Source organism: Sphaerisporangium sp. B11E5 (genome assembly GCF_039871875.1).
Lineage (GTDB): Bacteria > Actinomycetota > Actinomycetes > Streptosporangiales > Streptosporangiaceae > Sphaerisporangium.
In genome coordinates, this window is the sequence record NZ_JBDPMD010000009.1 from 1 (window position 1) to 57671 (window position 57671).

Consider the following 57671-nt stretch of genomic DNA (forward strand, 5'->3'; position numbering starts at 1 on the left):
GGGGGTCGGGGTGGGAGTTGGGGTCGGTGTCGGTGTGGGGGTCGGGGTGGGAGTGGGGGTCGGTGTCGGTGTGGGGGTCGGGGTGGGGGTGGCGCCGTAGGTCAGGCCGTAGCCGTACTCGAAGAGGGCCTGCTTGCCGTCGCCGGTGTTGATCGGCTGCTGGCTGATGCTCTGCATCCACGTCATCGGCAGCTTCCCGGTCGGCGCGTGGTCGCCGAACAGCACGTCCGCCACGCCGCCGCCCTCCGTGCCGGGCAGCCACGAGGCGACCAGCGCGTTCCACCCGCCGAGCTGCGACGAGATGTCCATCGGGCGTCCTGACACCAGCACCACGATCACCGGCACGCCGGCGGCCCGCAGCCGCGACAACGTGGCCAGATCCGTCGAGTCGAGGGACAGCGACGTCCGGTCGCCCTGGCCCTCGGCGTACGGCGTCTCACCGACGACCGCGATGGCGGCCCGGTAGCTGGAGTCGACGCCCGAGCCGTCCCTGGTGTAGGTGACGGTCGTGCCGGAGCCCACCTTCTGGCGGATGCCCTGCAGGATCGTGGTGCCGGAGGTGATGTTGCCCGACGAGCCCTGCCAGGAGATCGTCCAGCCGCCGCTCTGGTTGCCGATGTCGTCGGCGCTCTTGCCCGCCACGAAGATCTTGCCGCCGCTCTTGGCGAGCGGCAGGATGCCGCCGCTGTTCTTCAGCAGCACCTGCGACTTGCGCACGGCCTCCCTGGCCAGGTCGCGGTGGGCGGTGCCGCCGATCGTCGAGGCGTACGAGCGGTCCGCCATCGGACGCTCGAACAGCCCCATCTCGAACTTCTTGGTGAGGATGCGGCGGTTGGCGTCGTCGACGCGCGCGGCGCTGATCCGGCCGGCCTGCACCTCCTGCTTCAGCAGCGTGATGAACTGCCGGTGGTTGGTCGGCACCATCGCCATGTCGATGCCGGCGTTGAACGAGGTCCTGATCTCGTCGGCGGTGAAGCCGGGCTGACCGTCGAGCTGGTCGATGGCCGCCCAGTCGGTCACCACGAAGCCGCTGAAGCCGAGCTCGTTCTTGAGCACGTCGGTGATGAGGTAGCGGTGGCCGTGCATCCGCTGGCCGTTCCAGCTGCTGAACGAGATCATCACCGAGCCCACGCCGCGCTCGATGGCGGCGCGGAACGGCGGCAGGTGGACGGCGCGCAGGTCGGCCTCGCTGATCTGGGCGTCGCCCTGGTCCCGGCCGCCGGTGGTGCCGCCGTCGGCGACGTAGTGCTTGGCGGTGGCGAGCACCGAGGCGGAACCACCGAGCGCGGAGCCCTGCAGACCGGTGACGATGCTCGCCATCTGGCTGACGAGCTGCGGGTTCTCACCGAACGACTCGTAGGTGCGGCCCCACCGGTCGTCCCGGGCCACACAGAGGCAGGGGGCGAACGTCCAGTCCATGCCGCTGCCGGTGACCTCCTCGGCGGTGGCCCGGCCGATCCGCTGCACCAGGTCGGGGTCGCGGGTGGCGCCGAGCCCGATGTTGTGCGGGAACATCGTGGCGCCCATCAGGTTGTTGTGGCCGTGCACCGCGTCCACCCCGTAGATCATCGGGATGGCCAGCGGCGTGGACAGCGCCTGCCGCTGGAAGTTGTCGTACATGTCGGCCCAGCCGCTTGCGTTGTTGGGCGACGGCACCGAGCCGCCGCCGGAGAGGATCGAGCCGATCCGGTACGTCGCGATGTCCGAGATCGTGGTGAGCGCGGCACGCTCGGCCTGGACCATCTGGCCCACCTTGTCGTCCACCGTCATCCGGGACATCAGGTCGGCCACCCGGGTCGGGACCGGCAGGCTCGGGTCCTGGTAGGGGAGCGCGGCGGCCTTGGCCGCCCCGACCGCCGTGGCCACCCGTGGCTGCTCGACGACGCCGAGCATCGCGAACGCCAGCACCACGATCAGGGGGATTCTCGACGCGTCGAGCAGGCGACGCGGGTACCGTTCGGCGTTCATCGAATTCCTCCTCGATATCGCCGCGACCGTAGGGACCGCGTCGCCTCACGGTCAATCAGGGGCTGTGGTGAAGCGCCTGTGAGCTGCGAGGACGCCGGAAACTTTCAGTCAGGACTCAGGGTCGGGACGGGGTGTGGAGGCCCCGCCCCAAGGGGCGGGGCCTCGGGTGCCCGGCCGGGCTGATGAGGCCCGGCCGGGCTGTGGTCTCGCGCTCCCAGGGCATGAGACCACGTCTTCGGGGGGATCAGGCGGGGCTGCAGCCCACCGTGGCCGGCACGGTGCCGGCGCCTGTCCCGAGGAAGCCGAACGAGGTCGTCTGGCCGACCCCGATGGCGGAGTTGTAGCTCAAGGGCCGCGCGGTGACGGATGCCCCGGACTGGGTGTGGGCGGCGTTCCAGATCTGGCTGACCGTCTGCCCGCTCGGGAACGTCCAGTTCACCGTCCACGAGCTCAGCGCCACGGCGCCGCTGTTGCGCACCACCACGCCGGCCTGGAAGCCGCCCGACCAGGTGCTGGTGATCGTGTAGGTCGCCGTGCAGGCCCGTCCCGGCGTGGGGGTGGGGGTCGGGGTCGGTGTCGGGGTCGGGGTCGGTGTCGGAGTGGGGGTCGGGGTGGGCGTCGGGGTGGGCGTCGGGGTCGGGGTCGGCGTGGGGGTGGGCGTCGGCGTCGGGTCGGGATCGGCGCCGGGCAGGGTGCCGTAGATCCGGGTGGTCCCGGAGTACACCACGATGTTCTGCACGGTGACCGGTGTCCCGCCCGGCGTGGTCGCCACGCCGGTGTAGGACCAGTCGTTCGTGGGGTCCCACGTGCCCGAGCTGGCGATGCGGAACTGCATCTCACGCCGGGACTCCGACTGCCCGGCGGGCGCGATGGCCTGCCCCGAGCAGTCGATGGTGATGTAGTAGATCCGGCCGGAGAACTGCGTGGGCCCGGTCGGCGGCTTGCACTGCGTGTACGCCGAGGACAGGGTGATCTGCGACGGCGTGGTGCTGCCGTCCAGCGTGAAGTAGTACCGCAGCGACCCGTCGGACAACGTCCGCGCCGGCCACGCCGAGTGGTTGTGGACCACGGCCTTGATCTCGGTGAAGGCGCCGCCGGACGCGTTGACCGAGGCCTGCACGTAGATCTCCGGCCCGTCGGGCGTCTCGGCCACCGGGAAGTTCGCCAGCGGCTCGCCGCCGTACTCCCGGTACAGCCGGGCGAGCGCGCCGGTGAACCCGGCGTTGTAGTCGGTGGCGACCTCGTTCATCACGTAGTCGTTGCGGCTGTCGGCGTAGGCGTCGTCGGCCGACTTCGGTCCGCCGACCAGCGCGCCGTACAGGACGTGCCGGGTCGCGGCGGGCTCGTTGATGCTGTTGGACCACGAGCCGTGCGCGGTGCGGTGGTGCGGGTTCTTCGGCGGGTTGTTCCCGAAGCCCACCACGTAGGAGGAGCGGCGCGGGTTGTCGCCCAGCGCGTAGTTGATCTGCCGGACGGCGAAGTCGTGGTAGCGGCTCTTGCGCGTGGCGTCGCTCAGCCAGTCGCTGTAGACGAGCGCGGTGAAGGCGGTGTTGGCGGCGTACCGCAGCGAGCCCCACTGGTCGAGCACGGCCTGGCCGCCGGGGGAGTAGTTCACCCGCTGGCCGTTCACCCCGACCGTCCAGAAGTCCAGCCACCGGTTGGCGTCGTCGATGTACCGCTGCTTGCCGGTGAGCTTGGCGAGCAGCACGTAGGCGCCGTAGGACTTGTCGTCCCAGGCGATCGTCCACTTGTACGACTTGGTGGTGGTCTGCTGCTCGTTGCTGAGGTTGTCGTAGTACTGCTCGGCCTTGGTCAGATAAGAGGCCTCACCGGTGGCCCGGTGCAGCCAGGCGGCCGCCCAGACCAGCTCGTCGTTGTAGCCGCTGAAGGAGCGGTAGTACCCGGCCGCGTCGGTGATGCAGTCGCTGTAGACCTTCCGCACCGTGTCGGCGAAGGTGTAGAGCTGCCGCGCGTGGCTGACCAGCGTGTCGGCGTACGTGGGGTTGGTGGGCCGGAACACCATGGAGGAGGCGGCCATCGCGGCGGCGGTCTCGCCCGCGAGGTCCGACCCGCCGCAGGTGGCGTCGATGCGGTACGCCGGGCGGCTCATCGTCATGACCTCGGCCGGGCCCCACCAGGCGTGGTCGGCGCCGCCGTTGCCCACCTGGCCGTAGAGCACGTTCGCCGAGGGGTGGGCCTTGATGAAGTAGTCGTTGACCCACTTCAGGCTGTCCAGGAGATAAGGGAGCTGGCCGGAGCTCTGGTACGCGTCGCGGTACTCGACGGCCCCCCAGGCGAGCATCGTGGCGCTGGACGCCATCGGCAGGCCGAACTTCACGTGGTCGCCCGCGTCGTACCAGCCGCCGGACAGGTCGAGGCCGGCGCTCTGGCCGTCGGTCAGCGCGGAGTCGCCGCGCCACGCGACCCGGTTGTTCGCGGGCAGGTCGCCCGCGCGCTGGGCCTCGTAGAAGAAGAGGGACTTCTGCAGCGCCTCGCCGTAGTTGAACGCGGGGGCCGCGGAGGCCGGACCGAGAACCGGGAAGAACGTGACCGACGCGGCGAGGATCGCCAGGCCGGTGAGGGCGCGTTTGAGGGACATCGATGGCCTCTCGGACTTACGTGGCTTGGAGGGGGAGCCGGTGGTGCCGTGGCGGTGCGGGTGGAGCAGGGGTGGGGCGGGCGGGGTGCCGTGGGGGGCAGGCCCACCGCACCCCGCCTCGGCGGTCCGCGCGAACGTGTCAGGCGTCGGCGCGGCCGCCTGGCAGGTGGTGCGACGGCGTGTCAGGCGCCGCCGCACCGTGGCCTGCGGATCAGGGGAACAGGCGGCCGTACTCGGCGAGGGCGACGGCGACGTCGACCTGCGCCCAGAAGCGGTGGTAGTTGAACGTCGGGACGGGGCCCGTGCCGTTCAGGTACGCCTCGACCTTCGGCCAGTCCGGGTCGTTGCGGTAGAAGGACCGGATGGAGATGAAGGTGGAGCTGGAGTTGATCGCGTCGCCGTTCGGCATCTCGCCGGTCCAGCCCGGCGGGACGTAGATCGGGTCGTCGATACGGTTGTAGTCGGCCTTGGTCTCCGGCACCGAGACACCCTTGGAGTCGGAGTGGGCCCACACGCCGTCCAGCAGCGCCTTGGCCATGTCCCGCGCCGCCGTGTTGTTGGCCCGGGCGGCGTAGTACATGAGGACCTTGGCGTAGGAGCCGGCCACGCCGACGTCGGTGGTGTGGTCGACGACGGTGACGTGCAGGTTGCTGTTGGAACCGGGGCTGGAGGCGTTCCAGTTGTCCGGCTGGCCGGTCCACCGCAGCGTCGACGGCATCTGGTAGGTGCCGCCGGTGCCGATGGTGGTGTTGGCCATGGCCCACGGGACCCACTTGTCGAGGATCGCCTTGGCCTGCGCGTTGCCGGTGGCGTTGTACAGCGCCGCGACACGCTCCATCGACCAGACCTGGAAGCCGAACCACTGGTTGGACGGCGGGTCGTGGTAGACGGGCTGCCAGTCGTACCGCATGCCGTAGAAGGTCGACGTGCCGGCCGGCGGCGTCGCGTAGTGGCCTTCCCAGCTGTTGGTCGCGCCGCCGGCGATGGCACCTTCGGCGGACTGCAGCCAGCGGTAGAACTCGAGCTGCCGGGTGAGGCTGGTGCTCCAGTCCTGTACCGCGGTCGCGCCGCGCGGGCGCAGCGCCGACACGTTGCTCAGCGCGTAGGCCGCCAGCGGGTTCTGGTAGCCCTGGTGGTTGTGGCTCGAACCGATGCGCCACGCCCAGCCGGCCGAGGTGTCGTACGCGCCACCCCAGGCGTAGTACCAGGACAGCAGGTACGCCGAGGAGTTCTTGCCGGTGCCCGCCGGGCAGGAGGTGCTGGTGCAGCCCTGCTGCTTGAAGTACTTGTCGTACATCGCGTAGCGCAGGTAGTCACCCATCTTGGCGGCCTTCTCCAGGGTCGCCGAGATCTGGGACTGCTTGTTCTGGGCGGTCGCCCAGATGTTCGCCCAGTACGCGACCTGGACGGCGCGCGCGTCGGCGTCCGGCGCGTTGGTGTACTTCCACTGGCGGGCGTACTGCGCGTCGCCGGTGAACAGGTCCAGGTAGCCGTTCGGGCCACCGAAGGCGAAGGTGTCGCAGGACGGCTGCGGGATGGTCTCGAAGACCGACTCCTCCGGGCCGCGCTGGTAGGTGTTGATGTAAGCGGGCTTGGTGGTGCCGTCGCCGCAGCGGCCGAAGCCGTAGGTGTTGTCGACGTCCAGCAGCCAGTGCATGCCGTAGATGTCCCGGGTGCCGTACGCGGCCTGCAGTTCGTTGGCGATGGGGTCGACGCCGACGCTCACGTTGCCGTCGAGCTCAGACGGGTAGTCCGAGATGTCGTTCCACTCACCGGCGTAGGTCGCGGGGTCGTTCGGGTTGTAGCTGGAGTTGGTGGGTTGGTCCCGCTGGGCGGGGATGATGTACCTCTCCATCAGGGCCCACGCGTTGTTGAACGGGGTCCACGTGCCGGTGACCTGGCCGTACACGGCCTCCAGCCACAGTAGGTAGCTGAACGCCTCGGAGGTGGTCTCGTGACCGTGGTCCGGGGCCTCGACCAGGAAGGTCTCCACCGAGTGGTAGGGGACGCCCTCCGGCGAGAAGTACCCGTTGGCCGGGTCCTTGATCTTGTTGTACAGCGTGGTGAAGCGCTGGATGTACTCGTTGCCGCTGCTGCCGTCGTTGTCGGCCTCGGTGGCGACCACGGCGGCGCTGGTCCAGCCGCTGGCCGCGGAGGTGAAGGTGGCCGAGCCCGAGGTGCTGTCGCTGTCCTCGGCCGCCGCGATGGTGACGGTCTGCGGCGTGTTCCAGTTGGACGTGGTGAAGGTCAGGGGGGAGCCCGAGCTGAGGGTCAGGTCGGCGTCGCCGCCGGAGGCCTTGGTGGTGGTCACCGTGACGCTGCTGCTGGGCTGGCGCGACAGGCGGACGGTGTAGGTCGCGTTGCCGGCCTCGGGGACGAGGAGGGTGGACGCGCTCGCGACGATCGTCGAGGCCTGTGTGCCGTCGACCCTGATGCCGATCGGCCCGGAGTTGCCGACCAGCGCCGGTGTCCCGTTGTCGTACGCCCGTGCCGTCAGCGAGTAGTCGCCCGCCGGGACGTTCGTCCAGGTGTAGGTGTACGGCGCGGTGGTGTCGCTGCCGAGCAGGGTGGTGCCGTTGTAGAACTCGACCCGGCTGATGGTGCCGTCGGCGTCGGAGGCGGTGGCGGCGAGGTTCACCGTGGCGGGCGCGGTGTAGGTCTGGCCCGCGGTCGGCGAGGTGAGGGTGACCGCCGGCGGCGAGTTCGTCTGCCCGCCGTTGCACGTCACCCCGTTGACCGTGAACGAGGCCGGGTCACTGTTGGTGCCGGTGTGCGCGCCGTTGAAGCCGATGGTGGTCGACTGGCCGGTGCCGAGGCTGCCGTTCCACGGCATGTTGGTCGCGGTGACGTTCTGGCCGCTCTGCGTCCAGTTGGCGCTCCAGCCCTGGGTGACCCGCTGGCCGGTGTTGGGGAACGTGAACCGCAGGGTCCAGTTCGTCCACGGGTCGCCGGTGTTCTTGATCACGACAGAGGCGGTGAAGCCGTTGTTCCAGCTCTGCTTCGTGTAGGTCACGTCGCAGGACACGGCGGCTGAGGCCGGCGTGGTGGTCAAGATGGTGAACAGGCCGGCCGCCAGGCTGACCAACGCCACCCACACCCCGCGCCTTCTGGCACGGCTCCGTGGGAGCGCTCCCGCTCCTAACGATGTTGAAGACATCCTGAAGGTACTCCAAAGGAATAAATGACGACGGATGGTACAGATGGTGTGCGAAGCGTCGGTCTCGTACCGGGCGGAGTGAATGATGGTGAATGGGAGCGCTCCCACCTGGAAATTCTGGTGGGCGCGACAAAGATGTCAATGACGTGTCAGGCAGATTTCGTGCGGGGGAGGTCTCCCTGGTCGCCAGCCTGGCCGTTCTTATGTCCGGCTTACACGAGCGGTTGACACCTACTTGAAACTTTCAGCTTTCGGACATTCTCCGCGATCGGTACATGGGCCCACCGGTCCGCGCACCGGTCACCGGCGCGGGACAGGCGTTCGTCCCGCGCCGGTGATCCCCGCTAGGTGCAGGTGAACGCCGTGGGGGCGAGGGACGAGGGGCCGTTGGCCGTGAAGCCCACCGTGACCGTCTGGCCGGCGGGGAGCGTCGGGGCGTAGCTCGGTGCCCTGGCCGTCCACACGGTCCCGTTCTGGCTGATCACGCCGTTCCAGCCACTGACGAGCGTCACGCCGGAGGGCATGGTCCAGACGACCGTCCAGTTGGTCCACGGGGTGGTGCCGCTGTTGCGTATCGCCAGCTCGGCCTGGAACCCGCCCTGCCAGGCGTTGATCAGCCGGTAGGTGATCTGGCACCGCGTACCCGGCGTGGGGGTCGGCGTCGGAGTGGGAGTGGGGGTCGGAGTAGGCGTGGGGGTCGGCGTCGGCGTAGGCGTGGGAGTGGGGGTCGGAGTGGGGGTCGGGGTGGGGGACGGCGTGCCGGTGCCGCCGCCGACGGGCGGGATCAGGTAGGGCTGCAGGATGCTCTGCTTGGCCTGGTCCACCGTGGTCCAGTCGTCCCGCAGGATGCCGCCGGTGTCGCCGGAGTTGGGGTTCCACGACCAGTAGGTGAAGGACATGCCGTTCACGCCGGTGCCGGTGTACTTCATCAGCTCCGTGAGCCAGATGCGGTCGGTGTCGCTGGCCAGCGTGGTGCCGAACTCGCCCATCATGATCGGGGCGATGTTCTCCTTGTGGATGTAGCCGAAGAACCGGTCCCAGATGGCGGGCATGTTCGCCGGGTACGCGGGGTCGTCGAACCACGACTGGCGGAAGACCGAGGTCGCGTACTCGTGCGGGGAGTAGACCAGCCGGTTGGCCACGTCGAGTCGCACGGGGAAGTCCCTGACCTTGGACAGGTTGCCGCCCCACCAGCCGCACGGCTCGTCGGGGATGTTGTCCCAGGCGTTGGCGTTGCCGCCGCTCGGGCAGCTCACGCCCTCGACGAAGATCAGCCAGTTCGGCTGCACGGCCAGGATCGCGTTGCCCGCGCGCTCGGCGGCGAGGCGCCAGTCGCGGCCCGAGTCCCCGCACCCCCAGCAGGACCCTGTGCTGTTGGGCTCGGTGCCGTCGGCGTGCGGCTCGTTGTGCAGGTCGGCGCCGATGACGGTGGTGTTGCCCGCGTAGCGTTGCGCGAGCATCCTCCAGTTGCTGATCCAGGTGCTCTCGGGCACCGTCGGCGTGTACCAGAGGGCGCTCTGGCCGGCGGAGGTGGGCCGGTGCCGGTCCAGGATGATCCGCATCCCCTTGCCGCCGGCGTACTCGATGACTTTGTCCAGGATCTGCAGCGGGCTCAGCCCCACGAGGTCGGGGTTGCTGAAGGTGTTGACGCTGGTCGCCACCGCGTCCGGCTTGACCGCGTCGTCGGAGTACGGCACGCGGATGGTGTTGTACCCGAGGCTCGCCATCAGGTCGATCTGGTTGCGCCACGGGTTGTTGGCCCACAGACCGTGGAAGGTCTTGTTGTCGGTCTCCATGCCGAACCAGTTGATGCCGGTCAGCCGCACCGTCGCGCCCGTGCTATCGACGATCTTGTTGCCGTTGGTGTGGAGATAGCCCACGCCCGTGCCGCCGGCGGCGCCGGCGGGAGCGGAGCCGAGTGTCACGGCGATCGCCGCCGCGGCCGCGGTGGTCACGACCGCGGTCACCGCGGCCTGCCACCTGCTGCCGCTCCATCGTGTTCTCATCGGGAAACCCCTTCGTGACATGGGAGGCGCGACGGCGCCGCCGGAGCGCGCCCATATCGGCCCGGTGAGGGCCGACCTGCCGTGCCCGGCCGGGAGGGCCGCACGGCGGAGCCATGGTTCGCGCGGGTGCCCCGGTCGTCAACAGAGCGGCCCCCGGGGGCTTCCCGCCCAGGGTGTGACCTGGGGCATGGCCTAGGGTCGGCTGTGTAACTTTCACCGGATCTTCCGAGAGTGGAAATTCCACGGCTGAGGTAGGGTGCGGGCCGTAAGTGCGTCCCAGGTTTCCCATGGTCACGGGCTCGGCGCTCCGGCCGCCGGCCGGAGATTCCACGCCCGGCGCGTGTGTCGCGAGGAAGATGTTCCGCCGTGCTGGGAGCGCTCCCATGTGGCCATGTCCGGTCAAGGCGGGGTCAAGGACTGGGGTCAACCCTATTTTCGGACACGCTTGCGAGCGACAAGATCGTCACTCTCCGCCCGCCATTGTTCTGAAATAAGGCTAAATTCGAAGAACCAATTATTTCCGGGTAAACAATCGGATTTGCCGGGATACTTTGCGCGGTGAAGGAACGCCCCGGCACACGACGAGACCGCCGCAAGGGGCGGTGGGAGGGCCCGGACGCGCGGCACGGCGGCCGTCCGGGCGGGGAGAACCGCGCGGCACCCGGCCTGGGACCGGGCGCGCGGTGCGTGCGGTGCTACGCGGCTTTCTGCAGCGCCGCGCCGATGAGCGAGAGCCCTTCGTCGAGCTCCTGCCGTATCTGCGGGGTGAGGCCGCCCTCGCGCTCCCGGTCCGCCAGCTTGGCGCGGACCCGCGCGAGCCCGTCGGACGGGTCGCCGTCCGACTTGATCAGGTTGTGGACCACCTGCCGCAGGTCCAGGGCGACATCGGGCCGGATGTGCCCGGCCTCCTGCCCCGCCGACAGGGTGGCGTCGAACCGGCCGACGGCCTGGGTGAGCGTGGGTACGGCCGTGCCCGCGCCGGTGGGGGCCGGCGGGTCCGGCTCGTCCTGCGGCGTGCCGGGCGGTGCCTGCGCGACCGGAGGTGACTCCTTCCTCGGCTCGGCCGGCCGTGAAGCGGCAGGTCGAGAGGGGGACGGGGAGACCGTGACCGCGCCGGTCGGCGACACGGTGGGCGAGCCTTCCAGTATGGTCCCGGTCTCCATGTCGGCGTCGGCGTCGGAGATCGGCTCGGCGAGCGCCCCTCCGTGCCGTTCGCCGTCCGGCGCGGCCGGCTGGGACGGCCCGGTCGTGAAGGCCGTCGCGACCGGCGGCGTCACGTCCGGCTGCACCCACAGCAGCACCGCGGTCCAGGTGGTCAGCACCGCGGCCGCGATGGTGACGACCCTGGCCCGCCGCACCCACGGGGGTGTGGACCTGCCGGTCGTCACGGCGGGTGCCGCGAGCGAGGCGCCCAGCACGTCGGCGACGTACTGCGCGCTCGGCCGCTCGCCCGGGTCCTGCGACAGGCAGCGCCGGCACAGCTCGGCCACCTCGGCGGGAAGGCCGGGGACGCACGGGGCGGGCGGCGGCCCGGTCCTGCGCGCGTTCTCCAGCGCCTCCCAGGTGATCTCGGGATAGGGAAGGGTGCCGGTGAGCATCTCGAAGAGCAGCACGCCGAGCGCGTACACGTCGACCGACGGGTGCACGGTCGTGCCGGTGAGGCGCTCGGGCGCCACGTAGGGCGGCGTGCCGAAGTCGGCCAGCCGCTGGTCCACCTGCTCACCGACGTACGCCGCGATGCCGAAGTCCAGCAGCTTGGCGCCCTCGGGGGAGAGCAGGACGTTCTCCGCCGTGACGTCGCGGTGCACGATGCCCCGCTGGTGGGCGGCCGCCAGGACCAGGGCCACGCGGGTCCCGATCACCACGGCCTCCCGCCAGGGAAGCGGGCCCTCGTCGATGCGCTCGGAAAGCGGCCGCCCGTCGAGCAGCCGCATCACGACGTACGCGGCGAGCCGGCCACGCGTGGTGACCGTCTCTCCGTAGTCGTACACCTCGATGGCGTCCGGATGGATCAGCCGCGCGGTCGCCCGCGCCTCGCGCATGATGAGATCACGACCGTCGTTGTCACCACCTACGCTGCCGTCCAGCAACTTGATCGCGACGGTACGGTGCAGCGACTGGTCGAAGGCGCGCCAGATCGCCGACATGCCCCCCGAGGCGATGCGCTCGACGAGCCGGTAACGGCGCGTGAGCACATCGCCTTCCTGCACGCCCCCCGCATCAAGTTGATTCACGTACCACCAGCTCCGTGGGCAGGATCGGGTTGCCGTGCTGGACGTCCTCCTCGGAGGTGATCGACATGAGCAGCATCCTGGCCGCGAGCACGGCCATCTCCTCCACCGGCTGACGCACAGTCGTCAAGGTGGGGGAGGTGTGCCGGGCGAGCGGGGCGTCGTCGAAGCCGACCACCGCCACGTCGTCCGGCACCCGGCGCCCGGCGCGCCGCAGCGCCTGCATGGCGCCCGCGGCCATCGGGTCCGAGGCGGCGAACACCGCGTCGAGGTGCGGCGATCGCTGCAGGAGCCACTGCATGGCGTGCGCGCCTGAGGCGTGCGTGAAGTCGCCGTACGCCACAGGGATCTCGGTCATCCCGGCCGCGTTGAGAGTGCGCAGGAAGCCGTCGAGACGGTCCCTGGCGCCCGGCAACGTGGGGGGTCCCGCGATGACGGTGATCGCCCGCCTGTTGGTCAGCAGGAGGTGCTCGGCGGCCTGGCGGGCGCCGTCCCTGTTGTCCATGTCGACGAACGGCAGGTCGATGCCGTCCGGCGGGCGGCCCGCACTGCGCACGGCGATCCCGGACGCGGCGAGGGTCACCGCCAGGGGATGCCGCTCTCTGGCGCCCGCGAGCAGGACACCGTCGAACGAGCCCGTGACCAGCGGTGGCGCGGCGATCGTGGAGGTCGCCGGGGTGGCGGTCATCACCACGAAGGGCACACCGTAGCCGGTGAACACCTCGTCCGCCGCGGACAGGAGTCTTGCGTAGAAGGGTTCCGCGAACATGCGCTGCGTGTGCTCGCAGACGACCGCCGCGACAAGCTGGTCCGACCGCCGGGCGGAAGTACCCCGGGGTGCGCGGTGCCGTACGTAACCCAGACGTGACATCGCGTCATGGACCTGGCGGCGGGTCGAGGTGCTCACACGGACCGATCCGGTGAGCACTCGTGATGCCGTGGCGGGGGAGACCCCTGCTTCGGCTGCTACCTGGGCAAGCGTGGGCTGGTCAGCCATCCGGCTTCCTCCGCTTTCAAGATAAATCGCGAAGGTGTGGGAGCGCTCCCACCACAATAACAGTGTTTCTTGCGTGTCAACAGATGTTTCCGGTAAATGTTCCACGCCGATCTGGAGGCGATGTTACGGACATATTCCATGCGAAGAAAGGTCCCTGTCAGACTTCGTGAACCGGAGACCTCTCCGCACCTCGCTCGACCGGGGGCGCTCCGCGGCGCCGAGTCGACCGGCCGCCCTGCTCAGCCCTGTCCTTCACTCAACCGGTTGAGTACAATCCAGCCGGGGGCGTTGCAGATTTGTTACGCGATCACGCGCTCGGCGTCCCGCTCCTCGGCCGTCCCGAAGGCCTTGGCGATCAGTTCGTAGGACCTCAGCCGCGCCGCCCCGCCGTGTATCGCTGCGGTGATCATGAGCTCGTCGGCGCCGGTCCGCTCACGCAGCGCCTCCAGCCCGGCGCGCACCGTGTCCGGGTCGCCGTGCACCACGTTGGAAAGCCAGTCCTCCACGAAGCCGCGCTCGACGTCGGTGTAGGGGTAGGCCTCCGCCTCCTCGGGGGTGGGCAGGGGGGCCGGGTGGCCGCGCCGCAGCCGCAGCATGCCGAGCGCGCCGGTGAGAGCGCGCCGCCGCGCCTCCTCGGCGGTGTCCGCGGCCACCGCGCCGACCCCGATCAGTGCGTACGGCCGGTCCAGCACCGCCGACGGGCGGAACGACGAGCGGTACAGATCGAGCGCCGGCACGGTGTTGGCCGCGCTGAAGTGATGGGCGAACGCGAACGGCAGGCCGAGCAGGCCGGACAGGCGGGCGCTGAAGCCGCTCGACCCGAGCAGCCAGATCGGCGGCCGGCCAGAACCGGGGGCCGAGGCCTCGCCGGGGATCGCCCGGATGCGCTCGTACGGGCTGCCCGCCGGGTGCGCGTCGTCCAGGAAGCCGATCAGGTCGGTCAGTTGCCGGGGGAAGTCGTCGGCGTCGGGTGTCGCCTCGCGGCGCAGCGCGCGGGCGGTCGCCTGGTCGGTGCCGGGGGCGCGGCCGAGACCGAGGTCGATGCGGCCCGGGTGCAGGGCGTGCAGGGTGCCGAACTGCTCGGCGACGACGAGCGGCGCGTGGTTGGGCAGCATCACGCCGCCCGAGCCCAGCCGGATCGTCGAGGTGTTCGCCCCGAGATGGGCGAGGATGACGGCCGGCGAGGAACTGGCGACGCTCGGCATGCCGTGATGCTCGGCCACCCAGAAGCGGTGGTACCCCCAGGCCTCGGCCCGCCGCGCCAGCTCGGTGGTGGTCCGCAGCGCGCCGGCCGGTGTGTCGCCCGCGCCCACGGTCGCGAGGTCGAGCACGGACAGGGGGACGGCCGCCTCGCCACGCGGGACACCACGGATCTCATCGGTCACCCTCCCGACAACCGGGGAGGTTTCCTCGCTATTCCAAGGTCCGGCGACCACGGATCCGAGGTTGCCGTCCTCGACGCCCGGGAGCGCGGCCGGCCGGGGGTACCGCTCGCGGCGCGGGGTCAGGCGAGGGCAGCGGCGGCTCATCGCGGAGCGGTCAGACCGCCGGCCGGTCGTCGGCGGCAGGGACGGTGGAGAGCTCGACGGTGCAGAAGGCGCAGCGGCGGGCCTCCACCGGGATGTCGCTCAGGCACTCCGGGCACGTCTTCTGCGTGGCCTGCTTGTCGCGGTCGAAGAAGCTGATCACCCGCGTCATCGGCGTGATCACGAGCCAGTAGACGACGGCCGCGATGATCAGGAAGGTCAGCAGGTGGTTGACGAAGTCGCCGTACTTGAACACCGCCCCGTTGACGGTGAACGTGAACCGCGAGAAGTCCGGCTGCCGCCCGCCGGTGATCGCGGCGATCAGCGGCGTGATCAGATCGGCCACCAGCGCCTGGATCAGCCCGCTGAACGTCGCGCCGATCACCACGGCCACAGCGAGCTCCACGAGATTGCCGCGCATCAGGAACTGCTTGAATCCGCTCACCGTCGACTCCTCGCGTGGGGGGTGGCCCGCGGATGGGCCCGTTCGGCCGCCGGCGCTCCGGCGGAGGTCGCGGTCCGGCTACCCGCGTTCCGTCCCGGAGAACACCCGCCGGTCGGCCGGGGCGGGCGGTCCCGCCCGCCCCGGCGTCCGTCTATCGCCCGCTGTTCGTTATTCCTTGAGGCTCGAGAGGTCGAACTCGCCGTTCTTGGCGCCTTCGATGAAAGCCTGCCATTCGCTCTCGGTGTAGAGGAGCGCAGGATTGCTCGGATCCTTGGAGTCACGTACGGCTATCCACCCGTCCGTGGCTGCTACCTCGACGCAGTTTCCAGTGTTGCATCGAGTGGCCGAACGCCATCGGGCGTCCGGGAAATACGCGGCTGACGAGAACCTCATTGATTCTCCTGATGGCTGTCGGGCATGACAAGGTCACCGGAGACCCCGGTGTCCCATCTCCGGCATTATGCCATCAGATGATCGCGAACGTGCGGTCGCCGTGCCGCTTGATCAGATCGCGTACTTCTGGTTGACTTCGGCCATCCGTGCCACGGAGGCCTGCGGGTCCAGCGAAACCGCACGTAGATGCTCGATGGCTTCCCGGTACAGCGCGAGCTCCGTCGGCTTCTCGAAGTACTCCATGCGCACAATCGACTCCGTGTACACGACGTCCGAAACTCTGGAATCGGCCATCTCCAGCAAAGTGAAAGCGCTGTTGAAACCAATGTGCGCGCCTGCGGTGAACGGCACGACCTGAATGGTGACGCGCGGCAGCGAGGCCGTGTCGATCAGGCGTTCCATCTGTTCTCGCATGATTTCACGGCCGCCGACATGGCGATGGAGAATTGATTCGTCAAGCAGCACGAGATGGTGCGGCGGCGATTCACCGTGCAGCAGGCTCTGCCGTTTCATCCGCGCGTCCACGCGTTCTTTGAGCACCTCTTCCCTGATGCCGGGAAGAACGCCGCGGATTATCGCGTCCGCGTATCGCGCCGTCTGCAGGATGCCGGGCACGGCGCACGTATCGTAGATCGTGATGGCCGACGCCTCGGCCTCGAGACCCAGGTACAGGCGGAAGTCGCGGTGGTCGTATGCCTGCCACCAGCCCGGCTCCCTGGCCTCCCTGGCCATGGTCATCAGGGCGTCGGTCTCGGCTGGGCCGATGCCGTAGATCTCGCAGAGGTCGCGGACGTCGCGGGGGATCACGCCGCGCTGGGCGGTCTCGATCCGGCTGATCTTCGCTGTCGAGCATTCGAGGCGCTGGGCGGCGTCCTCGATGCTGAGGCCGGCGTGCTTCCTGAGCTCCCTGAGCCGGCCGGCGAGCTGGCGACGGCGGAGGGTGGGGTTGGCCCCGGGCATCGCCTCTCACCTCCTCGGGCGCGGCCGGGTGCCCGGAGGTCGTCCGCGCGGGCCCGGCGGTGTGACAGCTCACGGTATTCCCCGCGGGCCTTCCGCGAGGTATACACGAGGGACAGTGTCTCGTGGCAATTGCCATTGGCGGTTGCACACCGGACGAACACGGGTAAACAGAAGGCAAGCCCCTAACGGAGCAGACGCCGCGGCCGTGCATCGCGCCACACGGGCGGGGACGCCGTACGGGACGGGGAAGGGCGCGCGCGGGACGGCGCGCGACAGCGCGGCATCGGGGCATCCGGGCACGGTACCGCCGTCACGCCGGGCCGGTGGTGGGGACATCGCGACCCGGCGACGGTCATACGAGGGACCCAGATCCAACCTTTCCCCCCAAAAAAGAGAGGAACGGTCCTCTTGACTTCCTCCTCACGGCTGAAGCCGGCGGATTCCAGCCCTCACGGGTTGGGTTTCCTGCTTCACCGCCAGTCGCCCGCCCAGCGTGCGCTGCTTGGGTCTTACACCGGCTCCACAGGCGTTTCAGCTCTCCGCAAGCCCTGCGGCGAGCACGTTCCTGGCCGCGTTCACGTCCCGGTCGTGGACCGCACCACAGGCGCACACCCACTCGCGGACGTTCAACGGCATCTTCTCCCGCAAGACGCCACAGGCCGAGCACAACCTGGAGGAGGGGAACCACCGGTCCACCGTCACCAGCGTGCGCCCGTACCAGGCCGCCTTGTACTCCAACATGCCGCGCAGCTCGCGCCAGGAGGCATCGGAGATGGCACGGGCCAGCGAGCGGTTCTTGACCATGTTGCGGACGGTCAGGTCCTCCACGGCGATCACTTGGTTCTCGCGAACAAGCCGTGTCGTGATCTTGTGCAGATGATCCCGGCGCCGGTCGGCGATCCGGGCATAGATCTTCGCCACACGGAGCCGGGCCTTGGCCCGGTTGCCCGACCCCGGGACTTTGCCCGACAGCGCACGCTGGGCCACGGCCAGCTTGCGCCGATCGGCCCGCTCGTGACGCGGGTTAGTGATCTTCTCCCCGGTAGACAGTGTTGCCAGTGCCGTGATGCCGACGTCCACCCCGACCTGCCGGTCAACCGGTGCGAGCGGGCGGATGGACTCCTCGACCAGGATGGACACGAACCAGCGGCCTGTCGCGTCCTTGGAAACGGTCACCGTGGACGGCTCGGCGCCTTGGGGGAGAGGCCGCGACCACACGATCGCCAGCGGTGTATCCATCTTGGCGAGGGTGAGCTCGCCCTCGCGCCAGCGGAAGGCCGACCGGGTGTACTCCGCCGACGCCCGCGACTTCTTACGCGATTTGAACGTGGGGTACCTGGCCCGCTTGGCGAAGAAGTTGCTGAACGCCGTCTGAAGATGCCGCAACGCCTGCTGGAGCGGGACCGACGATACCTCGAACAAAAAATCGTAGTCGCCGCTGCGTTTCCATCGCGTCAGCGCGGCCGACGACTCCACATAGGAGACGCGGTGCCCCTGAGCGGTGTAGGCCCTGGTGCGTTCTTCGAGCGCCTTGTTGTACACGAGGCGGACGCAGCCGAATGTCCGGGCAAGCTCCTGCGCCTGCTCGGAGGTCGGGTAGAAGCGGTACTTGTAGGCCCGCTTCACGAGCTGCGCCATTACTCACATGCTACGGCACGATCAGCTAAAACTCGTGCACATGTTCTGATAACTGCGGCGCCGTGCCGAGTTTCCTCTCCACATCTATCGGCGGGGGTCTCCATGCTCAAGGAGTTTCGATGAACGTCAGCATCGCCGGGCTGAGCACGGGGTTGTGGACCACGCTGCGCGAGCGTGCGGTCACCCGGCACTGGGCGCTCAGCGACGCGTTGTTCGCCGAGATCGACGGCTTCGCGTGGGTGCAGGGCTGGGCGATCGGCCGCCACCGCACCCGCCACGTCTACCGCGACCCGCGTTTCGACCGTGTCGTCGCCTGCTGCGCCTGCGGGGGCGACGGCGCCGTCGGCGGCCGTGCCTGCCCCACCTGCAAGGGTGCGGGCCTGCTCAACTTCTTCGAGCCTCCGGCGCCCCGGCGCCGATGATCACGGCCACCGGCCGGGGACGACGCGCCACCCAGGTGCGGGTACGGTAACGATCAGGGCGGTGGGCTGAGTGAACGGCGCGACCCTCCCGGACGGGAGGGACCGCACGATGCGTGCACGTGCGCTGTGAAAACACACTCGGCTGCGCTCCGCCGCATGGTCGGGGGACCATGGGGCAAATCCCTATCCGGGTGGTGACATGATCGAAACTTGGCCCGGCGACCCCTATCCGCTCGGGGCTACATACGATGGCGCGGGGACCAACTTCGCGCTGTACACAGAGGTCGGCGAGCGCGTGGAGCTCTGCCTCTTCGACGACGACCACAACGAGCAACGCGTCGCGCTCACCGAGTGCGAGGGCTTCGTCTGGCACGGCTACCTGCCCGGCATCGGCCCCGGCCAGCGGTACGGCTACCGCGTGCACGGGCCGTACGACCCCGCGCGAGGGCAGCGCTGCAACCCCAACAAGCTGCTGCTCGACCCGTACGCCAAGGCCATCGACGGCACGGTCGAGTGGGACCAGGCCGTCTACGGCTACCGCTTCGGCGAGCCCGACAGCCGCGACGACACCGACTCGGCGGCGTTCGTGCCGAAGTCGATCGTGGTGAACCCGTTCTTCGGCTGGGGCCACGACCGGCCGCCCGCCACGCCGTACCACAACACCGTGATCTACGAGGCGCACGTGCGGGGCCTGACCATCAAGCACCCGCGCATCCCCGAGCGCATCCGCGGCACGTACGCCGCGCTCGCGCACCCCGAGATCATCGACCATCTGACCGGGCTCGGGGTGACGGCCGTCGAACTGATGCCGGTGCACCAGTTCGTCACCGACCACACCCTCCAGCAGCGCGGCCTCACCAACTACTGGGGCTACAACACCATCGGGTTCTTCGCCCCGCACAACGGCTACTCCAGCTCGGCCGAGCGGGGCGGCCAGGTGCTGGAGTTCAAGGCCATGGTGAAGGCCCTGCACGAGGCGGGCATCGAGGTCATCCTCGACGTGGTCTACAACCACACCGCCGAGGGCAACCACCTCGGGCCGACCCTCAGCATGCGCGGCATCGACAACGCGTCGTACTACCGCCTGGTGGACGACGACCAGCGCTACTACATGGACACCACGGGCACCGGCAACAGCCTGCTGATGCGCTCGCCGCACACCCTGCAGCTCATCATGGACTCCCTGCGGTACTGGGTCATCGAGATGCACGTGGACGGCTTCCGCTTCGACCTCGCCGCCACCCTGGCCCGTGAGCTGCACGAGGTGGACCGGCTGTCGGCGTTCTTCGACCTCGTGCAGCAGGACCCGGTGCTCAGCCAGGTCAAGCTCATCGCCGAGCCGTGGGACGTCGGGCCGGGCGGCTACCAGGTCGGCAACTTCCCGCCCCGCTGGACCGAGTGGAACGGCCGCTACCGCGACACGATCCGCGACATGTGGCGCGGCGAGCCCGCCGCGCTGCCCGAGTTCGCGTCCCGGCTCACCGGCTCCAGCGACCTGTACCAGGACGACAGCCGCCGTCCCGCCGCGTCCATCAACTTCGTCACCTGCCACGACGGCTTCACGCTGCGTGACCTCGTGTCGTACAACAGCAAGCACAACGAGGCCAACGGCGAGGGCAACCGCGACGGCACCGACGACAACCGGTCGTGGAACTGCGGCGAGGAAGGGCCGGCGACCGGGGCCGTCGAGAGCCTGCGCGAGCAGCAGAAACGCAACTTCCTCACCACGCTGTTCCTGTCGCAGGGCGTGCCGATGTTGTCGCACGGGGACGAGCTCGGCCGCACCCAGCTCGGCAACAACAACGCGTACTGCCAGGACAACGAGATCAGCTGGGTCGACTGGTCCGACGTGCGGGAGAACTGGCTGCTGCTGGAGTTCACCCAGCGGCTCGCCCGGCTGCGCCGCGACCACCCGGTGTTCCGGCGCCGGCGCTTCTTCTACGGGCGGCCGGTGCGCGGGTCGGGCGGCGAGCTGACCGACATCGCGTGGCTCACGCCGTCCGGCAGCGAGATGACCGACCCCGACTGGCACAACGGGTACGCCAAGTCGCTGTGCGTCTTCCTCAACGGCGAGGCCATCACCGAGCCGGACCGGCGGGGGCGGCGCATCGTGGACGACTCGTTCCTGCTGATGTTCAACGCCCACCACGAGACGATCCGCTACACGATCCCGAAGGCGTTCGGCGACCTCTGGGTCCCGGAGATCGACACCGCGGCCCCCATCGCCATCGACTCGGAGGTGTACCGCGCGGGCGAACAGGTCCCGGTCGCGGGCCGCTCGGTCCGCGTCCTGCGCCGCGCCTGACCCGTGGGGCACCCGGCCGCCCGGGTGCCCTGGCGCGCCGTCCGCCGACGCCGGGACCGCCCGCCCGGCCGACCCTAGGAAGGACCCCTGGTGACCGTCCCCGTCCCGCCCCCGCCCGCCGCGACGTACCGCTTGCAGCTCACCCCCGCCTTCACGTTCGCCGACGCGGCGGAGCTCGTGGGCTACCTCACCGAGCTCGGCGTGAGCCACCTGTACCTCTCGCCGATCCTGCAGGCCGACCCGGGCTCGCTGCACGGCTACGACGTGACCGACCACTCGCGGATCCGCGAGGAGTTCGGCGGGGAGCCGGGCCTGCGGGCGCTGGCGGCGGCCGGGCTGCCGCTGGTCGCCGACATCGTGCCGAACCACATGACGGTGCCGGTGCCGGAGTCGGGCAACCCCCGCCTGTGGGAGATGTTGCGCGACGGGCCCGGCTCGGCCGCGGCCCGGTGGTTCGACATCGACTGGGAGGCGGGGCCGGTCGCGATGCCCGTGCTCGGGGAGGGCACCGACGTGTCCGCCGAGGTGGTGGCCGACGGGGACGCGCTGCGGTACCACGACCACCGCTTCCCGCTGCGCCCCGGGACGTCCGCTCTGGAGGAGCAGCACTACCGGCTGGTGCCGTGGCGGCAGGGGCCGGGGTACCGGCGCTTCTTCGACGTGTCGTCGCTCATCGGGCTGCGGGTGGAGGACCCGGAGATCTTCGACGCCACCCACGAGGTGATCCTGAGGCTGGTGGCCGAAGGGGTGATCACGGGCCTGCGGGTGGACCACCCCGACGGGCTGGCCGACCCGCGCGGCTACCTGGCCCGGCTGCGGGAGCGTGCGCCGGTGTGGACCGTCGCGGAGAAGATCCTCATCGACGGGGAGCGGCTGCCGTCCGGCTGGGCCTGCGACGGCACCACCGGGTACGACGCGCTCAACATGGTGACCCGGCTGTTCGTGGACCCGGCCGGGTCGCAGGGCCTCATCGACACGTTCGTCAAGCACACCGGCGTCACGCAGGACTACGACGTCGTCGTGTACGAGGCCAAGAAGCAGGTCCTCGCCCAGTTCTTCGGCGTCGAGCTGGACCGGCTGTCCCGGGAGGAGCCGTCGCTGCGCGACGCGCTGGTGGAACTGCTCGCCGCGATGCCCGTCTATCGCGCGTACGTCGTGCCCGGCGAGGAGCCGCCCGCCGAGAGCGTCCGCGTGATCCGCGCGGCCGCCGACCTCGCCGCCACGCGCACCGACCCCGACGCCGTGCGGCGCGCCGCCGACCTCGTGCTGTCCGGGCCGCCCGAGACCGTCGTGCGGTTCCAGCAGGCCTGCGGTCCCGTGATGGCCAAGGGGGTGGAGGACACCGCGCTGTACCGGTGGTACCCGCTGTCGTGCCTGAACGAGGTCGGCGGCGAGCCGGACAAGTTCTCCGTCACCGCCGAGGAGTTCCACGCGTTCTGCCTGAGGATGCCGCCGTTCACCATGACCACCCTGTCCACCCACGACACCAAACGCTCCGAGGACGTGCGTGCCCGGCTCGCCGTGTTGTCCGAGCTGCCCGGCGAATGGGCGGAGGCGGTGGCCGAGTGGTCGGCGCGGGTGTCGTTCGACCCGCGGCTGGACTACCTGGCGTGGCAGAACCTCATGGCGGCATGGCCGATCAGCGTGGAACGGTTCGGCGACTACCTGTTCAAGGCGGCCCGTGAGGCCAAGACGTCCATCTCGTGGATCGCGCCCGATCCGGCGTACGAGGCCGGCGTCCGCGACTTCGCCTCCCGCGCCATCGAGGAGTGCGGCCCGTCGGTGGCGGCGTTCACCGAGCGGGTGGACCGCTTCGCCCGGGTCAACTCCCTCGGCCAGAAGCTCGTGCAGATCATGATGCCGGGCGTGCCCGACGTCTACCAGGGCACGGAGACCACCGACTTCTCGCTGGTGGACCCCGACAACCGCCGTCCCGTCGACTTCGCCTACCGCCGTTCGCTGCTGGCCGGCCCCGGCGCCGACAGCTGGGACGCCGCCAAGCTGCTCGTCACCCGCACCGCTCTCGCCGCCCGCTCCCGGCTCGCGCCCGGCGCGTCGTACGTGCCGCTGGCCACCACCGGCGAGCCCGGGGCCGGCGAGCACGTCATCGCGTTCTGCCGCGGCGACCGCGTGGTCACGGTGGCGACCCGCCGCCCCGCCGGCCTGTCCCGCCGCGGCGGTTTCGGCACCGAGACCCTCGCCCTGCCCACCGGCCGGTGGCGCTGCGGGCTCACCGGCGAGGAGTACACCGGACGTATCCCGCTCGCCCACCTGCTGGGACGTTATCCGGTGGCCCTGCTGGAAAGGGAATAGTCCCACCGGTCCGCGCGCACCACACTGGGAGAGACATGTTCGAGGTCTGGGCACCGTCCGCCACCCGCGTCGAGGTAGAGATCGACGCGGCCCACCGCCACGAGATGACCCGCGGGTCCGGCGGCTGGTGGACGGCCGAGGTCCCCGGCGCCGGTCACGGCACCGACTACACCTTCCGCCTCGACGGCGGCGACCCGCTGCCCGACCCCCGCACCCGATGGCAGCCGCTCGGCGTCTTCGGCCCCAGCCGGGTCTACGACCACGCCCGCTTCGAGTGGACCGACCAGTCCTGGCACGGCCGCACCCTGCCCGGGTCGATCATCTACGAGCTGCACGTGGGCACCTTCACCACCGACGGCACCTTCGACGCCGCCGTGGAGCGCCTGGACCACCTAGTGGACCTCGGCGTCGACTTCGTGGAGCTGCTTCCCGTCCCGCCGGTCCCCGGCCGCCACAACTGGGGCTACGACGGTGTGGACCTGTACGCCGTCCACGAGCAGTACGGCGGCCCCGACGGCCTGAAGCGCTTCGTGAACGCCTGCCACCTGGCGGGCCTCGGTGTCATCCTCGACGTCGTCCACAACCACCTCGGCCCCTCGGGGAACTTCCTCGCCCCGTTCGGCCCGTACTTCCACGAGTCCGCGTCCTCCTTCTGGGGGCAGGCCGTCAACCTCGACGGCCGGGACTCCGACGAGGTCCGCCGCTACTTCATCGGCAACGCCCTGCACTGGCTGCGCGACTACCACGTGGACGGCCTCCGCCTGGACGCCGTCCACGCGTTGCACGACAACCGGGCCGTCCACTTCCTTGAGGAACTGGCCGTGGAGACGGAGGCCCTCTCCGCCGCCCTCGGCCGCCCCCTGACGCTGATCGCCGAGTCCGACCTCAACGACCCCCGCCTGGTCACCCCCCGTGAGGCGGGCGGCTACGGCCTGCACGCCGTCTGGGACGACGACGTCCACCACGCGCTCCACGCCGCCCTCACCGGCGAACGCCACGGCTACTACTGCGACTTCGGCTCCATGGACGTCCTCGCGAAGGTCCTCACCCGCGCCTACCTCCACGACGGCACCTACTCGACCTTCCGCGCGAGAACCCACGGCCGCCCCGTGGACCGCCGCACCACCCCCGGCCACCGCTTCGTCGTCGCCCTCCAGAACCACGACCAGATCGGCAACCGCGCGAGAGGCGACCGTCTCCCTGCGGAAGCCCTGAGAATCGGCGCCGCCCTGCTGCTGACCTCCCCCTACACCCCCATGCTCTTCATGGGCGAGGAATGGGGCGCCACCACCCCCTTCCTCTTCTTCACCGACCACACAGAACCCCACCTCGCCACCGGGGAAGCCGAACGCAGGGAACGGGAGTTCGTCGGCTTCGGCTACGAGGACTGGCTCGGCACCGCCCCCGACCCCCAGTCCGAGAAGACCTTCCAGATGTCCAAACTCAACTGGCGAGAGCTCACCACCCCCGACCACGCCGACCTGCTGTCCTGGTACCGAGCCCTGATATCCCTCCGCAAGTCCCACCCCGCCCTGACCGACCCCCGCCTGGACCAGGTCTCCGCGACCTACGACGACGACGCCAACTGGCTGACCCTGACCCGTCCCCCTTTCCAGATCACCGCCAACCTCTCGGACACCCCCGTGACCCTGGACGTCCCCGACTCGGCCCTCCTCCTCACGTCCAACCCCAAGACCAGCCTGGTGAAGACCTCCCTGACGCTCCCCGCCAGGTCCGTGGCCATCCTCCAGACCGATCCTCAGCCTCCCGGTACCGGGAGATGACAACCAAGGTGTCATGATTGGAGGGTGAGTGATTCCGGGGGCGGCCTGCCGTACGAAGACCTGACCGATCGCCTCACCGAGGTGTTCGACCTGGTGGGGCCGCTGTACCGTCGTTCGTACCGCAAGGTCGAGCAGGACGCCCCGATCGAGGGCCTGTCGATCGGGATCCGCGCCATCCTCAACATGCTGCGCGAGCACGGCCCCATGACCGTCCCCCAGATGGGACGCGCGCAGGCGCTGAGCCGTCAGTTCGTCCAGCGCATGACCAACGACGCGACCGAACGCGGGCTGGTGGAGTCCGTACCCAACCCCGCCCACAAGAGATCACCGCTCATCCGCCTGACCCAGGAGGGCCGCACCGCCATCTCCGCCGTCCTCGCCCGCGAACACACGACCCTGCGCCCCGTCGCCGACGACCTGACCGGCGCGGAGGTCGACGCCTGTCTCCGCGTCCTCTCCCGCCTTCTCGTACTCCTCGACGACGTGGACGTGGACTGAGCCGGCGTCGCCGCCCGCCATCACCTCAGGCGGTTGGGCTGCCCCAGGATGAGGCCTTGTGGTGGGATGTGTGCGTGCAGATGGCGCGCGTGCGGCAGTTGGTGGGCGAGATGCTGATCTGGTGTCTCGTCGTCCTTGTGGGCAGTGGGGCGTTCCTGGCGTACCACTACACGCCGAGCGGTCGCATGGTGAATTACGGCGGGTCCTACCCGCCGCTCGGCGATGTTCCGATCAGCGGCGCCTATGACTCCATCCTGAGGTTGAGCGTGGACGTGCCGGGCGGCGTGATCGTCCGGGAGCTCCACTACAACGCGTCGATCCTTTTCGCCCTGGGAATCGTCGTCTGGATCCTGCTCGGCCGTTACCGGCACGGTCTCATCGCCCTGGGCCTCGCGGCACTGGGGACGCTCGCGGGCTTCGGCGCCGTGGACGACCTGCTGAGCGGAACCCCGCTCGGCGAGGTGCCCGTCGTCGTCTGGTACGGCACGCATCTCCTGGTGGCGCTCGCCCTCGGCGCCGTCCTGGTGATCTCCTCGTACCGCGAGGCCAAGGAACAGCCGAGGACACTCGCTTTCATCACCCTGAGCGCCGCCCTGACGGCCCTGGTCCTCTACTGGGCCTGAACCGGGCGCGGGTGACCCGCCGCGCGGGCGGCCGGCTGACGCGGCAGGAGCACAGGGGTGCGGGCCCGCGACGACTCCGGCCACGCGACGTCGTCGATCGCGAGCCACGGCTCGGCGGCCACGGCCGTGGGAGTGAGCCCGGCGAACGTCTTGACCTCGCGGTGCAGGTGGGACTGGTCGGCGTAGCCGCTCTCGGTGGCGACGCCGGCCACGGGGTGACCCGCCGCGAGGAGGTGGGCGGCGTGGTCGAAGCGCACCAGCCCCGCGGCGCGTTTGGGCGTGATGCCGACCTGCGACCGGAAGCGGGACCACAGTCGCTTGCGGCTCCAGCCGACCTCGTCCGCCAGGCCGTCGACCCGCACCCGTCCCCGGCCGGCGAACGTCCGCCGCCAGGTGTGGGCGACCTCCGGATCGACCGGCCGGCCGGCGTCCAGCCGCCGCCCGAGGATCTCCACCGCGATCGTGAACCGCTCGTCCCAGGAGGCGGCGGCGCGCAGCCTGTCCTCGGCGCGCTCCGCGTCGCGGCCCCAGACGTCGTCCAGGGACACCACCGTCCCCGTGAGCTCCGCCGGCGCACCGAGCACCGCGGCCGCCAGGACCGGCTCCAGCCGGATCTGCAGGCACTCGCCGGCTCCCCGGCCGGTCACGCGGAGATCGCCGGGAAGGAGCCCGGCGACGACACTGCCGCGCTCGTGCCGCCTGTGGGCGCCGTGGACGGCGAGTTTCCCCTCACTCAGATCGACGATCACGGAGATCGAGGGGTGCGCGACCATGTTGATGTCCAGGATCGAGGCGGCACGATGGCGGAACCCGGCCATGCTGACCCCCGGCAGCCGGTGTGACGGGCGCGGGACCGCGATGTCGACGTCCGACCATGACCATCCGGGCGAAGTACCGGTCTGCGGCACGTGGACCAGTCTAGGCGTCACGATCGTGGGGTCAGCGGCCCGTCGCCGTGAAGCCCAGCAGCAGATCGCTTGTCGTCTCCGGCGCCTCCATCATGGGGACGTGCCCGACCCCGGGCAGCAGCTCGACCCGCGCGTCCGGCACCGCCTCGTAGTCGTGCGCCGACGACGGCTTCCACCGGGGGTCGGCCGCACCGAAGATCACCAGCAGCGGGACCCGGAGCCCGGCGAGGCGCTCGGGGACGCTCCGATCCGCGATGTACGCGCCGTTGTGACGCAGCACCGACCTGAGCGTGCGGTACGTGATGCGCCGTAGCCCGGCGATCACGTCGTCGGGGATGTCCACGGGGCGGACGCATGTCGCGCTTATCCCCTTGCGGAGCATCGCGTCCGAACGCCTCGGCCACAGAAGCGGCCCGAGCGGCGGGGCCAGCAGCACGCGGAGCAGCACCGGCTCCGGGAACAACGCGCGGGGACTCGGCCCCGTGCTGATCAGCGTGAGCGATCGCACCAGGTCGGGCCGTTGTTCGGCGAGAGCGGTGGCGACGTAGCCCCCGCTGGAGTGCGCCCCCACCGCGACGGCCCGGAGCCCGAGCCCGTCGAGCACCGCCGCCACCCGGTTCGCCTGCGCGGGCACGTCGTACGACGGCGCCGGCGGTGACTGGCCACACCCCGGCAGATCGACCCGGATGACGTGATGGTGCCCGGCGAGCGCCGGCACCACCGGTGCCCAGAACCCGCTGGAGGCCCCAGACCCGTGAATGAGCAACAACGGCGGCGCCTCCCGCGCGCCGTCGTGGACCACATGCATCCCGAGCGGGCGCGCGACGTCGTAATCATGCATGCGGCCGATCGTGCACGGGCGGGGGAGCATCCGTCTTGGACGAATGTCGCCGTGGGACACGAGGCGCTCAGGCGGCGGAGCGGGTGAGCAGGGCCGAGAGGCGGTGGAGGCCTCGGGAGGTTCTGGCTTTGACGGTGCCCAGCGGGACGTTGAGGTGGGCGGCTATCTCTCGTTGGGTCAGGTCGGCGTAGTAGGCGAGCTCGATGGCCTGCCGCTGGGGGGCGGGCAGGACGGCCAGGGCGCGGGTCAGCTGGTCGCGGCGGCTCAGGGTTTCGGCGGTGTCGCGGCCGTCGGTGTCGGTGGGGTCGGTCACCGCGTCCAGGGGGACCGTGGTGAGGGTGCGCGTTCGCAGGTGGTCGATGGCGCGTTTCCTGGTGATGCCGAGGAGCCAGGCTTCGAGGCTTCTCGTCGGGTCGTAGCGGTGGGCGGAGCGCCAGACCTCTGAGAAGACGATCTGGCGGACGTCCTCGATGTCCTGCGGCGGGATGAGCTTCCTCAGGTAGCCGCTGACCAGGGCGGCGTGGGTCCGGTAGCACTCGGCGAGCGCGTCGTCGTCACCTCGGGCCAGGCGGTGTTCGAGTGTCTCGGGCATGCCTTTTCCCTCGCGTCACAAACTTACTCAAAACCTATTCATAGTCGAGAGGGGGCACAGCGCGCAACCAACCCAGCACAAAGCCGAGGCCACGGGCGTGCCGTGGCCTCGGGCGGGGTCGCTGTCAGGCGAGGGTGGCGTGGATCTTCGTCACGGCGTCGGCGAGGGAGTCGGCGTGGAGGACTCCAGGCGGGAGGGACCTCAGGTGCCAGCCGGGGCCGCCGGTGATGATCCGGGTGGGGGGACGCAGGGTGGGAAGGGCGGCCAGGGGGGCGGGGTCGCCGGTGGAGGACTGCTGCGACCAGATGAAGACGGTGGCGGGGGCGAGGCGGCGGACGGCGGCGGACAGGGAGCCGTAGGGGGTACGGGGGCCGAGGAGGCGGGTCTCCAGGTGGAGGCCGGTGGTGAGGGTGGCCGCCAGCGCGTAGCTGGGGAGGGTGTGTTGTTCCTCCTCGGCGCAGGCCAGCAGGACGATGCGGGGATGGGCGGGGGCGGCGGGGCGGCCGGTGAGCGGCGTCAGGGCGGCCAGGAGGCGTTCGGAGAAGAGATGCTCGACCTCGATGCCGGCGCCGGTGGACTCCTGGCGGCGGACGATCGCGGCGAAGGCGGGGCGGACGAGGTGGTCCCAGGTCCAGGGGACGCCGTGGGAGGTGAGGGCCGCGTCCAGGATGTGGCTGATCGTGGCGGCGTCCATGTTCAGGACCGCCCGGGTGAGCGTCGTGACCGTGGCCGGCCGGGGCCGGAAGGGGGCACCCGGGAGGCCCACGGTGATGGGGGCGGTGGAGGGGGGCGCGGCGGCGTGGAGGGCGGCCTGGGCGGCTTCGGCGGGGGGGAGGCCGGCCTTGATGAGGCGGCTCATCTCCTCCAGGCGGCGCAGGTCGGCCGGGTCGTAACGGCGGTGGCCACCGGGGCTGCGGTGGCTCGGCCCGATGCCGTAGCGGAGGTTCCAGGTCCGGAGGGTGGGGGCGGGCACCCCCAGCCGGCGGGCCACCGCGCCGATGCCGTAGCTCGGGCCGCCGGGGCCGTGGCCGGAGTCGCCGTCCGGTTGGTCACCGGGGGACGGCTCATCTCTGTGATCGCTCATCTGCACCCGCGCCTTGGTCGTGCTGTGCCGCCGGAGTAAACCTTGCCAGGCGAAGACCGGTGCTCGGGCCCGGTCCGGGCGGCCCGAGGTCTCCTTCTCGTCACTTCGGGTGAAGTACGGCGGGCGGACGCAGTCCGTGGGCGGGGATCACCCGTGGGCCGCCGGAGGGCGGTGTGCAACCGGGAAGGTGGGGGGTGCGAAAAAGGAGATGTGGAGACGGTCATCGTGGTGTTCAACCGGGACCTCCGGGTGCACGATCACCCGGCGCTGGCGGAGGCGTGCGCGCGGGCCCGGTGGGTGGTGCCCATGTTCGTCGTGGACCCGGGGATACGGGCGGGGGCACGGGCCGGGTTCCTGGCGGAGGCGCTGGAGGATCTGCGGGGGGTGTTGCGGGATCTCGGGGGAGACCTGGTCGTGCGGGAGGGGGACCCGGTCGCCGAGGTCATGCGGGTGGCGGAGGCGGTGCGGGCGGAAGCCGTCTGGGTCAGCGGGGACGTCACGCCTTATGGGCGCAGGAGGGAACGGCGGCTGGCTGAGGCGTGTGCGGGGCGGCGGATGGGGTTCCGGGCGTTCCCGGGGGTGACGGTGGTGCCGGCGGGGGAGCTGCGGCCGGCGTTCGGTGATCACTACCGGGTGTTCACGCCGTACTGGCGGGCCTGGTCGGCGCATCGGCGGCGGGAGGTGCTGGGGGCGCCTCGGGAGGTCCGGCTGCCGGACGGGGTGCCGGCGGGGGAGGTGCGCGGGCTGCGGCGGTCGGGGTACGGGAATCTGCGTGGTGGGGAGACGGTGGGACGGCGGCGGCTGGAGTTGTGGCTGAAGTTGTGCCTCGCCGATTACGACGAGGGGCATGACGACCTGTCCGAGGACCGCACGTCGATGCTCAGCCCCTACCTGCACTTCGGGTGCGTGTCGCCCGGCGAGGTGGTGGCGCAGGCCGAGGGGCGGCCGGGGGCCGAGGGGTTCGTCAGGCAGGTGTGCTGGCGGGACTTCCATCACCAGGTGGCGTTCGCGTTCCCGGAGCTGGCGCGGCGGGACTACCGGGCGCGGGACGTCGAGTGGGTGGACGACCCGGAGGCGGTGGAGGCCTGGAAGGAGGGCATGACGGGGATCCCGGTCGTGGACGCGGGGATGCGGCAACTGCGCACGGAGGGGTGGATGCACAACCGGGCGCGGCTGATCGTGGGGTCGTACCTGACCAAGCGGCTGAGGGTGCACTGGCAGGTGGGCGGGCGGCATTTCATGGACCTGCTGCTGGACGCGGACTTCGCCAACAACTGGGGCAACTGGCAGTGGGTCGCGGGCACCGGGAACGACACGCGGCCGAACCGGGTGCTCAACCCGGTGCGGCAGGCACGGAAGCTGGACCCGGACGGGGAGTACGTCAGAAGGTACGTGCCCGAGCTGGCCGGCGTGCCGGCGTCGCTGATCCACGAGCCGTGGAAGGCGAGCCCACCCATCCCGCGTTATCCGGCTCCGCTCGGCCCCGCGACAATAGGCGCATGATCGTAGCGTTCTCTGTGACCCCGCTCGGCACCGGCGTGGACGTGGCCGAGCCGGTGGCCCGTGCCGTCAAGGTGGTGCGCGACAGCGGCCTGCCGAACCGCACCGACGCGATGTTCACCACCGTCGAGGGCGAGTGGGACGAGGTGATGGACGTCGTCAGACGCGCCGTCGAGGCGGTGGCCGAGGTCGCCCCCCGGGTGAGCCTGGTGCTCAAGGCCGACGTACGGCCCGGAGTGACCGATGCCATGACGTCCAAGGTGGAGTCGCTGGAACGCCACCTGAGCCCTGAGTGACCCCACGAGCCCTCTGCTGTCATCTTCCGGACATATCCGTGATGTCCCCCTGGCTGCCGGGCAGGGCATCGCGACGACCGGAGAACCGATCAGCAGAGAGGAACGTGTCATGCGAGCATCCATCGGCCGCAAGGCCGTGCTGACAGCACTGGGAGCGACGCTGGTGGGCGCGCTGTTACCCGGCGCCGCCTCGCCGGCCGGCGCCGCCGCCTGGAACTGCCGCAAGGTCATCGCGAACGACGTGCGCTGGTTCGCCTACTCCACGGGAACCACGACCAACCCGCCGCACTCGCTGCCCTACGGCAGGCACTTCAAGAGCTTCGGCGTGTCCAACGGCCGATACAGCGCCCAGATCATCTACCCGTACGCGGCCGCCGGCTGGGTGACCGCCGACAGCCAGTGGGTGACCCAGGTGCCCGACTACGAGTGCAACTGGTGATCGCGCGGTGAGCGCCGTCCCGGGCGCCGCGTGGCGTCCGGGACCTCAGCCCAGTGTGGCGGACACCAGTGCCCGGGCCTCCTCCTGGACGCGGGACAGGTGGTCCGGGCCCTGGAAGGACTCGGCGTAGATCTTGTACACGTCCTCGGTGCCGGACGGGCGGGCGGCGAACCACGCGCTGCCGGTGCTGACCTTGATGCCGCCGAGGGCCGCGTCGTTGCCGGGGGCCGCCACCTGGATGGCGGTGATCGGCTCGCCGGCCAGGGAGCCGGCGGTCACGTCGTCGGGGGACAGGCGTCCGAGGGCCGCTTTCTGCTCGCGGGTGGCGGGCGCGTCCACGCGGGCGTACGCCGGGTCGCCGAAGCGGGAGGTCAGGTCGCGGTACAGCTCGGACGGCGTGGAGCCGGTCACGGCGATGATCTCGGAGGCCAGCAGGGCGAGGACGATGCCGTCCTTGTCGGTGGTCCACACCGAGCCGTCGCGGCGCAGGAAGGACGCGCCCGCGCTCTCCTCGCCGCCGAAGCCGAGCGAGCCGTCCAGCAAGCCGGGGACGAACCACTTGAAGCCGACCGGCACCTCGTACAGCTCCCGCCCGAGGTCGGCGGCCACCCGGTCGATCATCGAACTGCTCACCATGGTCTTGCCGACCCGGGCGCCCTCGGGCCACCCGGGGCGGTGCGACCACAGGTAGGAGATCGCCACGGCGAGGTAGTGGTTGGGGTTCATCAGCCCGCCGTCCGGCGTGACGATGCCGTGCCGGTCGGCGTCCGCGTCGTTGCCGGTGGCCACCTGGTACGCCGAGCGGTTCGCGATCAGGGACGCCATCGCGTACGGCGACGAGCAGTCCATGCGGATCTTGCCGTCCCAGTCGAGCGTCATGAACCGCCACGTCGGGTCCACCGCGGGGTTCACCACGGTGAGGTCGAGCCGGTGCCGCTCCGCGATGGCGCCCCAGTACGCCACACTGGCGCCGCCGAGCGGGTCGGCGCCGATGCGCACCCCGGCGTCCCTGACGGCGTCCAGGTCGAGCACCGACGGCAGGTCGTCCACATAGTGCGAGAGGAAGTCGTGCCGCCCGGTGGTCTCCGCCCCGAGCGCCCGCCGGTACGGGACGCGCCGGACCTCCTTGAGGCCCTCGGCGATCAGCGTGTTGGCGCGGTCCTGGATCCACGAGGTGGCGCCGGTCTCCGCGGGGCCGCCGTTCGGCGGGTTGTACTTGTACCCGCCGTCCCCGGGCGGGTTGTGCGACGGCGTGATCACGATGCCGTCCGCCAGACCCGTGGTGCGCCCCCGGTTGTAGGTGAGGATGGCGTGCGACACCGCGGGCGTCGGCGTGTAGCCGTCGGAGGAGTCGATCAGCACCGTCACCCCGTTGGCCGCCAGCACCTCCAGGGCGGTGACCCGCGCGGGCTCGGACAGCGCGTGGGTGTCAAGGCCGAGGAACAGCGGCCCGTCCACCCCCTGCCGCGCGCGGTACTCGCAGATGGCCTGGCTGGTGGCGAGGATGTGGTCCTCGTTGAAGGCCGTGTTGACCGACGACCCCCGGTGGCCGGAGGTGCCGAACGCGACCCGCTCGCCGGGCACCCCGGGGTCGGGGTGCAACGCGTAGTACGCCGTCACGAGACGGGGGACGTCCACCAGGTCGGATGACTGCGCCGGCGTGCCGGCACGCTCGTGGGCCACGATGAACTCCTCGTTCACACATCTTCCGGTCCAGCGGGCACTACCCGGCGGTCACCGCATCATACGGATGATAAAGGCGACCGCCGGGACGCGGCTCGTCAGGGTAGCTTCCACTCCACCGGCGCGGCACCCTGCTTCTCCAGCAACACGTTGGCCCTGCTGAACGGCCGGCTGCCGAAGAACCCGCTGCGCGCCGCCATCGGCGACGGGTGCGCCGACTCCACGCACGGCACGGGCCCGAGCATCGGCCGCAGCGACCGGGCGTCCTTGCCCCACAGGATGGCGACCAGCGGGGTGCCGCGGGCGACCAGCGCGTGGATGGCCTGCTCGGTGACCTCTTCCCAGCCCTTGCCCCGGTGGGACGCGGGCTTGCCGGGCGCGACGGTCAGCACGCGGTTGAGCAGCAGCACGCCCTGCTCGGCCCACGGCGTGAGGTCGCCGCTGGACGGCATGGGCAGGCCGAGGTCGTCGACGTACTCCTTGAAGATGTTGACCAGACTGGCGGGCGGCCGCACGCCCGGCGCGACGGAGAAGCTGAGCCCGATCGCGTGGCCCGGCGTGGGGTAGGGGTCCTGCCCGACGATGAGCACCCGCACCTGGTCGAACGGCTGCTGGAAGGCCCGCAGCACGTTCTCTCCCGCCGGCAGGTAGCGCCTGCCCTCGGCGATCTCCTGACGCAGGAAGTCGCCGAGCGCGCTGATGCGCCCGGCGACGGGTTCCAGGGCGGTGGCCCACCCCGGTTCGACTACTTCGTGTAATGGACGTCCGGTCATGCCGGGATCTTAGCCGCGTGGTCCGACAGCCGAGCCCGAACCGCACAGCCCGGGGGACACGGGTGCCCACCTGCCCCCGCGAGGCGGGCACCCGGTGTGAAGTGCTACTTCACCGAGCCCGCGAGCAGACCCTGGACGAAGTAGCGCTGGAAGGCGAAGAACAGGACCAACGGGATGATCAGTGACAGGAACGCGCCCGGCGCGAGGATGTCGACGTTGGTCCCGAACTGCCGCATCTGGGACTGCAGTGCCTTGGTCATCGGCTGCGCGCCGCTGTCCGCGAACACCAGGGCCACCAGAAGGTCGTTCCACACCCACAGGAACTGGAAGATCCCGAGCGAGGCGATCGCCGGCTTGGCCAGCGGGAACACCACCGTCGCGAAGATCTTCCACTCGCTCGCGCCGTCCATGCGCGCCGCTTCGAGCAGCTCCCTGGGGATGCCGGCGAAGAAGTTGCGCAGCAGGAAGATGGCGAACGGCAACCCGAACGCCACGTGGAACAGCACCACGCCGGGGATGGAGCCGAAGATCCCGAGGGTGCCGTACAGCTTGGCGATGGGGATGAGCGCGATCTGGATCGGCACCACCAGCAGCGCCACCACGACCAGGAACAGCGCGTCCCGCCCGGGGAACTCCATCCAGGCGAACGCGTACCCCGCCATGGCGGCGATGCCGATGACCAGGACGGTCGACGGCACCGTGATCGCCACGGTGTTCCAGAACGACGCGGTGAAGCCGGTGGCGAGGATGTTGGCGTAGTTCTCCAGCGTGAGCTGCGCGGGCCGCGTGAGCGCCGTCCACCACCCGGTGGAGTTGTTGTCGGCGTCCGCGCGCAGCGACACGACGAGCAGCCCGAGCGTCGGGACCAGCCAGAACAGGGCCAGCACGATCAGCACGACCTGCACGATGCCGCCGCCGAGCCTGTCCACGACCCTGGACAGCGCCCCGCGCCGCACCGCGCCGGCGGTGCCCGGCTCGGGCCGGGAGACGGTCAGCGTCGTCATGTCTGCTCCCTACGGAACCGCCGGATGTTGAGGACCATGAACGGCAGCACCAGGACGAGCAGGAAGATCGCAAGAGCGCTGCCCAGCCCCTGGTTCCCGCCGCCGCCGAACGAGACCCGCCACATCTCCAGCGCGATGACGTTGGCGTTCGGCTGCACCGAGCCGGGCGCGATGACGAAGACCAGGTCGAACACCTTGAGCGTGTTGATGATCATCGTCACGAGCACGACCAGCAGCACCGGGGACAGCAGCGGGATGGTGATCCGCCGGAACACCTGCCACTCGGTGGCGCCGTCGATGCGCGCGGCCTCCAGCGCGTCACGCGGGATGGCCGACAGGCCCGCCGCGATCAGCACCATGGCGAAACCGGCCCACACCCAGATGAACGCCCCGATGATGGCGGGCGTGATCAGCGCCGGGCCGAGCCAGGTGACCCCGTTGAACGGCGCGGCGAAGTTGGACGACGGCAGCCGCAGCTCGTACGCGCCCGCCGGCAGCCCCGTGAAGCGGAACGTGCCGTCCGGCGCGGTCTCGGCGGTGGCGCGCACGCTGCCGCCGGACACCGCCTCCACGGTGACGCCGGGCATGCCCTTCTCGTTCGCGTCCATCTCGTTGACGGTGCCGCCGCCCGGCACGAAGTCCAGCCACACCGTGCCGGTCAGCTCACCGGGTCTGGCGTCCGCGGGCCTCGCCGCCGCCGCGTCGCCGGGGAGGGCGTCCGGGCGCAGGCCGACCAGCGGGATGTTCACCGACTGGCCGACCGACGCGGGCTGCCGGGTGACCACCGCGCCCGCCTTCACGGCGGCCGGGGCGGCGTCGTTCTCGCGCGGCCGGGCGCCGGGGTAGCCGCTGCTCGGCAGGAACACGTCGTGCACCGAGGTGATGACGGCGTTGGCCACGCCCTTGTCGGGGTCCTGCTCGTACACCAGCCGGAAGATGACGCCGGAGGCGAGCAGCGACACCGCCATGGGCATGAAGACGATCAGCTTGAACGCCGACGCCCAGCGGATGCGCTCGGTCAGCACGGCGAACAGCAGGCCGAGCGCCGTCACGAGGCTGGGGGCCACCACGACCCAGATCAGGTTGTTCCTGATCGTGGTGAGCATGCCGGAGTCGGTGAAGATCGAACCGTAGTTGCGCAGCCCGACGAAGGTGCCGCCGTTGGCGTCGTACAGGCTGCGGAAGATCGAGTAGATGATGGGGTACACCACCCAGGCGCCCAGAAGGACGAACGCCGGGAGCAGGAAGAACAGGGCGATCTTGGGCGAGGGCCCCAGATTGCCTGAGCGTCCGTACCCGCGCGCCGGGGCGCCGGGCGTGCCGGCGTCCGCGGCCTCGGCGGCGGTGAGGGTGCCGCTCGCCGTGGCGGTTCCGCCGGGCGCGGCGGTCTCAGTGGCGGGGGAGTCGCCGGCGCGGGTGTCCCCCGCTGTCGCGGGGACGTCTGGTCCGGGGGAGGCCCCGCGGGCGACGTCGTCGTCGCCGCGCGGAGCCTGCGGGCCGTCAAACCGATCGGTCACGGCCGTCGCACCTACTTTTCCCAGGCCTTGGCCGCGTCGGCCTCGAGCTTCTGCTGGGCGCCCTTGACGTCCGCGGGCTTGCGCAGGAAGTCCTGGAGCTGCTTCCACTCGCCCTTGCCGTCGGTGCCGCCGAACGCGCTCGGCGCCAGGTCCGACATGTCGTACCGGACGGCCTCACCCGCGGAGATGATGGTCTGCGCGAGCTGCTTGGTCAGCGGGTCGGGGTAGTTGTCCGGCGAGACGTTGCGGTTCGGCGACAGGTAGCCGGGGAGCTTCGCCCACACCGAGCCGCCCTCGGCGGAAGCGAGGTACTCCAGCAGCGCCATCGCGCCGGGGGTGTCCTTCAGCGCCACCGCGACGTCGCCGCCGAGCACGACCGGCTCGGTGTCGCCGGCCTTCGGGAACGGCATGACCTTGGCGTCCTCGCCGACCTTGGCGCCGGACTGCCCGACCGACGCGGCCACGAAGTCGGCCTCGATCACCATGGCGGCCTTCTTCTGGCCGTACACCTGGGTGACGCAGGTCGGGAAGTCGGTCTGCAGGGCGCCGGAGGAGCCGCCCAGCATGTACTCGCTCTTGCCGAAGATCTGCGCCATCTTCTCCAGTGCCGTCGCCACCGACGGGTCGGTCCACGGGATCTCGTGCTTGGACAGCTTGTCGTAGTTCTCCGGGCCCGCGGTGGAGAGGTAGATGTTCTCGAACAGGTCGGTGAGCGTCCAGCCGGAGGCGCCGCACAGCGCGAACGGCGCGGTGCCGGAGTCGGCCAGCGTCTGCGCCGTCTTGCCGATCAGCTCGTCCCAGGTGGTGGCCGGCTGGGCGCCCGCGTCCTCGAAGGCGGGGGCGCGGTACCAGATCAGCGACTTGTGTGCGGCCTTCACCAGCACGCCGTACACCTGGCCGTCGGCCGAGCCGAGTTCCTTCCAGTACGGCGTGTAGTTCTGGTCGATCTGCGCCTGCACCTGCGACGACAGCGGCTTGAGTGCCTTCTGGTCGGCGTACTGCTGGACCAGGCCCGGCTGCGGGAGGACCGCGACGTCCGGCGGGTTGCCGCCCTCGATGCGCGGGCCGAGGTACGCGCCGGTGTCCTCGCCGGTCGAGGCGTAGGTGACCTTGGCGCCGGTCTTCTCCGTGAACGCGGCGAGGACCTTCTCGAAGTTCGCCTGCTCGTCGCCCGTCCACTTGGCGGCGATCTCGACGGTGGTGCCCTCCAGCGGCTTGGCCGCGGGAGCGCTGGCGCTGGCGGACGGGTCGGTGCCGGCCGGCTCTCCGCCGCCGCAGGCCGCGGCGGCGAGCATGAGCCCGGCGGCCACCACGGCCGTCGTCCTTGCACGCATAGTCATACCTCCTGGTGAAGGCCCCGAAATAGCGATATGGAAACTGGGATGGAAAATGATGGGGATGAGAGACGGGGGGTCGCCCCGACGATCTATGGGGTGCGAATGATCTCGCCGAGTTGCCGCCTCAGGTCGGCGACGGTCTCGTCCGCCGGTTTCCTGAGGTTGAGCGCGTCGGAGACGGCGCTCGATATCACCAGGCTCACCTGGTCGTATTTCGCCGTGGCGGGTCGTTGCCTGGCGGACATGATGCTCTGCTTGAGCACCGGCAGATACGGATAACGCTTGATGAGCGCGGGGTCGTCGTACAGCTCCGACCACACCGGCGGGAACGAGCCCTCGGTGAGGACGCGCCGCTCGTTGTCCAGCCCGGTGAAGTAGCGGATGAACTCCAGGGCCGACTTCTGGCGCTTGGAGTACGCGCTGATGGCGAGGTTGTTGCCGCCCAGCGTGCTGGAGCCGGGCCCGTCGAGCCCGGGCAGGCGCGTGACCGCGAACTTCCCGCCGATGGGCGATCGGGTCGCGGGCCCGTAGGCGTGGGGCCAGTTGCGGGCGAACAGCAGCTCGCCGCGCTGGAAGGCCAGCCGGGACTCCTCCTCCTTGAAGGAGAGGGCGTCCTGCGGGATCCAGCCCTCGCGCACCCCGCCGGCCAGGAAGTCCAGGCCGGTCCTGGCCTTGTCCAGGTCGAGGGTGACCTTGGTGCCGTCGGGGCTGAGGATCTGGCCGCCGGCCGACTGCACGGCCTCGGCGAAGTTGACGGTCAGGCCCTCGTACGGCAGGAACTGGCCGGCGTACCCGCCGAGCTTGTACTTCTTCCCGAGACGCGTGGCCTGCTCACGCAGCTCGGCCCAGGTCGTGGGCGGCTGGAGGTGCTCGCGGTCCAGGATGTCCTTGCGGTAGTAGAGCAGCCCCGCGTTGCTGGTGTACGGCACCGCGTACAGCTTGTCGCGGTACACGGCGGTGTCGACCACCGGCGCGAGGAACTTCCCGAGCGGGAACATGCTGCGGTCCAGCGGGACGATCCACCCGGCGTCGGCGAACTCGGCGGTCCACACGACGTCCAGGCCGAGGATGTCGTACCGGTCGCTGCGGGCCTGGAGGTTGGCGACCATCTGGGCGCGCTGCTCGTCGGCGGCTTCCGGGAGCTCCAGCAGGGTGACCCGCTGGTCGGGGTGGCTCTCGTTCCACCGGTCGATGAGCGGCTGGATGTACCCGGTGGTGTCGCGCCCCGAGGCGAACGTCATCGGCCCGGTGCCGTCGCCCGCGCCGGCGGCCGGGTCACGCTCGCCGAGCCCCGCGCATCCGCCGAGCAGCACCGCCGCCAGCAGAAGGGGGGCCATGAGGCGCACGTGTCCTCCAGGTTTTTCTTGGGTTACATGCGTGTTATGTAGGTGCATGCATGTTATGCATAGCGATAATGTGGCCGTCAACGGATGGTCACGTAACACTCAGGTAACGTGAAGCCAGAGGGAGGTGGGGCGTGCGGCTTCCGCTGCTGGCGCTCCTGGCCAAAGAACCTGCCCATGGCTATGAGCTGAAACAAGCGCTTGAGCAAATATTCGGTAACGCCTACCCCTCGCCGAACATCGGGCAGATCTACGTCACCCTGGGCCGCCTGGAGAAGGACGGCCTGGTGCGCGGCGTGGACGTCGAGCAGTCCAACCGCCCGAACAAGAAGGTCTACTACTGCACCGCCCTCGGTCGCGAGGCGCTCGACGAGTGGGCCGACTCGCCCACCGAGGGCCCGCGGGTGCGCGACGAGTTCTTCATGAAGCTCGTGCTCGCCCCCATGACCGGCATCGCCGACCGCATGGCGCTCATCAACAGGCAGCGCCGACACTACCTCGGCCTCATGCGGGATCTGGTAGAACTCGCCGAGAGCACCGACCAGGACAACCGCCCTGCGCAGCTCCTCATCGAGGGGGCCATGCTGCACCTGCAGGCCGACCTGGACTGGCTGGAGCGCTGCCAGGAGGAGCTGGCCTGACGAAAGACGCGCCGGGCGTCCGGCGCGGGAGGGAGCGGCGTGCGAGCGATCATCCGGACCGCGGGGCGGGCGCGGTGAGCGCGGCGGCGCCGGCGGTGCGCGCGGTGAACCTGGTGAAGATCTACCAGACGGGCGGGCTGCCCGTGCCCGCCGTGCGCGGGGTGGACCTCACCGTCGAGGCCGGGGAGTTCGTGGCGATCATGGGTCCTTCCGGGTCCGGCAAGTCCACGCTCGTGCACATGCTCGGCGGCCTGGACACCCGCACCAGCGGCGAGATCTGGATCGAGGGCACCCGCGCCGACACCCTCTCGGAGAGCGGCTGGGCGCTGCTGCGCCGCCGCAACATCGGCTTCGTGTTCCAGTTCTTCAACCTCGTCGACAACATGACGGTCGCCGACAACGTCGAGCTGCCCGCCCTGCTCGGCGGCTCCGCCCCGAGGCACGCCCGCGAGCGCCGCGAGTACCTTCTCGGCGAGCTCGGCCTGACCGGCAAGGCCGACGCCGCGCCCGCCCAGCTCTCCGGCGGCGAACAGCAGCGGGTCGCCCTGGCCCGCGCGCTCGCCAACCACCCCCGCGTGCTGCTGGCCGACGAGCCCACCGGCAACCTCGACAGCCGCAACACCCGCGACGTGCTGCGCCTGCTCGGCGAGGTGCACCGGCAGGGCCAGACCATCGTGCTCGTCACCCACGACGCCCGGGTGGCGGGGCTCGCCGACCGCGTGGTCACCCTGCTTGACGGCCAGATCGTGGACGACGGCGCCGTCGGCCTGCCCAGGCGCCGCACCAAGGGCGGCCCCGGCGACGTGGTCGAGCTGCGGGGCTGAGCCGGGATGAACGCCGCCGAGGTGCGCTGGCTGCGTGCCGACCTGCGGGCGAGACGCGCACAGGCGCTGCTCACCGTGCTCGCGGTCGCCGGCATCGTCACGGCCCTCATCACCGCCGCCACCCTGCTTGAGGACGGCACCAACCCCTGGCGCGGCCTGTTCGCCCGGGGCAACGGCGCGCACGTCTGGATCCACACCAAGGACACCCCCGACCCGGCCGTGCTGCGCGGGCTGGACGGCGTCACCGACATCGCCGGGCCGTACCGCAGCGCCCCCGCCACCCTCGTGCTCGACGGCAAGAAGATCCCGGTCACGTTGCGCGAGATGTCCGCCACGCTCCCCGCCGTGGGCCGTCCCCTGGTGCGCGAGGGGGCCTGGCTGGACCCGCGCGTGCCGTCCGGCGTGGTGGTCGAGCGCTCCTACGCCCGCACCCTCGGCCTGCGCGCCGGCACCGCGTTCACCGTCATCGGGCTGAACGGCGCCACCCACGCGCTGAAGGTCGCGGGGCTCGCCGAGAGCGGCGACCAGGGTTTCTACCCCGAGTGGACGCCGGGTCTGGCCTGGACGCTCGCCGGCACGCTGGACCAGATCGAGCCGAAGCTCGGCCGCAGCGAGTCGGTCACCGGGCTGCGGCTCGCCGACTCCGGCGACACCTCGCTGGTCGTGCAGCGGGCCATCACCACGCTCGGCGGCCAGGTGCAGCGGGTGTCCACCTGGCGCGAGGTCGAGCAGTCCATGGAGCTGGACAACCGGCTGCTCGGCGTGCTGCTCGCGTTGTTCGGCGCGGCCGGGCTGGTCGCCGCGGTGCTCGCCATCGCCAACGCCACCGGCGGGCGGGTGCTGACCCAGCGGCGCGACATCGCCACCCTCAAGTCACTGGGGTTCACCCGGCGCCAGGTGGTGCGCATGCTGGTCATCGAGCACGGCTCCCTGGGGCTCGCCGGCATCGTCGTCGGCGTGCTGTGCGGCCGGCTCATCACGGTGTACGCGCTCGCGGAGACCGTGGTGGTGCCGCTGTCGTCCCTGCCGCTGCTCGCCATCGCGCTCGGCACGGCCGCGGTGGTGCTGGTCGCGGTGTGGCTGCCCGCCTGGCGCGGCGGGCGCACCCCGCCGCTGCCCGCGGTGCCCGCCCCGCCGCGCGGCCACCTGTCGCGGGTGGCGCGGCTGGCGTTCCTGGTGCGGCTGCCGCCCGCGCTGGTGCTCGGCGCCCGCGACGCCTTCACCCGGCGGTTGCCCGCGTTCCTGACGGCGTTCGGTCTCGCCATCCCGATGATGATGATCACCATCGGGCTCGGGTACTGGGCCACGCTCGACGACTTCCGCAGCCACCCCGAGCAGGTGGGCCAGGCGGCGGCGCTCACCGTGCGGCCCGCCAGCCTGACCTCGGAGGAGGCGCAGCGGCTCGCGCTGGCCGACCCCGACGTGGTGGCCGCCTTCCCCGGCGCCGAGGTGGACGCGCTGGTGCCCGGGCAGACCCGCACCGTGCGGGCCCGCGCGTACGGCACGGTCAGCGACCCGTACCCGTTCACGGTGGTGGACGGGCGGCTGTTCCGCGACCGGGGCGAGGCGGTGGCCGGGCAGGGGCTGCTCGACCTGCTGCACGTGAGCGTCGGCGACCGCGTGCGGCTCACCATCGGCGGCACGCCGCTGATCGTGCGCATCGTGGGGCGGGTGCTGGAGCCCGAGCAGGACGGCGAGGTGCTCTCGGTGCCGCTGGACGCGCTGGCGCCCAAGGACGCGCTGCCGCCGCAGTACTACGGGCTGGTGCTGCGCGAGGGGGCCGACGCCGGGGCGGTGCGGTCCCGGCTGCAGGGGGAGGGACTCGAGGTGTCGCAGGTCGTCAACCCGGCCGACCGGCTGGCGGTGATCCGGGTGATCATCGTGGGGCTGGTGGTGGTGCTGGCGCTGATCGGCCTGGCCAACCTGCTGACCGCGAGCGCGGTCGGGCTGCGTGACCACGCCCAGGACCTCGCGGTGCTCAAGGCCATGGGGCTGACCCCCCGGCAGGTCGCGGCCACGCTGGTCACCGGCACCGGCCTGCTCGTGGTGCTCGGCGTGGCCGCCGGGGCGGGCGCCGGGGCGCTGGTGTCGGCGGGCCTCATCGACCTCCAGGGAGCGGCGAGCGGCATGGGCGCCGGCATCGGACGCGCCCCCGGCCCCGCCACGCTGTTGCTCGCCATGGCCACGGCCGTCGGAGCGGCGCTGCTGGTCGCTCTCATCCCGGCCCGCCGCGCCGCACGGGCCCGGGTGCCGGTGGCCCCGCGCTGAGTCCCGCGCGGGGCCGTGCGCCGGTCTAGCGCCTGGTGAGGGAGAACCAGTAGAAGCCGTGGCCCGGCAGGGTGAGCAGGTACGGCAGTTCGCCGATGGGCGGGAACGGGACGTCGCCGCGGCACTCCACCGGGACCAGGCCCATGAAGCGGCGCAGGTCCAGCTCCACCGGCTGCGGGTGGCGGGAGAGGTTGTTGACGCACAACATCACGTCGTCCCCCTCCTCGCGCAGGAACGCCAGTACGCGGAGGTTGGGCGACCACAGCTCGGTGTAGGCGCCGGTGCCGAACACCGGGTGCCGGCGCCGCACGGCCAGCATGTTGCGGGTGAAGTGCAGCAGGGACGAGCCGTTCTTGGTCTGCGCCTCGACGTTGACCGCCTGGAAGCCGTAGATCGGGTCCATCACCGCGGGCAGGTACAGGCGGCCCGGGTCGGCGCTGGAGAACCCGGCGTTGCGGTCGGGCGTCCACTGCATGGGGGTGCGCACCGAGTCGCGGTCCTCCAGCCAGATGTTGTCCCCCATGCCGATCTCGTCGCCGTAGTACATGACCGGCGACCCCGGCATGGACAGCAGCAGCGCGGTGAACAGCTCGATCTGGTCGCGGTCGTTCTCCAGCAGCGGGGCGAGGCGGCGCCGGATGCCGAGGTAGGCCCGCATGCGCGGGTCCTTGGCGTACTCGGCGTGCATGTAGTCCCGCTCCTCCTCGGTGACGGTCTCCAGCGTGAGCTCGTCGTGGTTGCGCAGGAAGATGCCCCACTGCGCCGTCTCGGGGATCTTCGGGGTGCGGGACATGATCTCGGAGATGGGCTCGCGGGACTCGCGGCGCACCGCCATGAACATGCGCGGCATCAGCGGGAAGTGGAACGCCATGTGGCACTCGTCGCCGCCGGTGGTGGGGTCGCCGAAGTACTCGGTGACGTCCTCGGGCCAGCCGTTCGCCTCGGCGAGCAGCACCCGGTCGGGGTAGAGGCGGTCCACCTCGGCCCGCACCCGCTTGAGGTAGGCGTGCGTCTCCGGCAGGCCCGAGCAGGCGGTGCCCTCGCGCTCGAACAGGTAGGGCACCGCGTCGAGACGGAAGCCGTCGATGCCGAGGTCCAGCCAGAAGCGCAGCACCTCCAGCATGGCGTCCTGCACGGCCGGGTTGTCGTAGTTGAGGTCAGGCTGGTGGTGGAAGAACCGGTGCCAGTAGTACTGGCCGCGCACCGGGTCGTACGTCCAGTTGGACTCCTCGGCGCCGACGAAGATGATCGGCGCGTCCGGGTAGCCCTTGGGGTCGTCCGCCCAGACGTAGAAGTCGCCGTACGGTCCGGTGGGGTCGTGGCGGGACGCCTGGAACCACGGGTGCCGGTCGCTGGTGTGGTTCATCACCAGGTCGGTGATGATGCGCAGGCCCCGCTTGTGGGCCTCCTCGATCAGCTCCACGAAGTCGGCGAGGTTGCCGAACTCCTGGAGGATCTTCATGTAGTCCGAGATGTCGTACCCGCCGTCCTTGAGCGGGCTCTCGTACAAAGGCAGCAGCCACAGGCAGTCCACGCCGAGCCACTGCAGGTAGTCCAGCTTGTCGATGAGGCCGCGCAGGTCGCCGGTGCCGTCACCGTTGGAGTCGCGGAAGCCGCGGACCAGCACCTCGTAGAAGACGGCTCGCTTGTACCACTGCGGGTCACTGGACACGAAGTCCTCGGAGACGTTTTCCGGGCAGGGGGAAGCACTCATAGGTATCGCTCACAAGGGGGTAGGGCGGTACGAAAGGGCTCGCGCCGCCGGTGCCCTCATCCCTGAGGCTCCCGCCCGCCGCCGTTACCGGTGGGTGAACCGGTGCCCGCGTATTACGGCGCTGTTTCGCGGAACACTAGCAGGCGATTAGGGCCCCTTACACACGATCAATCAGTGTCACTCAGCGTGGTTTCCACGTAATCGAGCGCACTCCCTCGAATGCCTGCGTAATAGCCCCGGCACTGAGCGTGTCTTACCTGTTCAACCTACGGATTCCGCGGGGAATCGTGGTGATTCATCCGGTCTCGGCCCACGGTGGGGTGAGATCGCCAAGGACGTCCGCATAATCGGTCAGCCAGGAACCGAAAAGTACCAGTCCGCGGAGCCAAAACCTAGAGTTCCATGACCCGAACGCCGCCAGCGCGTCCGGGCCGCCCGCCACGACCTCGCGCATCGGGCCCGACAGCAGGCCGGGGACCTGCGCCGCCCTGGCCAGCATGCGGTGGTTCCACTCACGGGCCGCCGGGCCGCCGGAACGCAGCGGCACCCGGCGGTGCGGCAGGGCGCCGTTGGTGGACGGCAGCGCGGCGACCCTGGGGTTCGCGGCACGCAGGATCTCGCGGTAGAACCGGCCGCCCTCCTTGCGCTCGACCGGGACCGACAGGGCCGCGTCGAAGAACTCCGGGTGCAGGAACGGGAACACGGGGGTCGCCTCGGGGCCCACCAGGTTCACCGGGGAGCGTGCGATGCCGCGGGCCGTGCGGGTGTGCAGCACGCTCAGCGGCAGCTCGGCGCGGTGGCCGCGCAGCATCGAGGTGGCCTGGGTGAACGCCTCGGTGACGCGGTCGTCCACGAACGCCGCCGCCTGCTCCGACAGCGGCGGCAGGTGCGGCTCGCCGAGCGCCAGGGCGGCCAGCAGCGCGTCCCTGCGGCCCTGCGTGGTGCCCGCGCCCACGGCGTCCGCGGTGATCAGGAAGTTCTTCATCAGCGGGCCGCCCGCCAGGCCGTCCACCACGGCGCGGCCGGCCGTGTGCACCTCGCGGGCGAACGGCGAGTACCAGGCGTGGTGGCTGGTGAGGTATTCGAGGCGGCGCGCCGCCCAGCGGGCCTCATCGGGGTAGGCGACCGGGTCCTGCGGCACGATGCGGTGCGGGATGCCCAGCTCGCGGGTGATGTAGCGGGCGAAGTCCAGGTCGTTGTCCAGGCCGTCGTCCGGGCTGGTCGTCCACGACTCGACGTTCATGCGGCGCGCCACGGCCACCGAGGCGAGCAGCCGCGAGTCGTACCCGCCGCTCACCGGCACGAGCAGCGGGCGGTCGTCGTACGGCTTCAGCGCCTCGTGCAGCAGGGACACCATGTCGGCGCCGGTGACGCCGCGGTCGAACGGCTCGTGGCGCACCCAGCGGGGGGCGCGCTTCTCCACGGTGATCCGCCGCGCCGCGCGGGACCAGATCAGCGCGGACGAGCCGGGCAGGCGCCGCACCGCGCGGTACGGGGTGGCGTCCAGCAGGGGGTAGGTGAGTTTGAGGATGGCGGCCCAGGCGTCCCAGTCGACCTCGTACGGCTCCGGGGCGAGGGCCAGCAGCGGCTCGATGGCACCGGCGAAGTAGACCGCGTCGCCCTCGGTCAGGTGGTAGACGTCGATCAGGCCGAACGCGCCGGCGTGCAGCACGACGGCGTCGTCCTGGTCGATCAGGCCGGGGGTCTCCCAGCGCTCGCCGACCTCGTGCCAGGGGGCGGGGGCGTCCGGGCGGCGCTCGGCCCAGGCGAACGCCACGGGTCCCGGCTGAGCCCCCGGGACGCCGCTCTTGGGGGAGCCGTTGACCGAGCCGCTCTCACCGAGGCCGTGGGTGGAGCCGCCCTCGTGGTTAGGCGCGGCGTGCCGCGGGGCCGCGCCCGCGTACGGCTGCAGGGCCGTGGAGGTGTACAGCGCGGCGTCCGTCCGGCGGTACGCCTCGCGTACCGCGGGCCCGGCCGCGCGCAGGCGGTCGAGGCGGGCGGGATCGTAGGCGCCGATCGCGCCGCAGACGTACGGGCGTGCCGCGTACCGCGGCCACTTCCCCTCGCGCACTGGTCGTCTCCCCTCGGCGAACACCTGCCGAGTGTACGGACTTGTGGCGGTTAGAGATGGTCAGCGGGGATCTGGGATTATTCTTGCTCGACATGTCGGGACTTGGTGGTGGCATGAGCGAAGAGCTGGAGAGCACCCGCGAGGCGCTCCGCGCGGCGGTCGCCGCGGCATCGGGCGCGGCGGAGCTCGCCCGTCTGCTGGCCGATTACCAGGAACGGCTCGCCCGGGCCGCCGAGGCGGAGGCCGAGGCCGTCACCCGGGCGCGTGAGGCCGAGGCGCGGCTGCGGACGGTGGAGAAGCAGGTGGCGCGGCTCGCCAAGCAGCTCGCCGAGCAGCGGTACCAGACGGCGGTCGCGCAGTGGCGGCTGGACTCGGTGCAGGGCAGCAAGTGGTCCAAGCTCGGCGACGCCATCCATACGAAGAACCCCACCGAGGTGGCCCGCACCCTGCGGGCGCCGGCCCGCAAGCCGTCCGCCCCGAAGCGGTCCGACTTCGACCCCGCGCCGCCCGCCGCCGAGCCCGAGCCGGTCGCGCCCGTGGTGGCCGACACCGCCGGTCCCGCGCTGTCCACGCCGCTCACCGAGGGCTTCGTCGTGCCGAAGGGCCCGCTGGCCCGGCCGTACCTCACGGTGGCCGCGATCGTGGACCGCCGGTCGGAGGCGTTGTTCCGGTACGAGTGGCGCCAGGTCACCAACTTCGGGCCGGACAACTGGCGGCAGATGCTGGACGAGCACCGTCCCCACCTGCTGTTCGTGGAGTCCGTCCAGGCCGGCCCGTTGCAGGGCAACGGCGGCAGGTGGCTGGAGGAGCTGGCCGGCCGGGAGCGCGGCCTGCGCGACCTGATCGAGGAGTGCGGCCGCCGCGGCATCCGCACCGTCTTCTGGCACTCCGGCGGCCCGGTGTCCGCCGCCGTGCCCATGGCCTCGTACTTCGACCACGTGCTGGTCACCTCCGAGCCCCGCGTCCGCGAATGGCGCGCCGCCCTGCGCCACGACCGCGTGGCCGTCCTGCCGCACGCCGTCCAGCCCCGTGTCCACAACCCCGTCGCCGCGGCGGGCTCCCGCACCGGCGTGGGCCTTCTCGGCGCCCCGCTCACCGGCGAGCCCGGCCCGGGGCAGCACCCCCTGATCGGCGGCAAGGCCACCTACGACGACATCCTCACGGCCTATCGCTCGGTGGCCCTCGCCGTGGCGGGTCCCGGCACCGACGCCCGCACCCTCATGGAGGTGGCCGCCTGCGCCACTCCGCTGACCGTGGTGCCCACCCCCGTGCCCGCGGACGACCCCGCCCTGGCCGTGGCCCCCGAGGCCGCGGCCGAGGCCCACCGCGCCTGGCGCGCCTGCGTCCCTGTGACGCCGCTGCTCGACCCGATCCTCGACTGGATCGGGCTGCCGTCCGTGCGCAACGACGCGGCCGTCACCGCCGTCGCCGCCGTCCACGGCCAGGGGGAGCTCGACGGGCTCCTCGCCGCGCTCCGCGCACAACACCTGCCGCCGGGCCAGCTCGTCGTGGTCGCCGAGGCCCTGGACGCCTCCGTCGTGGAGAAGGCGGCCCGTGCCGTCCACCGGGGCGAACTGGTGGTGCGCGAGGCGGGCGGGCCGCTGACCCGTGGCGCCGCGCTGGACCGCGCCCTGCGCCTGGCCGACGGGGACCTGGTGGCCGTCCTCGACCCCCGTGACGTGTACGGCGGGCACTACCTGGCCGACCTGCTCCGCCACGTCGCCGCCGTGGACGCCGACATCATCGGCAAGGCCTCCTACTACGTCCACGTCCCCGAGACCGGCGCCACCCTCCTGCGCCAGCCCCAGGCCGCCCACCGCCACCTCCCCGAGGTGACCGGCCCCACCGTCCTCGCCCGCCGCCCCGCCCTTCTCACCCTGGGCATCGCCGACCTGTCGGACGACTGGGACGAGACCCTGATGCGCCAGTGCCGCGCCGACGGCATCCGCGTCTACTCCACCGACCCCTACTCCTACGTCCAGCGCCGCCCCGCCACCCGGTCCCTGCTCACCTCCGCGGACCTGCGCGGCTACGTCCCCGCGGAGCCGCTGGCCCTCATCTGAGCGCCGGGCCGTAGAACCGGCTCGGGTCGTCGGCCAGGGTCGCCTTGATCATGGCGCTCCAGTCGTCCACGAGCACTTCGAGTGCCCCCGCCTCGACACCGTCGAGCGCGGCCCGCGCGACGGCGGCCGGGTCGATCTTGTCCCCGTCGTATAGCCTGCTCATGTCGGTGTCCGCCGCGCCGAGGTGCACCCCCGTCACCTGCGTGCCCTGCCCCGCGAGCTCGATGCGCGCCCCGTTGGTGAGGCTCCACGCCGCCGCCTTGGCCGCCGCGTAGGCGTTGGCGCCGTCATAGGAGAACCACGACAGAGCCGACAGGATGTTCACGATCGCCCCGCCGCCGTTGGCCTTGAGAACGGGCGCGAACGCCCGGACCATGCTCAGCGTGCCGTAGAAGTGCGTGTCCATCTCCAGCCTGATCCGTCCGAGGTCCCCCGAGACGAGGTTCGCCCCGGTGCTGACCCCCGCGTTGTTGACCACCAGCGTCACGTCGCCCGCTGCGGCCGCCGCCGCGGCCACCGATCCCGGATCGGTGATGTCCAGCCGCACCGCCTCCACCCCGGGAACGTCCACCCGCCGAGGGTCCCGCGCCGCCGCGTACACCTTGGCCGCCCCCCGCTCCAGGAGCTGCGCGGCCAGATGCCGCCCGATCCCGCGATTGGCACCGGTGACGAGCGCGACCGAATTGACGATCTTCATGTTCCGAAACCTCCGTAGACCCGTGGTGACCTGCCTGGATTACGCTAAAACCTGACGCTGACGTCAGCTGCAAGTGTTGGGTGAGAGGTGTTTCCATGCGCATCGGCGAAGTCGCGGCGAAGTCCGGAGTGAGCGTCAGAGCCCTCCGCTACTACGAGGAGCAGCACCTGCTGACCGCCCGGCGCAATTCCGGCGGCCAGCGCCTGTACCCCGACACGGCCGTGACCCGTGTCCGCCTGATCCAGCAGCTCTACGCCGCCGGCCTCCCCAGCAGGACCGTCCGCCAGGTCCTCGCCGGTATCGACTCGGGAAAGGTCACCCCCGCCCTGCTGAGGAGCCTGACCGCGGAACGCGACCGGATCGACCGCCAGGTCCAGGACCTCCTGACCGCCCGTGCCCGCCTCGACGACGTGATCGCGACCACGGAGCGTCCCGGCCCCGGCTGCGTCCACGTGGACGCCTGACCCGCTCAGAACCCGGCGACGACGACCTTGCCGACCATGTGCCCGCTCTCCACCATCTCGTGCGCGCGGCGCAGCGTCCCGGCGTTGATCGGCTCCAGCGTCGTGGTGAGGGTGGTCCTGACCACACCGTCGTCGATCAGCTCGCCGACCCGCTCCAGCAGGTCATGTTGCGCGATCATGTCCGGCGGCTCGAACAGCGGCCGGGTGAACATGAACTCCCAGTGGAAGGTGATGCTCTTCGGCTTGAGGGGGAGCAGGTCCAGGCCTTCCGGCTCGTCGATGGCCGTGATCTCGCCCCCTGTTCGCAGGATCTCCGCGAAGGTCTCGATCGCGCCCCCGGTTCTCGGGGAGAAGACATAGTCCACGCCGTCCGGCGCGACGGCACGGACGCCGGCCACCAGATCGTGGTGATCGACCACCTCGTGCGCCCCCATGTCCCGCGCCCACTGCGCGGACTCGGGCCGTGACGCCGTGGCGACGACCGTGACGCCGGTGAGCGCGCGGGCGAGCTGGATCACCATGGATCCCACGCCACCCGCCCCGCCGAGCACCAGCAGCGTCCCGCCGCTCTCCGCGCCGAGCCGGAACCGCTCGAACAACGACTCCCACGCCGTGATCGTCGTCAACGGCAACGCCGCCGCCTCCGCGAACCCGAGCGACCGCGGCTTGTGCCCCACGATCCGCTCGTCCACGACGTGGAACCGCGCGTTCGTCCCCGGCCGCCCGATCGACCCCGCGTAGTACACCTCGTCCCCCACCTCGAACAGCGAGACCTCACCCCCCACCCCCGCGACGACCCCCGCCGCGTCGTACCCGAGCACCTTGACCCCCCCACCGGGATCAGCGGATCTCCGCACCTTGGCGTCCACCGGATTCACCGACACGGCCTCCACCCGCACCAGCAGATCCCGCGGCCCCGGCTCGGGCACAGGCAGCCGCACGTCCTCCAGACTCGCCTCGTCGGATATCGGAAGCGACTCGCGGTATCCCACCGCCGGCATCGTCTCGGTCATGTCTCCACGGTATGCACCGAGTGGACGAAGATCCGCTTCCACCTCGCCCACACGGTCTTGCCCGTCTGACCGGGAAGCGGGATGACGCCGCACTCGTCGGCCAACGCGGCCACGATGGCGAGCCCCCGGCCGTGCACCGCCTCGGGCCCCAGGTGGAGGCGCCGGGGCATCTCGGGACCCCGGTCGGTGACCCGGACACAGAAGTCCCGCGGCGTCGCCCACAACGAGACCCGGACGGGAGGAGCCCCGTGGCAGACGGCGTTCCCGAGTAGTTCCCCGACGACCAGCACGACGTCGTCGGTCAACTCCGCGAGTCCCCAGGCGCTCAACACCTCCTTCACCTGGGTGCGGGCTCCGCTGATGGCCGCCGGGTCGTGGGGGATCTCGAGTACCGCTGCGCGAAGACCGGTGGGGATCGGGGGCATGTGGACTCCTTCTGTGAGAGGAAGTGGCCGAAGCTGCTCGGCGCATCGCGCAGCGATTCGCGCCACCGGTTGCGGGCTTCGCTCCCGCACCGGGCTGTACTCCTTGTATCGTCAGCATCACGCTAGGCAATCGGATCGCGCAAGCGGGTCCGCAAATCGCGTGGCATATGTCGTGCAAGTCGCTTAGCTGGCTGAGGTGTCGTGCGGAGGGAGTCCGAGATGCAGGGTGGTAGTCCGACCGTTCGCCGGCGTCGCCTGGCGTCCGAGTTGAGGTGTCTGCGAGAGGGCGCGGGCCTCACGATGGAACAGGTTTCGGATCGGCTCGGCTGGTCGATAACCAAGATTTCGCGTATCGAGACGTGCAAGGTGGGTGTCACACCCAAGGACGTCGGGCGGCTTGTCGGGCTGTACGGACTCAGTCCGGTGAAGTTCGACGAGATCATGGAGCTGGCGCGGGACGCACAAAAGAAAGGGTGGTGGCAGGCTTACGGCGACCTGCCTTCCGAGTACGCCACCTACATCGGCCTCGAAGCGGAAGCCGCGTCAATTCGATGCTACGCGCCCGAAATCATTCCCGGCCTGATCCAGACCGAGGACTATGCGCGCTCGGTCATTCGGAATTCCCTGGTCATCACCCCGCCCGGGGAGATAGAGCGGCGAGTCGACGTGCGGATGACCAGGCAGAACCTGTTGTCCCGTCCCGTGCCGCTGCATCTGTGGGCCATTCTCGACGAAGCCGTGTTGCGGCGTACGGTCGGCGGGACCGCCGTCATGAACCACCAGCTCCGGCATGTCCTTAAACTGGCCGAATCCCCGCACGTCACCTTCCAGGTGCTCCCCTTCGCGGCCGGAGCCCACGCCGCGACGTCCGGCGCCTTCACGATCTTGGAGTTTCCCGACCACGGTGACCTCGACGTCGTATTTCTGGAAAATCTCACCGGCGGTCTCTATGTCGAGAGGGAGGTAGATGTTTACCGTTATACCCTGGCCTTCGACCATCTTCGCGCCAAGGCGCTGGATCCCGAGGACTCTTATCGCCTCATCGCGGAGATAGCCCAGGGGTACGACGACCTCCAAGGGATGGATTGATGTCTACAGTGGATTTGTGCCGGCAGATATGGCGTAAGAGTTCCCGAAGTGGCAACGGTCCGGACTGCGTGGAAGTCGCGTCCCTCCCCGGCGGTACCAGGGCGTTACGGGACAGCAAGAACCCCGGTGGTCCGGTTCTCACGGTGGGGTCCCCGGGGTGGATGACCTTCGTCGCCGACATCAAGGACGGCGGCCCGTCCTGAACCTCGGCGCTGCGCTCTCGGCGATTCCGCTCTCAGCGTGCTGTGGTTCCGGTCGGGGTGGGGCCGGGACAGGGTGAGGTCATGAGACTTCTGGTGCTGGGTGGGACGGAGTTCGTCGGGCGGGCCGTCGTGGAGGCGGGGCTCGGGCGCGGGTGGGAGGTGACGGTTCTCAACCGGGGGAGGAAGGGAGCGCCGGAGGGGGTCACCGCGCTTGTCGGGGACCGGACGGCGCCGGGCGGGCTGGACGGGCTCGCGGGTGGTGAGTGGGACGCCGTGGTGGACACGTGGTCGTGGGCGCCGTCGGCGGTGCGGGACTCGGCGCGGGCCCTTGAGGGGCGGGCCGGGTCGTACGTCTACGTCTCCAGCCGGTCGGTGTACACCTGGCCGACGCCCCGGGGCGCGAACGAGGACTGGCCGGTGGTGGAGGCGTCCTCCGGCGACGGGGGCGACGTGGACTACGCCCGTGCCAAGAGGGGCGGCGAGCTGGCCGCCGTCGAGGCGTTCGGCGACCGGGCCGTGCTGGTCCGCGCCGGCCTGATCCTCGGCCCGTACGAGAACATCGGCCGCCTCCCCTGGTGGCTCACCCGCATCGCCAGAGGCGGCCCCGTCCTCGCCCCAGGCCCGGAGGAACTCGCGATCCAGTTCGTCGACGCCCGCGACCTCGCCGAGTGGAGCCTCACCGCCGCCGAACGCGGCCTCGGTGGCCCGTACGACATGGTCAGCCCTCCCGAACACTCCACCATCGGCCAGATCCTGCGCGAATGCGTCCGCGTCACCGGCTCGGACGCCGAGCTCCGCTGGACGGCCCCCGACCCCATCCTGGCCGCCGGCGTCCAGCCCTGGACCGACCTCCCCATCTGGGTCCCCCCGGGCGAGATGCACGACTCCCTCCACCGCTCCGACATCTCCAAGGTCCTCGCCGCGGGCCTCCACTGCCGCCCGGTCGCCGAGACCGTCGAGGACACCTGGACCTGGCTTCGGTCCATCGGCGGCCAGGCCCCGCAGCGCCCCGACCGCCCTGCCGTCGGCCTGGACCCGTCCGTCGAGGCCAAGCTCCTCAACGGGTAGCGGCGCGCACGCGGCCCGGCCGGGCAGGCCGTCCCGGCTAGGCTGCGTGCGTGCTCATGGGGGAGTTGGCGGCCCTGCTCGGGGTGACCCCGGTGCCGCAAGGGGGATGGGAGCGCCGTGCGGTGCTCGTGGCCCCCGGCGTCCGAGCGCGGGCCGAGGACGTCGAGCGGATCCGTGGGGTCGCGGGGGCCGAGGTGCGGGCGAACGGGCTCCTGGCGGTCGAGGTGGCGGTGCCCGGTGATCTCGTGGTGGAGGTCCTGGGACTGCCGGAGGGGATTCGGGGCGAGGCGGGCGGCGCGGGATGGGTGGATCACCCGCGGACGTGGGAGAACCCGGGGTTCGTGGTGCGGTACGCGTACGCGCGGGCGGCGGCGGTGGCGCGGTGGGCGGCGGCACTCGGGGTGCCGGTCGCGACGGCCGAGGGGAGTGAAGGGTTCCAGGGGGAGCTGCTGGACCGGGCGGTGGAGCGGCGGGTGTTGCGGGTGCTCGCCGAGGTGTTCAGCCGGAGGGAGAAGGGGGAGGTGGGGCCGGCCTACCTGGAGAGGCTGGCGGGGGTGTATCACGACGCGTTCGAGGGTGCGGCGGCGGTTCCGCGGGGGGATGAGGCCGTTTCGGGGGTGCATGTGGCGCGGGTGCGGATGGCGGCGGCGGTGCGGTGGGTGCTGGGGGAGGGGATGCGGGGACTGGGGGTGGTGCCCCCTGAGAGGATTTGAGGTGGGGAAGGTGATTTAACGGTCAATTGGCGGCAAAGGGGGAGTCGTTTGGGTCTGCGGGGTGAAGATCTTTCTGGGTGGTGTCTCGTAGGGTGGTCATCAGGCGCGGGGGGATCAGGGGGTCGGATAGCCTCGTTCGGGTGAGTCGATTCGCCCATCCTGCCGGGGACCGGCATGCTGAGGTGTTGCCGGATGAGAGGCCGCCTCAGGCTCCCAGCGATCTCAACACCCTCATTCCCGCCATCTGGCCGCGAACGTCCGCACGGGTGGACGGCGCCGTCACGGTCGCGGGGGTGGACGTCCGGGATCTGGCGCGGGAGTACGGGACGCCGTTGTACGTCCTGGACGAGGATGATTTCCGGTCCCGGTGCCGGGACTACCGCGCGGCGTTCCCCGATGACGACGTCTACTACGCCGGCAAGGCTTTCCTGTGCAAGGAAGTCGCCCGCTGGGTCGACCAGGAAGGCCTCGGGCTGGACGTGTGCAGCGGCGGGGAGCTGGCCGTCGCGCTGAGCGTCGGGTTCCCGGCCGAGCGCATCGCGCTGCACGGCAACAACAAGTCGTACGCCGAGCTTGAGCGTGCGCTGCGGGCGGGGGTCGGGCGCGTCGTGGTCGACTCCTTCGAGGAGATCGCCCGGGTCGGGTACCTCGCCGAGCAGCTCGGGGTGCGGCCCAAGGTGCAGATCCGGGTCACCACCGGCGTCGAGGCGCACACCCACGAGTTCATCGCCACCGCGCACGACGACCAGAAGTTCGGCCTGTCGCTGAACAGCGGCGCCGCGGCCGAGGCGGTGCGCCGGGTGCTGGCCCTGCCGCAACTGGAGCTGGCCGGCCTCCACTCCCACATCGGCTCCCAGATCTTCGACACCGCGGGCTTCGAGGTCGCGGCCCGCCGTCTCGCCGTCCTGCTCACCCAGATCAAGGACGAGCACGGCATCGTGCTGCCCGAGCTGGACCTCGGCGGCGGCTACGGCATCGCGTACGTCGAGGGTGACGACGCGCCCGACATCAAGGTCGTCGCCGACGGGCTGCGCCAGATCGTCGCCCGCATCTGCACCGACGCCGGCCTGCCCGTGCCCCGCCTCACCGTCGAGCCGGGCCGCGCCATCTCCGGCCCCGGCGGCGTCACGGTGTACGAGGTCGGCACGGTCAAGGACGTCGAGGGCATCCGCTCGTACGTCAGCGTGGACGGCGGCATGAGCGACAACCTGCGCACCGCCCTCTACGGCGCCGACTACACCTGCGTGCTGGCCTCCCGGTCCAGCGACGCCGCGCCCACCCTGTCGCGCGTCGTCGGCAAGCACTGCGAGAGCGGCGACATCGTGGTCCGCGACGTGTGGCTGCCCGCCGACCTCGTGCCGGGCGACCTGCTCGCCGTCCCCGCCACCGGCGCGTACTGCCGGTCGCTCGCGCACAACTACAACTACCTGCCCAAGCCGGCGGTCGTCGCGGTCAAGGACGGCACGGCGCGGGTGATCATGCACAGGGAGACCGAGGACGACCTGCTGAGGGGGCAAGTGTGAAACCCGCCGAGCCGCAAGAGCCCGAGATCTCCCCCCAGCCCGGCCGCGGCCGGCACGAGAGGACCCGCGACCCCGAGGCGCCGCTGAGGGTGGCCCTGCTCGGCTGCGGCGTCGTCGGCTCCCAGGTGGTACGCCTGCTGCACGAGCAGGCCGACGACCTCGCCGCCCGCATCGGCGCCCCCCTGGAGCTCGCCGGGGTGGCGGTGCGGCGGCTCGGCCGCAAGCGCGACGGCGACGTGGACCCGGCCCTGCTCACCACCGACGCCGAGGGACTGGTGGCCAGGGACGACATCGACATCGTGGTCGAGGTGATCGGCGGCATCGAGCCCGCCCGCACCCTGATCCTTTCCGCGCTCGGCAGCGGCAAGTCGGTGGTCACCGCCAACAAGGCCCTGCTCGCCGAGGACGGCGCCACCGTGCACGGCGCGGCCAAGCGGCACGGCACCGACCTGTACTACGAGGCCAGCGTCGCCGGCGCGATCCCGCTGCTGCGCCCGCTGCGCGAGTCCCTCGCCGGGGACCGGGTGCACCGCGTGCTCGGCATCGTCAACGGCACCACCAACTACATCCTCGACAAGATGGACTCCACCGGCGCGTCGTTCGTGGACGCCCTGGAGGAGGCCCAGGCCCTCGGGTACGCCGAGGCCGACCCCACCGCGGACGTCGAGGGCTTCGACGCCGCCGCGAAGGCCGCCATCCTCGCCGGGCTGGCTTTCCACAGCCGCGTGACGGCCGCCGACGTGCACCGCGAGGGCATCACCGAGATCACCGCCACCGACGTCGCCAGCGCCAAGGCCATGGGCTACGTCATCAAGCTGCTCGCCATCTGCGCCCGCTCCGACGACGGCCGCTCGGTCGGTGTGCGGGTGCACCCGGCCATGATCCCGCGTGGCCATCCGCTCGCCGGGGTCCGCGAGGCGTACAACGCGGTGTTCGTGGAGGCCGAGTCCGGCGGCCAGCTCATGTTCTACGGCAAGGGCGCGGGCGGCGCCCCGACGGCCTCCGCCGTCCTCGGCGACCTGGTCGCCGTCGCCCGCAACCGCCTCGCCGGCACCCACGGCCCGCAGGAGTCGACGTACGCCGACCTGCGCGTCCACCCCATGGGCGAGACGGTCACCCGCTGCCACGTCTCCCTCGACGTGGACGACAAACCCGGTGTGCTCGCCCGCGTGGCCGACATGTTCGCCAAGCAGGACGTCTCCATCCAGACCGTGCGCCAGGAGGGCCGCGGGCAGGACGCCCAGCTCGTCCTGGTCACCCATCGGGCCACCGACGCCGCGCTCACGGAGACCATCGAGGGCCTGCGGGAGCTGGACATCGTGCGCGGCGTGCCGAGCGTCATGCGCGTGGAAGGGGATGACACGCCCTGACCCGTCCAGGGCGTGTACGGTCTGTCCCGGCACGGCGCTGGTCCGGGACGGAAAGGGTGGACGTTGGCAGAGGGTGACCCCGCACCGCTCGGCTATCTGCGCACTCCGGCGGCGGAGCCGGCCGATCTCGCCTTCGAGCGCGGCCGGCCCGTGGCGGCCGGTGAGGCCGTGGAGCCGCCGCTGACCTCGGCGGACGTGGTGCGGCTGCGGCCGTACGAGGGTCTGCGGGTGGTGTGGCCCGGCGGGCGGGACGGTGTGCTCGACACGGTGCTCCGGCTCGCCGCGGCGGGGGTGCCCGTGTACGCGGACGAGGTGCCGGCGTGGGTCAAGGAGGCGGACGCCG

The 57671-nt window shown here is 71.0% G+C and carries 46 protein-coding genes and 1 pseudogene (1 of these 47 running past the window's edge); 21 read left to right on the forward strand and 26 right to left on the reverse strand.

All coding sequences use genetic code 11. From position 1 onward, the window contains the following. From ABGB17_RS11485 to ABGB17_RS11535, 11 genes and pseudogenes are all read right to left on the reverse strand, one after another. On the reverse strand, positions 1-1968 hold a 1968-nt coding region (locus ABGB17_RS11485), incomplete at its 3' end, for a glycoside hydrolase family 3 N-terminal domain-containing protein (protein ID WP_347628331.1). A 244-nt stretch (positions 1969-2212) separates the two neighbouring features. After that, positions 2213-4567: a glycoside hydrolase family 9 protein gene (locus ABGB17_RS11490; RefSeq protein WP_347628333.1), complete on the reverse strand. Its 2355-nt coding sequence runs from the start codon at positions 4565-4567 to the stop codon at positions 2213-2215. A gap of 211 nt (positions 4568-4778) precedes the next feature. After that, entirely contained in the window at positions 4779-7724 is a 2946-nt protein-coding gene (locus ABGB17_RS11495) for a glycoside hydrolase family 48 protein (RefSeq protein ID WP_347628335.1), read from the reverse strand. Positions 7725-8068: 344 nt separating this feature from the next. Beyond that, positions 8069-9730, reverse strand: coding sequence for a cellulase family glycosylhydrolase (locus ABGB17_RS11500; RefSeq protein WP_347628337.1), 1662 nt, complete (start codon positions 9728-9730; stop codon positions 8069-8071). Between the two features lie 695 nt (positions 9731-10425). Next, the gene (locus ABGB17_RS11505) at positions 10426-11964 is read right to left on the reverse strand and encodes a protein kinase (RefSeq protein WP_347628339.1); all 1539 of its coding nucleotides are present in this window, start codon (positions 11962-11964) and stop codon (positions 10426-10428) included. Continuing rightward, positions 11951-12958 carry a LacI family DNA-binding transcriptional regulator gene (locus ABGB17_RS11510; RefSeq protein WP_347628341.1) on the reverse strand — a complete coding sequence of 336 codons (1008 nt, stop codon included), beginning with the start codon at positions 12956-12958 and terminating at the stop codon, positions 11951-11953. Before ABGB17_RS11510 ends, ABGB17_RS11505 begins: the two co-directional genes overlap by 14 nt. Positions 12959-13257: 299 nt before the next feature. Beyond that, the gene (locus tag ABGB17_RS11515) at positions 13258-14343 is read right to left on the reverse strand and encodes an LLM class flavin-dependent oxidoreductase (protein ID WP_347628343.1); all 1086 of its coding nucleotides are present in this window, start codon (positions 14341-14343) and stop codon (positions 13258-13260) included. 154 nt (positions 14344-14497) lie between these two features. Continuing rightward, positions 14498-14929, reverse strand: coding sequence for a large conductance mechanosensitive channel protein MscL (mscL, locus tag ABGB17_RS11520; protein ID WP_347628345.1), 432 nt, complete (start codon positions 14927-14929; stop codon positions 14498-14500). A 168-nt stretch (positions 14930-15097) separates the two neighbouring features. Further along, entirely contained in the window at positions 15098-15322 is a 225-nt protein-coding gene (locus ABGB17_RS11525) for a DUF397 domain-containing protein (RefSeq protein ID WP_347628347.1), read from the reverse strand. A gap of 111 nt (positions 15323-15433) precedes the next feature. After that, positions 15434-16282 carry a helix-turn-helix transcriptional regulator gene (locus ABGB17_RS11530; protein ID WP_347628349.1) on the reverse strand — a complete coding sequence of 283 codons (849 nt, stop codon included), beginning with the start codon at positions 16280-16282 and terminating at the stop codon, positions 15434-15436. A gap of 420 nt (positions 16283-16702) precedes the next feature. Then, positions 16703-17920 (reverse strand): annotated as a pseudogene (locus ABGB17_RS11535) (RNA-guided endonuclease TnpB family protein). 119 nt (positions 17921-18039) lie between these two features. On the opposite strand from ABGB17_RS11535, the gene ABGB17_RS11540 reads away from it, so the two are divergent. From ABGB17_RS11540 to ABGB17_RS11565, 6 genes are all read left to right on the forward strand, one after another. Then, positions 18040-18342: a hypothetical protein gene (locus tag ABGB17_RS11540; protein ID WP_347628351.1), complete on the forward strand. Its 303-nt coding sequence runs from the start codon at positions 18040-18042 to the stop codon at positions 18340-18342. Between the two features lie 199 nt (positions 18343-18541). Continuing rightward, entirely contained in the window at positions 18542-20647 is a 2106-nt protein-coding gene (gene glgX / locus ABGB17_RS11545) for a glycogen debranching protein GlgX (protein ID WP_347628353.1), read from the forward strand. 90 nt (positions 20648-20737) lie between these two features. Then, positions 20738-22960, forward strand: coding sequence for a malto-oligosyltrehalose synthase (gene treY, locus ABGB17_RS11550; RefSeq protein WP_347628355.1), 2223 nt, complete (start codon positions 20738-20740; stop codon positions 22958-22960). Positions 22961-22995: 35 nt separating this feature from the next. Continuing rightward, on the forward strand, positions 22996-24744 hold the full coding sequence (gene treZ / locus ABGB17_RS11555; protein WP_347628357.1) for a malto-oligosyltrehalose trehalohydrolase: 1749 nt from the start codon (positions 22996-22998) through the stop codon (positions 24742-24744). Between the two features lie 24 nt (positions 24745-24768). After that, entirely contained in the window at positions 24769-25242 is a 474-nt protein-coding gene (locus ABGB17_RS11560; protein WP_347628359.1) for a MarR family transcriptional regulator, read from the forward strand. A gap of 74 nt (positions 25243-25316) precedes the next feature. After that, positions 25317-25865: a hypothetical protein gene (locus ABGB17_RS11565; RefSeq protein ID WP_347628361.1), complete on the forward strand. Its 549-nt coding sequence runs from the start codon at positions 25317-25319 to the stop codon at positions 25863-25865. Here the strand turns inward: ABGB17_RS11565 and ABGB17_RS11570 are convergent. The 4 genes from ABGB17_RS11570 to ABGB17_RS11585 all read right to left on the reverse strand — a co-directional run bounded on the left by ABGB17_RS11570 (position 25853) and on the right by ABGB17_RS11585 (position 29290). Further along, positions 25853-26794, reverse strand: a complete 942-nt coding sequence (locus ABGB17_RS11570; RefSeq protein WP_347628363.1) for a helix-turn-helix domain-containing protein — start codon at positions 26792-26794, stop codon at positions 25853-25855. The genes ABGB17_RS11565 and ABGB17_RS11570 overlap by 13 nt on opposite strands. Positions 26795-26804: 10 nt before the next feature. After that, complete coding sequence (locus ABGB17_RS11575) at positions 26805-27614, reverse strand: alpha/beta hydrolase (RefSeq protein WP_347628365.1); 810 nt, start codon at positions 27612-27614, stop codon at positions 26805-26807. A gap of 67 nt (positions 27615-27681) precedes the next feature. Then, the gene (locus tag ABGB17_RS11580) at positions 27682-28206 is read right to left on the reverse strand and encodes a sigma-70 family RNA polymerase sigma factor (protein ID WP_347628367.1); all 525 of its coding nucleotides are present in this window, start codon (positions 28204-28206) and stop codon (positions 27682-27684) included. Positions 28207-28330: 124 nt separating this feature from the next. Next, positions 28331-29290, reverse strand: a complete 960-nt coding sequence (locus ABGB17_RS11585) for a MerR family transcriptional regulator (RefSeq protein WP_347628369.1) — start codon at positions 29288-29290, stop codon at positions 28331-28333. Positions 29291-29500: 210 nt separating this feature from the next. Here ABGB17_RS11585 and ABGB17_RS11590 point away from each other — a divergent pair, with 210 nt between their 5' ends. From ABGB17_RS11590 to ABGB17_RS11600, 3 genes are all read left to right on the forward strand, one after another. Then, entirely contained in the window at positions 29501-30793 is a 1293-nt protein-coding gene (locus ABGB17_RS11590; RefSeq protein WP_347628371.1) for a deoxyribodipyrimidine photo-lyase, read from the forward strand. Beyond that, positions 30790-31086 carry an MTH1187 family thiamine-binding protein gene (locus ABGB17_RS11595; protein ID WP_347628373.1) on the forward strand — a complete coding sequence of 99 codons (297 nt, stop codon included), beginning with the start codon at positions 30790-30792 and terminating at the stop codon, positions 31084-31086. The genes ABGB17_RS11590 and ABGB17_RS11595 overlap by 4 nt, the downstream gene beginning before the upstream one ends. A gap of 109 nt (positions 31087-31195) precedes the next feature. Continuing rightward, a complete protein-coding gene (locus ABGB17_RS11600) occupies positions 31196-31525 on the forward strand; it encodes a hypothetical protein (protein WP_347628375.1) in 330 nt (109 codons plus the stop codon). 45 nt (positions 31526-31570) lie between these two features. On the opposite strand, the gene pgm is transcribed toward ABGB17_RS11600, so the two are convergent. The 6 genes from pgm to ABGB17_RS11630 form a co-directional block, all read right to left on the reverse strand. Next, positions 31571-33226, reverse strand: a complete 1656-nt coding sequence (pgm, locus tag ABGB17_RS11605; protein ID WP_347628377.1) for a phosphoglucomutase (alpha-D-glucose-1,6-bisphosphate-dependent) — start codon at positions 33224-33226, stop codon at positions 31571-31573. An 80-nt stretch (positions 33227-33306) separates the two neighbouring features. Next, complete coding sequence (locus tag ABGB17_RS11610; RefSeq protein ID WP_347628379.1) at positions 33307-33981, reverse strand: uracil-DNA glycosylase; 675 nt, start codon at positions 33979-33981, stop codon at positions 33307-33309. A 104-nt stretch (positions 33982-34085) separates the two neighbouring features. Next, a complete protein-coding gene (locus ABGB17_RS11615) occupies positions 34086-34985 on the reverse strand; it encodes a carbohydrate ABC transporter permease (protein ID WP_347628381.1) in 900 nt (299 codons plus the stop codon). Then, positions 34982-36262: an ABC transporter permease subunit gene (locus ABGB17_RS11620; RefSeq protein ID WP_347628687.1), complete on the reverse strand. Its 1281-nt coding sequence runs from the start codon at positions 36260-36262 to the stop codon at positions 34982-34984. The genes ABGB17_RS11615 and ABGB17_RS11620 overlap by 4 nt, the downstream gene beginning before the upstream one ends. A 251-nt stretch (positions 36263-36513) precedes the next feature. Continuing rightward, positions 36514-37836 carry an ABC transporter substrate-binding protein gene (locus ABGB17_RS11625; protein WP_347628383.1) on the reverse strand — a complete coding sequence of 441 codons (1323 nt, stop codon included), beginning with the start codon at positions 37834-37836 and terminating at the stop codon, positions 36514-36516. 92 nt (positions 37837-37928) lie between these two features. Further along, positions 37929-39176: an ABC transporter substrate-binding protein gene (locus ABGB17_RS11630; protein WP_347628385.1), complete on the reverse strand. Its 1248-nt coding sequence runs from the start codon at positions 39174-39176 to the stop codon at positions 37929-37931. Positions 39177-39316: 140 nt separating this feature from the next. Here ABGB17_RS11630 and ABGB17_RS11635 point away from each other — a divergent pair, with 140 nt between their 5' ends. From ABGB17_RS11635 to ABGB17_RS11645, 3 genes are all read left to right on the forward strand, one after another. Then, on the forward strand, positions 39317-39823 hold the full coding sequence (locus ABGB17_RS11635; RefSeq protein ID WP_347628387.1) for a PadR family transcriptional regulator: 507 nt from the start codon (positions 39317-39319) through the stop codon (positions 39821-39823). A 74-nt stretch (positions 39824-39897) separates the two neighbouring features. Continuing rightward, positions 39898-40647 (forward strand): ABC transporter ATP-binding protein, encoded by a 750-nt coding sequence (locus ABGB17_RS11640; protein ID WP_347628389.1) that lies wholly within the window; start codon positions 39898-39900, stop codon positions 40645-40647. A gap of 6 nt (positions 40648-40653) precedes the next feature. Beyond that, complete coding sequence (locus ABGB17_RS11645; protein ID WP_347628391.1) at positions 40654-42915, forward strand: FtsX-like permease family protein; 2262 nt, start codon at positions 40654-40656, stop codon at positions 42913-42915. 25 nt (positions 42916-42940) lie between these two features. Here ABGB17_RS11645 and treS read toward each other — a convergent pair whose 3' ends face one another. Together treS and ABGB17_RS11655 are read right to left on the reverse strand one after the other, a co-directional pair. Further along, positions 42941-44629: a maltose alpha-D-glucosyltransferase gene (treS, locus tag ABGB17_RS11650; RefSeq protein WP_347628393.1), complete on the reverse strand. Its 1689-nt coding sequence runs from the start codon at positions 44627-44629 to the stop codon at positions 42941-42943. Between the two features lie 295 nt (positions 44630-44924). Beyond that, the gene (locus ABGB17_RS11655; RefSeq protein WP_347628395.1) at positions 44925-46700 is read right to left on the reverse strand and encodes an asparagine synthetase B family protein; all 1776 of its coding nucleotides are present in this window, start codon (positions 46698-46700) and stop codon (positions 44925-44927) included. 113 nt (positions 46701-46813) lie between these two features. Here ABGB17_RS11655 and ABGB17_RS11660 point away from each other — a divergent pair, with 113 nt between their 5' ends. After that, the gene (locus ABGB17_RS11660) at positions 46814-48763 is read left to right on the forward strand and encodes a hypothetical protein (RefSeq protein WP_347628398.1); all 1950 of its coding nucleotides are present in this window, start codon (positions 46814-46816) and stop codon (positions 48761-48763) included. On the opposite strand, the gene ABGB17_RS11665 is transcribed toward ABGB17_RS11660, so the two are convergent. Then, positions 48756-49460 (reverse strand): SDR family oxidoreductase, encoded by a 705-nt coding sequence (locus ABGB17_RS11665; RefSeq protein WP_347628400.1) that lies wholly within the window; start codon positions 49458-49460, stop codon positions 48756-48758. The genes ABGB17_RS11660 and ABGB17_RS11665 overlap by 8 nt on opposite strands. Before the next feature lie 95 nt (positions 49461-49555). Between ABGB17_RS11665 and ABGB17_RS11670 the strand changes: the two genes are divergently transcribed. Next, on the forward strand, positions 49556-49924 hold the full coding sequence (locus ABGB17_RS11670; protein ID WP_347628402.1) for a MerR family transcriptional regulator: 369 nt from the start codon (positions 49556-49558) through the stop codon (positions 49922-49924). 5 nt (positions 49925-49929) lie between these two features. On the opposite strand, the gene ABGB17_RS11675 is transcribed toward ABGB17_RS11670, so the two are convergent. Then, the gene (locus ABGB17_RS11675) at positions 49930-50937 is read right to left on the reverse strand and encodes a zinc-binding alcohol dehydrogenase family protein (RefSeq protein ID WP_347628404.1); all 1008 of its coding nucleotides are present in this window, start codon (positions 50935-50937) and stop codon (positions 49930-49932) included. Then, the gene (locus tag ABGB17_RS11680; protein WP_347628406.1) at positions 50934-51362 is read right to left on the reverse strand and encodes an ATP-binding protein; all 429 of its coding nucleotides are present in this window, start codon (positions 51360-51362) and stop codon (positions 50934-50936) included. Before ABGB17_RS11680 ends, ABGB17_RS11675 begins: the two co-directional genes overlap by 4 nt. 219 nt (positions 51363-51581) lie before the next feature. On the opposite strand from ABGB17_RS11680, the gene ABGB17_RS11685 reads away from it, so the two are divergent. From ABGB17_RS11685 to ABGB17_RS11715, 7 genes are all read left to right on the forward strand, one after another. After that, positions 51582-52451, forward strand: coding sequence for a helix-turn-helix transcriptional regulator (locus ABGB17_RS11685; protein ID WP_347628408.1), 870 nt, complete (start codon positions 51582-51584; stop codon positions 52449-52451). Beyond that, a complete protein-coding gene (locus ABGB17_RS11690; protein ID WP_347628410.1) occupies positions 52451-52654 on the forward strand; it encodes a DUF397 domain-containing protein in 204 nt (67 codons plus the stop codon). The genes ABGB17_RS11685 and ABGB17_RS11690 overlap by 1 nt, the downstream gene beginning before the upstream one ends. Positions 52655-52735: 81 nt before the next feature. After that, complete coding sequence (locus tag ABGB17_RS11695; RefSeq protein WP_347628412.1) at positions 52736-53722, forward strand: NAD-dependent epimerase/dehydratase family protein; 987 nt, start codon at positions 52736-52738, stop codon at positions 53720-53722. A 56-nt stretch (positions 53723-53778) separates the two neighbouring features. Further along, the gene (locus ABGB17_RS11700; RefSeq protein WP_347628689.1) at positions 53779-54435 is read left to right on the forward strand and encodes a DALR anticodon-binding domain-containing protein; all 657 of its coding nucleotides are present in this window, start codon (positions 53779-53781) and stop codon (positions 54433-54435) included. Positions 54436-54575: 140 nt separating this feature from the next. Further along, positions 54576-55958 carry a diaminopimelate decarboxylase gene (lysA, locus tag ABGB17_RS11705; RefSeq protein ID WP_347628414.1) on the forward strand — a complete coding sequence of 461 codons (1383 nt, stop codon included), beginning with the start codon at positions 54576-54578 and terminating at the stop codon, positions 55956-55958. A gap of 89 nt (positions 55959-56047) precedes the next feature. Continuing rightward, the gene (locus tag ABGB17_RS11710; RefSeq protein WP_347628691.1) at positions 56048-57328 is read left to right on the forward strand and encodes a homoserine dehydrogenase; all 1281 of its coding nucleotides are present in this window, start codon (positions 56048-56050) and stop codon (positions 57326-57328) included. 63 nt (positions 57329-57391) lie between these two features. Next, positions 57392-57671 carry the 5' end (the start) of a family 2 glycosyl transferase gene (locus tag ABGB17_RS11715; protein ID WP_347628416.1) on the forward strand. It continues 821 nt past the right edge of the window, so 280 of the gene's 1101 nt are visible here — the first part of the coding sequence; its start codon is at positions 57392-57394; its stop codon lies off the right edge, out of view.

What these genes read in the sequence shown, in the direction of transcription:
- ABGB17_RS11660 (WP_347628398.1), top strand. Translation starts at nt 46,814, where the DNA reads ATGAGCGAAGAGCTGGAGAGCACCCGCGAGGCGCTCCGCGCGGCGGTC.
- glgX (WP_347628353.1), top strand. Translation starts at nt 18,542, where the DNA reads ATGATCGAAACTTGGCCCGGCGACCCCTATCCGCTCGGGGCTACATAC.
- ABGB17_RS11615 (WP_347628381.1), bottom strand. Translation starts at nt 34,985, where the DNA reads ATGACGACGCTGACCGTCTCCCGGCCCGAGCCGGGCACCGCCGGCGCG.
- ABGB17_RS11595 (WP_347628373.1), top strand. Translation starts at nt 30,790, where the DNA reads ATGATCGTAGCGTTCTCTGTGACCCCGCTCGGCACCGGCGTGGACGTG.
- ABGB17_RS11645 (WP_347628391.1), top strand. Translation starts at nt 40,654, where the DNA reads ATGAACGCCGCCGAGGTGCGCTGGCTGCGTGCCGACCTGCGGGCGAGA.
- ABGB17_RS11665 (WP_347628400.1), bottom strand. Translation starts at nt 49,460, where the DNA reads ATGAAGATCGTCAATTCGGTCGCGCTCGTCACCGGTGCCAATCGCGGG.
- ABGB17_RS11540 (WP_347628351.1), top strand. Translation starts at nt 18,040, where the DNA reads ATGAACGTCAGCATCGCCGGGCTGAGCACGGGGTTGTGGACCACGCTG.
- ABGB17_RS11675 (WP_347628404.1), bottom strand. Translation starts at nt 50,937, where the DNA reads ATGACCGAGACGATGCCGGCGGTGGGATACCGCGAGTCGCTTCCGATA.
- ABGB17_RS11610 (WP_347628379.1), bottom strand. Translation starts at nt 33,981, where the DNA reads ATGACCGGACGTCCATTACACGAAGTAGTCGAACCGGGGTGGGCCACC.
- ABGB17_RS11600 (WP_347628375.1), top strand. Translation starts at nt 31,196, where the DNA reads ATGCGAGCATCCATCGGCCGCAAGGCCGTGCTGACAGCACTGGGAGCG.
- ABGB17_RS11490 (WP_347628333.1), bottom strand. Translation starts at nt 4,567, where the DNA reads ATGTCCCTCAAACGCGCCCTCACCGGCCTGGCGATCCTCGCCGCGTCG.
- ABGB17_RS11525 (WP_347628347.1), bottom strand. Translation starts at nt 15,322, where the DNA reads ATGAGGTTCTCGTCAGCCGCGTATTTCCCGGACGCCCGATGGCGTTCG.
- treZ (WP_347628357.1), top strand. Translation starts at nt 22,996, where the DNA reads ATGTTCGAGGTCTGGGCACCGTCCGCCACCCGCGTCGAGGTAGAGATC.
- ABGB17_RS11625 (WP_347628383.1), bottom strand. Translation starts at nt 37,836, where the DNA reads ATGCGTGCAAGGACGACGGCCGTGGTGGCCGCCGGGCTCATGCTCGCC.
- ABGB17_RS11575 (WP_347628365.1), bottom strand. Translation starts at nt 27,614, where the DNA reads ATGCATGATTACGACGTCGCGCGCCCGCTCGGGATGCATGTGGTCCAC.
- ABGB17_RS11495 (WP_347628335.1), bottom strand. Translation starts at nt 7,724, where the DNA reads ATGTCTTCAACATCGTTAGGAGCGGGAGCGCTCCCACGGAGCCGTGCC.
- ABGB17_RS11500 (WP_347628337.1), bottom strand. Translation starts at nt 9,730, where the DNA reads ATGAGAACACGATGGAGCGGCAGCAGGTGGCAGGCCGCGGTGACCGCG.
- ABGB17_RS11670 (WP_347628402.1), top strand. Translation starts at nt 49,556, where the DNA reads ATGCGCATCGGCGAAGTCGCGGCGAAGTCCGGAGTGAGCGTCAGAGCC.
- ABGB17_RS11695 (WP_347628412.1), top strand. Translation starts at nt 52,736, where the DNA reads ATGAGACTTCTGGTGCTGGGTGGGACGGAGTTCGTCGGGCGGGCCGTC.
- ABGB17_RS11585 (WP_347628369.1), bottom strand. Translation starts at nt 29,290, where the DNA reads ATGAGCGATCACAGAGATGAGCCGTCCCCCGGTGACCAACCGGACGGC.
- ABGB17_RS11510 (WP_347628341.1), bottom strand. Translation starts at nt 12,958, where the DNA reads ATGGCTGACCAGCCCACGCTTGCCCAGGTAGCAGCCGAAGCAGGGGTC.
- ABGB17_RS11700 (WP_347628689.1), top strand. Translation starts at nt 53,779, where the DNA reads ATGGGGGAGTTGGCGGCCCTGCTCGGGGTGACCCCGGTGCCGCAAGGG.
- ABGB17_RS11680 (WP_347628406.1), bottom strand. Translation starts at nt 51,362, where the DNA reads ATGCCCCCGATCCCCACCGGTCTTCGCGCAGCGGTACTCGAGATCCCC.
- ABGB17_RS11690 (WP_347628410.1), top strand. Translation starts at nt 52,451, where the DNA reads ATGTCTACAGTGGATTTGTGCCGGCAGATATGGCGTAAGAGTTCCCGA.
- ABGB17_RS11630 (WP_347628385.1), bottom strand. Translation starts at nt 39,176, where the DNA reads ATGGCCCCCCTTCTGCTGGCGGCGGTGCTGCTCGGCGGATGCGCGGGG.
- treS (WP_347628393.1), bottom strand. Translation starts at nt 44,629, where the DNA reads ATGAGTGCTTCCCCCTGCCCGGAAAACGTCTCCGAGGACTTCGTGTCC.
- ABGB17_RS11530 (WP_347628349.1), bottom strand. Translation starts at nt 16,282, where the DNA reads ATGCCCGGGGCCAACCCCACCCTCCGCCGTCGCCAGCTCGCCGGCCGG.
- ABGB17_RS11685 (WP_347628408.1), top strand. Translation starts at nt 51,582, where the DNA reads ATGCAGGGTGGTAGTCCGACCGTTCGCCGGCGTCGCCTGGCGTCCGAG.
- ABGB17_RS11580 (WP_347628367.1), bottom strand. Translation starts at nt 28,206, where the DNA reads ATGCCCGAGACACTCGAACACCGCCTGGCCCGAGGTGACGACGACGCG.